The sequence below is a fragment of the Streptomyces sp. O3 genome, assembly GCF_054788135.1.
Genome location: NZ_JBTVYK010000043.1, coordinates 1 through 56,491, shown reverse-complemented (window position 1 = coordinate 56,491; position 56,491 = coordinate 1). Strand labels below are relative to the sequence as shown.

51 protein-coding genes (1 of these 51 cut by a window edge) are annotated in these 56,491 nt (G+C 68.8%); 24 read left to right on the top strand and 27 right to left on the bottom strand.

Annotated elements, in window-relative coordinates:
* Together ACX6XY_RS21610 and ACX6XY_RS21605 are read left to right on the top strand one after the other, a co-directional pair.
* On the top strand, positions 1–1,189 hold the 3' portion of the coding sequence (locus ACX6XY_RS21610; protein WP_460333146.1) for a helix-turn-helix domain-containing protein. Its footprint begins 134 nt before the window's first position; the window shows 1,189 of its 1,323 coding nt (coding positions 135–1,323); its start codon lies off the left edge, out of view; it ends in the stop codon at positions 1,187–1,189.
* A gap of 21 nt (positions 1,190–1,210) precedes the next feature.
* Positions 1,211–2,098 carry a Cof-type HAD-IIB family hydrolase gene (locus ACX6XY_RS21605; protein WP_460333143.1) on the top strand — a complete coding sequence of 296 codons (888 nt, stop codon included), beginning with the start codon at positions 1,211–1,213 and terminating at the stop codon, positions 2,096–2,098.
* Positions 2,099–2,129: 31 nt separating this feature from the next.
* Here the strand turns inward: ACX6XY_RS21605 and ACX6XY_RS21600 are convergent, their stop codons facing one another.
* From ACX6XY_RS21600 to ACX6XY_RS21580, 5 genes are all read right to left on the bottom strand, one after another.
* Positions 2,130–3,206: a M23 family metallopeptidase gene (locus ACX6XY_RS21600; RefSeq protein WP_460333141.1), complete on the bottom strand. Its 1,077-nt coding sequence runs from the start codon at positions 3,204–3,206 to the stop codon at positions 2,130–2,132.
* A gap of 98 nt (positions 3,207–3,304) precedes the next feature.
* Positions 3,305–5,053, bottom strand: a complete 1,749-nt coding sequence (locus ACX6XY_RS21595; protein ID WP_460333138.1) for a sensor histidine kinase — start codon at positions 5,051–5,053, stop codon at positions 3,305–3,307.
* 153 nt (positions 5,054–5,206) lie between these two features.
* The gene (cydD, locus tag ACX6XY_RS21590) at positions 5,207–8,803 is read right to left on the bottom strand and encodes a thiol reductant ABC exporter subunit CydD (protein WP_460333134.1); all 3,597 of its coding nucleotides are present in this window, start codon (positions 8,801–8,803) and stop codon (positions 5,207–5,209) included.
* A gap of 30 nt (positions 8,804–8,833) precedes the next feature.
* Positions 8,834–9,838, bottom strand: coding sequence for a cytochrome d ubiquinol oxidase subunit II (gene cydB, locus ACX6XY_RS21585; protein WP_460333131.1), 1,005 nt, complete (start codon positions 9,836–9,838; stop codon positions 8,834–8,836).
* A 27-nt stretch (positions 9,839–9,865) separates the two neighbouring features.
* Positions 9,866–11,374: a cytochrome ubiquinol oxidase subunit I gene (locus tag ACX6XY_RS21580; RefSeq protein WP_460333128.1), complete on the bottom strand. Its 1,509-nt coding sequence runs from the start codon at positions 11,372–11,374 to the stop codon at positions 9,866–9,868.
* 202 nt (positions 11,375–11,576) lie between these two features.
* On the opposite strand from ACX6XY_RS21580, the gene ACX6XY_RS21575 reads away from it, so the two are divergent.
* A complete protein-coding gene (locus ACX6XY_RS21575) occupies positions 11,577–11,951 on the top strand; it encodes a cyclophilin-like fold protein (protein ID WP_460333124.1) in 375 nt (124 codons plus the stop codon).
* A 137-nt stretch (positions 11,952–12,088) separates the two neighbouring features.
* Here ACX6XY_RS21575 and hisC read toward each other — a convergent pair whose 3' ends face one another.
* Positions 12,089–13,168: a histidinol-phosphate transaminase gene (gene hisC, locus ACX6XY_RS21570; protein ID WP_460333121.1), complete on the bottom strand. Its 1,080-nt coding sequence runs from the start codon at positions 13,166–13,168 to the stop codon at positions 12,089–12,091.
* A gap of 352 nt (positions 13,169–13,520) precedes the next feature.
* On the opposite strand from hisC, the gene ACX6XY_RS21565 reads away from it, so the two are divergent.
* From ACX6XY_RS21565 to ACX6XY_RS21555, 3 genes are all read left to right on the top strand, one after another.
* Entirely contained in the window at positions 13,521–14,636 is a 1,116-nt protein-coding gene (locus ACX6XY_RS21565) for a LacI family DNA-binding transcriptional regulator (protein WP_460333118.1), read from the top strand.
* Between the two features lie 188 nt (positions 14,637–14,824).
* Complete coding sequence (locus ACX6XY_RS21560) at positions 14,825–15,871, top strand: metallophosphoesterase (protein WP_460333115.1); 1,047 nt, start codon at positions 14,825–14,827, stop codon at positions 15,869–15,871.
* 183 nt (positions 15,872–16,054) lie between these two features.
* The gene (locus tag ACX6XY_RS21555) at positions 16,055–16,906 is read left to right on the top strand and encodes a hypothetical protein (protein WP_460333113.1); all 852 of its coding nucleotides are present in this window, start codon (positions 16,055–16,057) and stop codon (positions 16,904–16,906) included.
* A gap of 82 nt (positions 16,907–16,988) precedes the next feature.
* Here ACX6XY_RS21555 and thiC read toward each other — a convergent pair whose 3' ends face one another.
* Positions 16,989–18,797: a phosphomethylpyrimidine synthase ThiC gene (gene thiC, locus ACX6XY_RS21550; RefSeq protein WP_460333110.1), complete on the bottom strand. Its 1,809-nt coding sequence runs from the start codon at positions 18,795–18,797 to the stop codon at positions 16,989–16,991.
* Between the two features lie 199 nt (positions 18,798–18,996).
* On the opposite strand from thiC, the gene ACX6XY_RS21545 reads away from it, so the two are divergent.
* Positions 18,997–20,400 (top strand): YibE/F family protein, encoded by a 1,404-nt coding sequence (locus tag ACX6XY_RS21545; protein ID WP_460333107.1) that lies wholly within the window; start codon positions 18,997–18,999, stop codon positions 20,398–20,400.
* A gap of 8 nt (positions 20,401–20,408) precedes the next feature.
* On the opposite strand, the gene ACX6XY_RS21540 is transcribed toward ACX6XY_RS21545, so the two are convergent.
* The 4 genes from ACX6XY_RS21540 to ACX6XY_RS21525 form a co-directional block, all read right to left on the bottom strand.
* Positions 20,409–20,846, bottom strand: coding sequence for an SsgA family sporulation/cell division regulator (locus ACX6XY_RS21540; RefSeq protein WP_460333104.1), 438 nt, complete (start codon positions 20,844–20,846; stop codon positions 20,409–20,411).
* A 92-nt stretch (positions 20,847–20,938) separates the two neighbouring features.
* On the bottom strand, positions 20,939–21,706 hold the full coding sequence (locus ACX6XY_RS21535) for an IclR family transcriptional regulator (protein ID WP_460333101.1): 768 nt from the start codon (positions 21,704–21,706) through the stop codon (positions 20,939–20,941).
* A 335-nt stretch (positions 21,707–22,041) separates the two neighbouring features.
* Positions 22,042–22,254, bottom strand: coding sequence for a DUF5326 family protein (locus tag ACX6XY_RS21530; protein WP_460333155.1), 213 nt, complete (start codon positions 22,252–22,254; stop codon positions 22,042–22,044).
* A 220-nt stretch (positions 22,255–22,474) separates the two neighbouring features.
* Positions 22,475–22,792 carry a cupin domain-containing protein gene (locus ACX6XY_RS21525; protein ID WP_460333098.1) on the bottom strand — a complete coding sequence of 106 codons (318 nt, stop codon included), beginning with the start codon at positions 22,790–22,792 and terminating at the stop codon, positions 22,475–22,477.
* Positions 22,793–22,845: 53 nt separating this feature from the next.
* Here ACX6XY_RS21525 and ACX6XY_RS21520 point away from each other — a divergent pair, with 53 nt between their 5' ends.
* The 5 genes from ACX6XY_RS21520 (at position 22,846) to ACX6XY_RS21500 (ending at position 26,573) form a co-directional block, all read left to right on the top strand.
* The gene (locus ACX6XY_RS21520) at positions 22,846–23,226 is read left to right on the top strand and encodes a phage holin family protein (protein ID WP_460333095.1); all 381 of its coding nucleotides are present in this window, start codon (positions 22,846–22,848) and stop codon (positions 23,224–23,226) included.
* 9 nt (positions 23,227–23,235) lie between these two features.
* Positions 23,236–23,736 (top strand): low molecular weight protein-tyrosine-phosphatase, encoded by a 501-nt coding sequence (locus tag ACX6XY_RS21515; RefSeq protein WP_460333092.1) that lies wholly within the window; start codon positions 23,236–23,238, stop codon positions 23,734–23,736.
* Positions 23,733–24,869, top strand: a complete 1,137-nt coding sequence (locus ACX6XY_RS21510; RefSeq protein WP_460333089.1) for a cystathionine gamma-lyase — start codon at positions 23,733–23,735, stop codon at positions 24,867–24,869. Before ACX6XY_RS21515 ends, ACX6XY_RS21510 begins: the two co-directional genes overlap by 4 nt.
* A gap of 242 nt (positions 24,870–25,111) precedes the next feature.
* On the top strand, positions 25,112–26,032 hold the full coding sequence (locus ACX6XY_RS21505) for a LysR family transcriptional regulator (RefSeq protein WP_460333086.1): 921 nt from the start codon (positions 25,112–25,114) through the stop codon (positions 26,030–26,032).
* A 58-nt stretch (positions 26,033–26,090) separates the two neighbouring features.
* Complete coding sequence (locus ACX6XY_RS21500; RefSeq protein WP_460333083.1) at positions 26,091–26,573, top strand: NUDIX domain-containing protein; 483 nt, start codon at positions 26,091–26,093, stop codon at positions 26,571–26,573.
* A gap of 4 nt (positions 26,574–26,577) precedes the next feature.
* Here ACX6XY_RS21500 and ACX6XY_RS21495 read toward each other — a convergent pair whose 3' ends face one another.
* Positions 26,578–27,204: an HAD family hydrolase gene (locus ACX6XY_RS21495; protein WP_460333080.1), complete on the bottom strand. Its 627-nt coding sequence runs from the start codon at positions 27,202–27,204 to the stop codon at positions 26,578–26,580.
* 176 nt (positions 27,205–27,380) lie between these two features.
* Here ACX6XY_RS21495 and ACX6XY_RS21490 point away from each other — a divergent pair, with 176 nt between their 5' ends.
* A complete protein-coding gene (locus ACX6XY_RS21490; RefSeq protein ID WP_460333077.1) occupies positions 27,381–28,253 on the top strand; it encodes a GNAT family N-acetyltransferase in 873 nt (290 codons plus the stop codon).
* 37 nt (positions 28,254–28,290) lie between these two features.
* The gene (locus ACX6XY_RS21485; protein ID WP_460333074.1) at positions 28,291–28,743 is read left to right on the top strand and encodes a GNAT family N-acetyltransferase; all 453 of its coding nucleotides are present in this window, start codon (positions 28,291–28,293) and stop codon (positions 28,741–28,743) included.
* Between the two features lie 30 nt (positions 28,744–28,773).
* On the opposite strand, the gene ACX6XY_RS21480 is transcribed toward ACX6XY_RS21485, so the two are convergent.
* Together ACX6XY_RS21480 and ACX6XY_RS21475 are read right to left on the bottom strand one after the other, a co-directional pair.
* A complete protein-coding gene (locus ACX6XY_RS21480) occupies positions 28,774–30,177 on the bottom strand; it encodes a serine hydrolase domain-containing protein (RefSeq protein WP_460333072.1) in 1,404 nt (467 codons plus the stop codon).
* Positions 30,174–31,079 carry a LysR family transcriptional regulator gene (locus tag ACX6XY_RS21475; RefSeq protein ID WP_460333069.1) on the bottom strand — a complete coding sequence of 302 codons (906 nt, stop codon included), beginning with the start codon at positions 31,077–31,079 and terminating at the stop codon, positions 30,174–30,176. Before ACX6XY_RS21475 ends, ACX6XY_RS21480 begins: the two co-directional genes overlap by 4 nt.
* 128 nt (positions 31,080–31,207) lie before the next feature.
* On the opposite strand from ACX6XY_RS21475, the gene ACX6XY_RS21470 reads away from it, so the two are divergent.
* The 3 genes from ACX6XY_RS21470 to ACX6XY_RS21460 all read left to right on the top strand — a co-directional run bounded on the left by ACX6XY_RS21470 (position 31,208) and on the right by ACX6XY_RS21460 (position 33,140).
* Entirely contained in the window at positions 31,208–31,714 is a 507-nt protein-coding gene (locus tag ACX6XY_RS21470) for a nuclear transport factor 2 family protein (RefSeq protein WP_460333066.1), read from the top strand.
* A gap of 101 nt (positions 31,715–31,815) precedes the next feature.
* Positions 31,816–32,382 (top strand): dihydrofolate reductase family protein, encoded by a 567-nt coding sequence (locus ACX6XY_RS21465; RefSeq protein WP_460333063.1) that lies wholly within the window; start codon positions 31,816–31,818, stop codon positions 32,380–32,382.
* Between the two features lie 176 nt (positions 32,383–32,558).
* Positions 32,559–33,140, top strand: a complete 582-nt coding sequence (locus ACX6XY_RS21460; RefSeq protein ID WP_460333061.1) for a DUF4240 domain-containing protein — start codon at positions 32,559–32,561, stop codon at positions 33,138–33,140.
* 44 nt (positions 33,141–33,184) lie between these two features.
* Here ACX6XY_RS21460 and ACX6XY_RS21455 read toward each other — a convergent pair whose 3' ends face one another.
* The 7 genes from ACX6XY_RS21455 to dnaB form a co-directional block, all read right to left on the bottom strand.
* Complete coding sequence (locus tag ACX6XY_RS21455) at positions 33,185–33,595, bottom strand: Imm10 family immunity protein (RefSeq protein WP_460333058.1); 411 nt, start codon at positions 33,593–33,595, stop codon at positions 33,185–33,187.
* A gap of 53 nt (positions 33,596–33,648) precedes the next feature.
* Entirely contained in the window at positions 33,649–33,978 is a 330-nt protein-coding gene (locus ACX6XY_RS21450; protein WP_460333055.1) for a hypothetical protein, read from the bottom strand.
* A 64-nt stretch (positions 33,979–34,042) separates the two neighbouring features.
* Positions 34,043–36,262, bottom strand: a complete 2,220-nt coding sequence (locus tag ACX6XY_RS21445) for a TniQ family protein (protein ID WP_460333052.1) — start codon at positions 36,260–36,262, stop codon at positions 34,043–34,045.
* A complete protein-coding gene (locus ACX6XY_RS21440) occupies positions 36,259–37,395 on the bottom strand; it encodes an ATP-binding protein (RefSeq protein WP_460333049.1) in 1,137 nt (378 codons plus the stop codon). Before ACX6XY_RS21440 ends, ACX6XY_RS21445 begins: the two co-directional genes overlap by 4 nt.
* Complete coding sequence (locus ACX6XY_RS21435; protein WP_460333046.1) at positions 37,392–39,584, bottom strand: integrase; 2,193 nt, start codon at positions 39,582–39,584, stop codon at positions 37,392–37,394. Before ACX6XY_RS21435 ends, ACX6XY_RS21440 begins: the two co-directional genes overlap by 4 nt.
* Positions 39,581–40,333 carry a TnsA-like heteromeric transposase endonuclease subunit gene (locus tag ACX6XY_RS21430; protein WP_460333043.1) on the bottom strand — a complete coding sequence of 251 codons (753 nt, stop codon included), beginning with the start codon at positions 40,331–40,333 and terminating at the stop codon, positions 39,581–39,583. Before ACX6XY_RS21430 ends, ACX6XY_RS21435 begins: the two co-directional genes overlap by 4 nt.
* Positions 40,334–40,502: 169 nt before the next feature.
* Positions 40,503–41,978, bottom strand: a complete 1,476-nt coding sequence (gene dnaB, locus ACX6XY_RS21425; RefSeq protein ID WP_460333040.1) for a replicative DNA helicase — start codon at positions 41,976–41,978, stop codon at positions 40,503–40,505.
* A 451-nt stretch (positions 41,979–42,429) separates the two neighbouring features.
* Between dnaB and ACX6XY_RS21420 the strand changes: the two genes are divergently transcribed.
* Positions 42,430–43,776: an MATE family efflux transporter gene (locus ACX6XY_RS21420; protein WP_460333037.1), complete on the top strand. Its 1,347-nt coding sequence runs from the start codon at positions 42,430–42,432 to the stop codon at positions 43,774–43,776.
* A gap of 136 nt (positions 43,777–43,912) precedes the next feature.
* Here ACX6XY_RS21420 and rplI read toward each other — a convergent pair whose 3' ends face one another.
* The 4 genes from rplI to rpsF all read right to left on the bottom strand — a co-directional run bounded on the left by rplI (position 43,913) and on the right by rpsF (position 45,609).
* The gene (gene rplI, locus ACX6XY_RS21415) at positions 43,913–44,359 is read right to left on the bottom strand and encodes a 50S ribosomal protein L9 (RefSeq protein WP_460333034.1); all 447 of its coding nucleotides are present in this window, start codon (positions 44,357–44,359) and stop codon (positions 43,913–43,915) included.
* A gap of 18 nt (positions 44,360–44,377) precedes the next feature.
* Complete coding sequence (rpsR, locus tag ACX6XY_RS21410; RefSeq protein WP_003956534.1) at positions 44,378–44,614, bottom strand: 30S ribosomal protein S18; 237 nt, start codon at positions 44,612–44,614, stop codon at positions 44,378–44,380.
* 45 nt (positions 44,615–44,659) lie between these two features.
* On the bottom strand, positions 44,660–45,244 hold the full coding sequence (locus ACX6XY_RS21405) for a single-stranded DNA-binding protein (RefSeq protein ID WP_460333029.1): 585 nt from the start codon (positions 45,242–45,244) through the stop codon (positions 44,660–44,662).
* Positions 45,245–45,318: 74 nt separating this feature from the next.
* Positions 45,319–45,609 (bottom strand): 30S ribosomal protein S6, encoded by a 291-nt coding sequence (rpsF, locus tag ACX6XY_RS21400; protein WP_006604399.1) that lies wholly within the window; start codon positions 45,607–45,609, stop codon positions 45,319–45,321.
* A 264-nt stretch (positions 45,610–45,873) separates the two neighbouring features.
* Here rpsF and ACX6XY_RS21395 point away from each other — a divergent pair, with 264 nt between their 5' ends.
* From ACX6XY_RS21395 to ACX6XY_RS21385, 3 genes are all read left to right on the top strand, one after another.
* Complete coding sequence (locus tag ACX6XY_RS21395) at positions 45,874–46,191, top strand: hypothetical protein (protein ID WP_460333025.1); 318 nt, start codon at positions 45,874–45,876, stop codon at positions 46,189–46,191.
* A gap of 121 nt (positions 46,192–46,312) precedes the next feature.
* Complete coding sequence (locus ACX6XY_RS21390) at positions 46,313–47,431, top strand: lipid II:glycine glycyltransferase FemX (protein ID WP_460333022.1); 1,119 nt, start codon at positions 46,313–46,315, stop codon at positions 47,429–47,431.
* Positions 47,432–47,507: 76 nt separating this feature from the next.
* Positions 47,508–48,539 carry an alanine racemase gene (locus tag ACX6XY_RS21385; RefSeq protein ID WP_460333019.1) on the top strand — a complete coding sequence of 344 codons (1,032 nt, stop codon included), beginning with the start codon at positions 47,508–47,510 and terminating at the stop codon, positions 48,537–48,539.
* Here ACX6XY_RS21385 and ACX6XY_RS21380 read toward each other — a convergent pair.
* A complete protein-coding gene (locus ACX6XY_RS21380; protein ID WP_460333016.1) occupies positions 48,526–49,938 on the bottom strand; it encodes a glycosyltransferase family 87 protein in 1,413 nt (470 codons plus the stop codon). The two genes, ACX6XY_RS21385 and ACX6XY_RS21380, sit on opposite strands and share 14 nt — an antisense overlap.
* Positions 49,939–50,038: 100 nt before the next feature.
* Positions 50,039–52,870: a transglycosylase domain-containing protein gene (locus ACX6XY_RS21375; protein WP_460333013.1), complete on the bottom strand. Its 2,832-nt coding sequence runs from the start codon at positions 52,868–52,870 to the stop codon at positions 50,039–50,041.
* Between the two features lie 381 nt (positions 52,871–53,251).
* On the opposite strand from ACX6XY_RS21375, the gene ACX6XY_RS21370 reads away from it, so the two are divergent.
* The 3 genes from ACX6XY_RS21370 to ACX6XY_RS21360 all read left to right on the top strand — a co-directional run bounded on the left by ACX6XY_RS21370 (position 53,252) and on the right by ACX6XY_RS21360 (position 56,408).
* On the top strand, positions 53,252–53,941 hold the full coding sequence (locus tag ACX6XY_RS21370; protein ID WP_460333010.1) for a PadR family transcriptional regulator: 690 nt from the start codon (positions 53,252–53,254) through the stop codon (positions 53,939–53,941).
* Between the two features lie 52 nt (positions 53,942–53,993).
* Entirely contained in the window at positions 53,994–55,076 is a 1,083-nt protein-coding gene (locus ACX6XY_RS21365; protein WP_460333007.1) for an inositol-3-phosphate synthase, read from the top strand.
* A 75-nt stretch (positions 55,077–55,151) separates the two neighbouring features.
* The gene (locus tag ACX6XY_RS21360) at positions 55,152–56,408 is read left to right on the top strand and encodes an MFS transporter (RefSeq protein ID WP_460333004.1); all 1,257 of its coding nucleotides are present in this window, start codon (positions 55,152–55,154) and stop codon (positions 56,406–56,408) included.
* The last annotated feature ends 83 nt before the right edge of the window (positions 56,409–56,491 follow it).

Below are 56,491 nucleotides of genomic sequence, written 5' to 3'. Positions count from 1 at the left end.
CTCCGGCGAGGCAGTACCAGCCGAGTTCACTCCCGTCGAACAGCTGGCGCGGCTGTGCGGAGTCTCGGCGGATGAGCGGCTGCGCCTCCAGCGGCTGTGGATTCTCGCGGACGCGGCCCGACGGCCAGCGACGGCCGCGAGTGCGCGTACGCCCGCGGGTGCGGGTAAGGACTCCGTCGCGTCGGAACAGCCTCGGCAGACCGAGGCGTTTCACGTGAAACAGACCCCGCAACCAGATCCTGGGCCATCGGAGTTCCTGTCGCCGGAGTCACAGCCGCCGTCGCCGGACCCCGCCGCGCAGGAACCGGCGCCGGTTCCGGACGGCCCGTCCCCCAAGCCCCGCATACACCGCCGCTGGGCCCTGCTCGGCGCGGCCGCCGCCGTCGTCGCGCTCGCCGGGGCGGGAGTCGGCGCCTTGGCGGTCTCCGGCTCACCCTCCAGCGCCGCCCCCGAGTCACCCTCCAGTTCTGGCCCTGATGCGATCTCCCGTACCAGCCCCGGTTCCGGAGGCGGCTCGGCCGGGGACCGGGAGAGGTCCCTCGCCGCTGCCGAAGCACCGTTCGCCTGGAGCGTGCGAACCGAGCTCGCGCCAGACGGATGCGGCCACTACTACCTGGCTGACCGCACCCCAAAGGACGTACCCCCGCCGCCGCTGCCCCAGGACGCCGCCCCCTGGATAGCGTCCCTGGACGCGGTGAGCGGAGGCCTGACCGAGGTCCATATCACCTTCCAGGGCGCGTCCGAGAAGTCCGTGGTGCTCGAAGCGCTGCGGGTACGGGTCACTGACCGTGCGGAGCCCCTGAAGTGGAACGTCTTCCGCACGACTGGCGGCTGTGGCGGAGCCTTCAGCCCCCGCCTCCTGTCCGTGGACCTCGATCAGCCCCGCCCCCGAGTCCGGCCGGTCGGCGGATTCGACGGCGAGCAGGAACGGGAGATTCCCCCGGTCTCGTTCCCGTACAAGGTGAGCTCCACAGAACCCGAAGAACTGATCGTGCGCGCGGAAACGACCGACTGCGACTGCCAGTGGAGCCTGGAACTGGAGTGGAGCAGCCAGGGCCGCTCGGGCACGGTCAAGATCAACGATGAGAACGGGCGGCCGTTCCGCACCAGCGGCATGGAGGGACGGCCGCAGTTCGGCTACGACGACCAGGGCCGTCGCTGGGCTGACTACGGCAGCGTCCTCCGGTGAAAGGCGAACACCGCCGGGCATATGCGGCACCATAGGGAAGTGACTGAACCGAGCCGCCGTCCCAGGCGCCACCAGGCCCCCGCCAGTCCGACCCGGCTGATCGCCACGGACCTGGACGGCACCCTTCTGCGCGATGACAAGTCGGTGTCCGCCCGGACCGTCGCCGCGCTCGCCGCCGCCGAGGAGGCGGGCGTCGAGGTCTTCTTCGTCACCGGGCGACCGGCCCGCTGGATGGACGTCGTCAGCGACCACGTGCACGGCCACGGCCTGGCGATCTGCGGCAACGGCGCGGCCGTCGTCGATCTGCACGGCGGCCCCGGCACGCACCGCTTCGTCAAGCTCCGTCCCCTGGAGCGGGCGGCCGCGCTCGGCGTCGTCGACATCCTGCGCACCGCCGCCCCCGGCGTCTCGTTCGCGATCGAGCGCACCGGCGGCATACACCACGAGCTCGCCTACCCGCCGCTGTACCTCGACCCCGCCGTGACCATCGCCCCGGCCGAGAAGCTGCTGTCGGAGCACTCCGACGTCGCCGATCAGCCGGTGCTCAAGATCCTCGCCCACCACACCGAACTGTCCCCGGACGCGTTCCTCGCCCTGGCCCGCACCGCCGTCGGCGACCGCGCGTCGGTCACCCGCTCCAGCCTGACGGCGCTGCTGGAGATCAGCGCCCCCGGCGTCTCCAAGGCCAGCACCCTCGCGCTGTGCTGTGCCGAACGCGGCATCGCCCCGGAGCAGGTCGTGGCCTTCGGCGACATGCCGAACGACGTGGAGATGCTGGCCTGGGCCGGCACCTCGTACGCCATGGGCAACGCCCACGAGGATGTGATCGCCGCCGCCTCCGGCAGAACCGTCGCCAACAACGAGGACGGTGTCGCGGTGATCATCGAGCGGATTCTCCAGCGGCGCTGAGCCGAACCCCAGGAAAGCCCACCGGGGGGACTCAGAGCTTGACGCCCCGCTCCGCAAGCCACTTCCGAGGGTCGACCCCCGACCCCAGCTGTGGAGTGAGCCGCACCTCGAAGTGCAGGTGCGGCCCGGTCGAGTTGCCGGTCGTGCCCGCCTGTCCGACCCACTGCCCCGCACGCACCCGGTCCCCCTGGTCGACCGTGACCGCCGCCAGATGCGCGTACTGCGAGTAGTAGCCGCCGGAGTGCTTCACGACGACCTCCATCCCGAAGCCCGCACCGCACTTCACCCGCACCACCCGACCCGCGCCGATCGACCGCACCGGCGTGCCGATGTCCACCGCGAAGTCCTGCCCGGTGTGCCGGTTCGCCCATCGCTGCCCGGTGCCGCCGAAGCCCGCCGACAGCTCGTATGTCTCCACCGGCGCGACCCACTTGCGCCCGGTGACCGGCGGCGGCTGGTCCAGGCGTACGGCGCCACGGCAGTGGCCCGCCGTCACCTGGCGGTCCGCCTCGCTCTGCAGGGTCCACTGCGCCTCGTCCAGCTTCTTCTCGATCCCCCGCTTCAGCCCGGCCAGCCGCGCCGTGCGTTTCTCCAGCGCGCGCCAGGCCGCCCGCGCCCGCCGCTCATCGGCGTCCAGGCGGCGCACGGCCCGCTGGGTCCTGGCGATCGCGTGGTTGACGGTCAGATCCGCCTGCCAGGCGACCCGCTGACCACGCACCAGGTCGTCGGGATCCTTGGCCAGGAGGAGTTGGGCCGTGTACGGGATGCCGCCGCCGGAGCGGTACTGGGCGCGGGCGATCCGCCCGAGGTCGGCCCGCAGCATCCGTACCTCGTTCCGCTGGCGGTCGAGCAGCCGTCGCAGCCGCTTGGCGTCGGCACGCTGCCGCTCGGCGGCCCGGCGGCCCTTCTCGTACTCCCGCGCCGCCTTCGCCGCCTCGTCGTACAGCCGCGCCACCTTCGCGCTGGTGTCGGACTCCTGGGCGGCCGGGCCCGATGCGTCGGCGGCCACGGCGGGCGCGGTGAGAGCGCCCAACAGGGCGAGCACCGGGGCGAAGAGCCGGCGGCGGCTCGGGCGACGGAGGTGACGGGAGCGGTGGCAGTGACGCATTTACGGATCGTCACCCGGCCCTGCCGACAGCGCCCGTGCGAAGGGGGCAACGGGGTGACCCATGCCCCGTACGGGCCAGGCCCACTGAGCCGAACAGATCAGAGCGGCGCCTGCCACACCAGCGTCGTCCCGCCGCCGCCCGCGCCGATGCCCGGTCCGTACCAGCTGTCCCCGCCCAGCGATTCGGCCCGGCGTCTGAGGTTCCTCAGGCCGCTGCGCCGACCGCCCTCCGGGATGCCGACGCCGTCGTCGGCGACCGTGAGCCGTACCCCCTGCCTCCCGTCCGCGAGCTCGACGCCCGCGTCGACGACGACCTCGATCCGCGAGGCCCGCGCGTGCCGGAAGGCGTTGGACAACGCCTCGCGCAGCGCCGCGATCAGGTTCTTGCCGGTCAGCTCGCCGACCAGACTGTCCACCGGTCCGAGAAAGCGGTACGCGGGCGGGAAACCCAGCGGCACGGCCGCCATGTTGATCTCTCGCAGCACTCGGGTACGCAGCCCGGACGGCGCCTCGGCGGGGCCTTGCTGCAGCGCGAAGATCGCGGTACGGATCTCCTGGATCGTCACATCCAGCTCGTCGACCGCCTTGCTGACGCCGTCCCGTACCTCGGGGACGACCGCCCTGCGCTGCGCGCTCTCCAGCATCATCCCGGTGGCGAACAGCCGCTGCACGACCAGGTCATGGAGGTCTCGGGCGATCCGGTCGCGGTCCTCGAAGACGGCGAGCCGCTCCCGGTCGCGCTGCGCCTCGGCCATCATCAGCGCCAGCGCGGCCTGCGCGGCGAACTGGGTGGCGAGGTTCTTCTCGGCCTCGCTGAACGGCCTCGCGCCGGGCAGTCGCGGTGTGACGAGCGCGCCGAGCACCCGCCCGTCGCTCCGCAGGGGCAGCATCATGCACGGCCCGAACTCCCAGGCCAGCCCGCTGACCAGACGGACACCCGGAGACGGATCGTCCACGAAGACCGGCTCGCCCGCGAGCAGCTCGTCCACCATGGACGAGTCCGGGGGGATCACCGCGCCCAGCGCGCCCGACGGAGCGCCCACGGCGTCCGTGGCGACCGCGGCGATCTCCAGGCCGCCCTCGTCGGCGGGCAGCAACACCAGACCCACCGCGGAGTCGGCCAGTCTGCGGGCCTGTTCGGCGACGACGGACAGGGCCTCGTCGGCGTCGGCGCCCGCCAGCAGCGCGGTGGTCACGGCCACCGAGCCGTCGATCCACCGCTCGCTCTGCCGGGTGATCTCGTACAGCCGCGCGTTGCCGATCTGGATCCCGGCCTCGGTCGCGAGCACCTTCACCATGTGCAGGTCGTAGGCGGTGAATCCGCCGGGCTCCCGCTTCTCGGTCAGATAGAGGTTGCCGAACACCTCGTCGCCGACCCGGATCGGGACGCCGAGGAAGGTGCGCATCGGGGGATGGTGCGGCGGGAAGCCGACCGCCCGCGGATCGGCGGCGAGATCGTCCAGCAGCAGCGGGACCGGGTCCTTGATGAGGGCGCCGAGCACCCCGCTGCGCCCGTCCGGCAGGGTGCCGATCCGCTCGCGCAGCCCTGGTGCGATGCCGTAGGTGACGAAGTCGGCCAGGCCGTCGCCCGCTTCGTTGATAACGCCGATCGCGGCGTACCGTGCGCCGGTGAGAGCGGCCGCGGTCTCGACGATGCGGTCCAGGATCGAGTGCAGCCGCAGTCCGCTGCCGACCGAGACCATCGCCTCGAGCAGCTGTGGCAGCCGCGCGGCCAGTTCCTCGGGGAGCGCCCGCAGGCTCCGGGCCGCCTGCTCGACGGCGTACGAGCCGGTCACCTCACGGGCCGGGAAGGGAGGCGGCTGGCCGGGAGCGGCTGGATCGGACATGACCTGAGCCTAATTAGTCCGCTTATGAGGGGAAAGCCGACTTCGCCCGCTCTCCGCGCGTACGCCTCCCCCGCACGCCTCCGCTCCGGCCCGCCTCCGCTACCGTGCCTCCGCTGACGCGCCTCCGCTCTGACGTGTCTACGGCTCGGCGCGCTACGAGCGCCGTACGGCGAGCGGTTCGGTCTCCCGCTCGCGCTCCCGCATCCGCCTCAGCGGCCCGTCCACGGCGGCCAGTTCCTCGTACCGGCCGCGCTGCACCACCCGGCCCTCGTCCAGGACCAGCACCTCGTCCACGGCCTCCACTCCGGCGAGCCGATGGGTGATCAGCAGAGTCGTCCGGCCCTCGGTCGCGGCCAGCAGGTCGGCGGTCAGCGCGTCGGCCGTCGCCAGGTCGAGGTGCTCGGCCGGTTCGTCCAGGATCAGTACGGGGAAGTCGGCGAGCAGCGCGCGGGCCAGCGCGAGCCGCTGCCGCTGCCCGCCGGAGAGCCTGGCGCCGTGCTCGCCCACCAGCGTGTCAAGGCCGTCGGGCAGCGACTCGGCCCAGTCCAGGAGCCGGGCCCGGCGCAGCGCGTCATGCAGTTCACCGTCGGTCGCGGTGGGCCGCGCCAGCCGCAGGTTCTCGCGTACGGAGCTGTCGAAGAGGTGCGCGTCCTGGGCGCACAGGCCGACCAGGCGACGTACGTCGTCCCCGTCCAGGCCGGCGGCCGGGACGCCGCCGAGCGTGTAGCCGCCCTGCTCCGCGTCCAGGAAGCGGAGCAGCACCTGGGCGAGCGTGGTCTTGCCGGAACCGCTGGGCCCGACGACCGCGACCCGCTTGCCCGCGGTGAGGGTGAGATCGACTCCCGCGAGCGCCGCGCGGTCCTGGCTCGGGTGCCGGGCGGTCAGGCCGTCCACTCGCAGCGGGAACGGGTCGGCGGGTGCGCTGGCCGGGTGCGCGGGCTCGCGTACGGGTTCCGGCGCGTCCAGTACGTCGTACACGCGCTCCGCGCTCTTGCTGACACGCTGGCGGTACTGAGCGGCCAGCGGCAGCCCGGTCACCGCCTCGAACGCGGCGAGCGGCGTGAGTACGACCACGGCGAGCGCCACGCCGTCCAGCCGCCCCTCGCGTACGCCCTGCACCCCGGCCAGCGCGGCGGCCGCCACGGTCAGTCCGCAGACGAGCGCGGTCAGCCCGGTGCCCAACGCGGTGGCCGCGGCGGCGCGGGAGGCGAGCGAGGTGAGTTCGGCGTCGGCCAGCCTGGTCTTCCTGATCCGTGCGGTGAGGGCTCCGGCGACGGTCAGCTCGGCGGTACCGGTGAGCAGATCGGCCACGCGGGTGGCGAGCACTCCGCGAGCGGGCGCCAGGCGGCGCTCCGTACGGCGGGCCAGCGCACCGCTCAGCGTCGGCACGCCGACCCCGGCGAGCAGCAGCCCCACGGCGAGCAGGGCGCCGGCCTCCGGCAGCAGCCAGGCGGTGAACCCGACCGCGCCGACGCCGACGGCGGCCGCCGCGCCCACCGGCAGCAGCCAGCGCAGCCAGTAGTCCTGAAGCGCGTCCACATCGCCGACGAGCCGGGACAGCAGATCGCCGCGCCGGGCGGTGCGCAGCCCGGCGGGCGCGAGGCGCTCCAGCCTGCGATAGACGGAGACCCGCGTGTCGGCCAGCATCCGCAGCACGGCGTCATGCGTCACCAGGCGTTCCGCGTACCGGAACACGGCCCGCCCGATCCCGAACGCCCGAGTCGCGGTGACCGCGATCATCAGATAGAGCACGGGCGGCTGCTCGGACGCCCGCGAGATCAGCCACCCGGAGGTGGCCATCAGCCCGACGGCGCTCCCCAGCGCGAGGCTCCCGAGCAGCAGCCCGAGTCCCAGCCGTCCCCACCGTTCCCTGGCCATCCGCCGCACCCGGCCGAGCACCCCACGCGTGCGAGCCGCTTGGCCCCCGGAAGGGTCCTCAGCCCTGCCGCCGTCAGCCCTGCCGCCGGGGGGCGCCTCACCGGCGACCACGTCACCGGCGGCCTCCGGGCCCGCGGCGGGGAACGGGTCCCGCGCCACCTCTCCGGTCACCGTCGCCCGGTTCTGGTCGCCAAGGCCCTCCCACACTTCGGCCGCGGGCCTCGCCACGCCCCCGTCGGCAGCGTGCGCCTCGACCCGCACCACCCGGTCGGCGACGGCCAGCAGCGCGGGTCGATGCACCACCAGCAGCACCGTCCGGCCGACGGAGAGCCGCCGGACCGCGTCCACCACCTCCGCCTCGGTCGCCCCGTCCAGCGCGGCCGTCGGCTCGTCCAGCAGCAGCACCGGCCGGTCGGCCAGGAACGCCCGTGCCAGCGCGAGCCGTTGCCGCTGCCCCGCGGACAGCCCTGCGCCGTCCTCACCCAGTACGGTGTCGGCCCCGTCCGGCAGGGCGTCCACAAAGGCCAGCGCCCCCGCGTCCCGCAGCGCGTCGCGCACCGCCGACGCGCTCGCGTCCGGTCGGGCTAGCCGTACGTTCTCCGCGATCGAACCGGCGAACAACTGCGGCCGCTGCGGCACCCACGCGATCCGCGCGCGCCATTCCCGAAGGGACACCGTGGCGAGATCGGTCCCCCCGACGCACACCCGCCCCTCGTCCGGCCGGACGAACCCCAACACCGCGCTCAGCAGCGTCGACTTGCCCGCACCGCTCGGCCCGACCAGCGCCACGGTCTCACCGGGCTCGACCGTGAACGACGCTCCCGAGACGCCCGCCGCCGCCCGTCCGGGGTACCGGACCGTCACCCCCTCCACGCTCAGCGCCCCTTCGGGTACCGGCCCGGACCCGCTCACCGGCACCGGGGTCTCCAGCACCGAGAAGATCTCCTCGGCCGCCGCGAGGCCCTCCGCCGCCGCGTGGAACTGCGCGCCCACCTGCCGCAGCGGCAGATACGCCTCGGGGGCCAGGATCAGCACCACCAGGCCGATATAGAGGTCCATCTCGCCGTGCACCAGCCGCATGCCGATGGTGACCGCCACCAGCGCGACCGAGAGCGTCGCCAGCAGTTCCAGAGCGAAGGACGACAGGAAGGCGATCCGCAGCGTCCGCAGGGTCGCCCGCCGGTACTCGCCGGTGATCTTCCGGATGGACTCGGCCTGCGCCTTGGCGCGCCCGAACACCTTCAGCGTGGGCAGTCCGGCGACGACATCGAGGAAGTGCCCGGACAGCCGGGACAGCAGCCGCCACTGACGGTCCATCCGGGCCTGGGTCGCCCAGCCGATCAGCACCATGAAGAGCGGAATCAGCGGCAGTGTCCCCACGATGATCGCCGCGGAGACCCAGTCCTCGGTCACGATCCGGGCCAGCACCGCGACCGGCACCACGACCGCGAGGCCCAACTGCGGCAGATAGCGCGCGAAGTAGTCGTCGAGCGCGTCCACCCCCCGCGTGGCCAGCGCGACCAGCGATCCCGTCCGCTGCCCGCTCAGCCAGGACGGGCCGAGTTCCGCGGACCGCTCAAGCAACCGTCCGCGCAGCTCGGACTTGACCGCCGCACTGGCCCGGTAGGCCGCCAGCTCGGTCAGCCAGCCGACGACCGCACGCCCTGCCGCCACGGCGGCCAGCAGCATCAGCGGCGTACTCAACGAGGCGATGTCCAGGCCGTGCTGGAAGCCCCCGACCACCACCTCGGCGATCAGCATCGCCTGGGCCACGACCAGGCCCGCCCCGGCCAGCCCGAGAAGCACCACCGCGATCAGGAAGAAGCGGGTGGCTCGGGCGTACCGGAGCAGGCGCGGGTCGACCGGTTTCACGTGAAACAGCCCCTAGTCAGCGTCGGCTGGTCAGTGCGCATCGGCAGCGATGTGCTGGGTGCCGATGCGCTTACGGAACACCCAGTAGGTCCAGCCCTGATAGAGCAGCACCAGCGGAGTCGCGATGGCCGCGCACCAGGTCATGATCTTCAGGGTGTACGGGCTGGACGAGGCGTTGGTGACCGTGAGGTTCCACTCCTCGTTCAACGAGGATGGCATGACGTTCGGGAAGAGCGTCAGGAACAGCATCGCCACCGCGGCCGCGATCGTGACGCCGGAGAGCGCGAACGACCAGCCCTCGCGTCCCGCCTTGATCGCCCCGATGGCTCCGACCAGCGCCACCGCGGCTACCACCATCGCGACCAGGCTCTTGGCGTTGCCCGTGTCGGCCTGCGTCCACAGCAGGAAGGCCAGCGCCAGCACGGCCGTCGCCAGTCCGAGCCCGAGCGCGAGTCGCCGCGCCCGTACCCGGATCTCGCCGTCGGTCTTGAGCGCCGCGAACACCGTGCCATGGAACGTGAACAGGAAGAGCGTGACCAGCCCGCCCAGGATCGCGTACGGGTTGAGCAGATCCCAGAAGTCGCCGACGTACTCCATGTCCTGGTCGATCTTCACACCGCGCACGATGTTGCCGAAGGCCACGCCCCACAGCACGGCGGGCAGCAGCGAGGTCCAGAAGATCGCGTGTTCCCAGTTGGTCTGCCAGCGTTCCTCGTCGCGCTTGTGCCGGTACTCGAACGCGACGCCGCGGACGATCAGGCAGATCAGGATGAGCAGCAGCGGCAGATAGAAACCGGAGAACAGCGTCGCGTACCACTCGGGGAAGGCGGCGAAGGTCGCGCCGCCCGCCGTGAGCAGCCACACCTCGTTCCCGTCCCAGACCGGTCCGATGGTGTTGATCAGCACGCGCCGCTCGGTGCGGTCGCGGGCCAGCACCTTGGTCAGGACCCCGATCCCGAAGTCAAAGCCCTCCAGGAAGAAATAGCCGGTCCACAGAACGGCGATCAGAACGAACCAGACGTCGTGGAGTTCCATACCTCAGCTCCTCAGCTTCCCAGCTCGTCAGTACGAGAAGGCCATCGGCCGGTCGGCGTCACGGTCGTCACCGCCGATCTTGGTGGGCGGGTTGAGGTCGGCCTCGGTGAGCTCCGGCGGTCCGGCCTTGGCGTACTTGACGATCAACTTGACCTCGATGAAGGCGAGTACCGCGTAGAGCAGGGTGTAGACGGCCATCGACGTGATGACCTCGCCCTGGGAGACGTTGGGGGAGACGGCGGCGGAGGTCTTCATCACGCCGAACACGGCCCAGGGCTGACGTGCCGTCTCGGTGAAGATCCAGCCCCAGGAGTTGGCGATCAGCGGGAAGAGCATGGTCCACAGCGCCAGCAGCCAGTACCACTTGGTGAGTTTCGGGCTGAGTGCCTTGTTCTTGAACAGGACGAGATGGGGTGCCTCGTCCTCGCCGACCCGCAGGGACTGCGGCAGCATGAACTTCTTGCGGGTGAGCCACAGTCCGAGCACACCGATGGCGAGGGACGCCATCCCGAAGCCGATCATCCAGCGGAAGCCCCAGTACGCGACGGGGATTATCGGCCGGTAGTCTCCGGGGCCGTACTGCTCCCGCATCTGCTCGTTGAGCTCGTTGATGCCGGGGACATGCTCGTTGAAGTCGTCGTGGGCGAGGAAGGACAGGAGTCCCGGAATCTCGATCGCGACCTTGTTGTGCCCCTTCTCCACGTCTCCGTACGCGAAGAGCGAGAACGGTGCGGAGTCCTGGCCGTCCCAGAGCGCCTCGGCCGCGGCCATCTTCATCGGCTGCTGCTCGAACATGATCTTGCCGAGGATGTCCCCGCTGACCGCGACGAGCAGCCCGCTGACCGCGACGGTGACGAGGCCGAGCCGCAGCGAGGTCTTCATCACCGGCACGTGCTTCTTGCGGGCCAGGTGGTACGCGGCGATGCCGACCATGAACGCGCCGCCGACGAGGAAGGCAGCCGTGATGGTGTGGAAGAACTGCGCCAGGGCGGTGTTCTGGGTGAGTACCGACCAGAAGTCGGTGAGCTCGGCCCGGCCCTTCTCCTCGTTGATGCGGTAGCCGACCGGGTGCTGCATCCAGGAGTTGGCCGCCAGGATGAAGTACGCCGACAGGACCGTTCCGATCGAGACCATCCAGATCGTGGCGAGGTGGAGCTTCTTCGGCAGCTTGTCCCAGCCGAAGATCCACAACCCGATGAAAGTGGACTCGAAGAAGAAGGCGATCAGGGCCTCGAAGGCGAGCGGAGCGCCGAAGATGTCCCCGACGAACCGCGAGTAGTCGGACCAGTTCATGCCGAACTGGAACTCCTGCAGGATGCCGGTGACGACACCCATCGCGATGTTGATGAGGAAGAGCTTTCCCCAGAACTTGGTGGCCTTGAGGTACTTCTCCTTCTCCGTCCTCACCCATGCGGTCTGCAGCCCGGCCACGAGCGCCGCAAGCGAGATCGTGAGCGGAACGAACAGGAAGTGGTAGACGGTGGTGATGCCGAACTGCCAGCGCGCCAGGGTCTCCGGCGCCAGAGCCAAGTCCACGTCGTCAGTCTCCTTACGTCGGCGTGGTCACTGCGGCAGTCTGCCTCTTGAATCTCGGACATCGAGGGACCAAGCAGACACGCTTGTGAACGCGTTCACATTCACAAGCATTATGTCGCACCGGGTGCGGCCACCTTTCGGCGGGGGGCCTTTCCGCGCACCCCTCTTCCCAGGCGCTTCAACATATTGTTGAATTCGCCGCATGCAGATCCGAATCTCCTGGCCCGCGGGACACCTCACCGCGACCCTCGACGACACCCCGACCGCCCAGGCGCTGGGCGAGGTCCTCCCGCTGAGCGCCACCGCCAACACCTGGGGTGAGGAGGTCTACTTCGACACCGGCGTCAGCGTCGCCCCCGAGCCCGACGCCCAGCAGGTCGTCGAGCCGGGCACGGTCGCCTTCTGGACCGACGGGGACGCCCTGGCGCTGCCGTACGGCCCCACACCGATCTCACGCGGCGACGAGTGCCGGCTCGCGAGCCCGTGCAACCTCCTCGGGTCGCTGGACGGAGACGCGCGCCAGCTGGCCACCGTCCGCGGCGGCGACCCGATACGCGTGGAGCTGATCGACGCGTGAGACAAGCGGGCAGGGCTGGCCGGACAAGCCGACGAGTGACGCCTGCGCCACCAGCCAGCCCGCCGACCAGCCCCGAAGATCCCCGTTATCGCTGAGCGGCCACTGCCGCTGAGCGCCCACCAACGTCGAGAGCCCGCTCAGAGCTCCTTGCGGAAGGCCGCGGCCGTCTGCAGGAAGACGTCGTTGGCCTCCGGCTCACCGATCGTCGCCCGCATGCCCTCGCCCGGAAACGGCCGCACGATCACACCGGCCCGCTCACACGCGGCCACGAAGTCGACCGTGCGCTCCCCCAGACGCAGCCAGACGAAGTTGCCCTGCGTCTCAGCCACCGTCCAGCCCTGGCTCCGGAGCGTCTCGACCACTCGGGTGCGCTCGCCGACCAGAGTGCCGACCCGGCCGAGCAGTTCGTCCTCGGCCCGCAGGCTGGCGACGGCCGCGTCCTGCGCGAGCTGGCTGACTCCGAACGGCACGGCGGTCTTGCGCAGCGCGGCCGCCACCGGCTCATGGGCGATCGCGAAACCGATCCGCAGTCCGGCCAGCCCGTACGCCTTGGAGAACGTGCGCAGCACGCACACATTCGGCCGGTCGCGGTAGAGCTCGACGCCGTCCGGCACGTCGGCGTCGCGGATGAACTCTCGGTATGCCTCGTCAAGGACCACCAGCACATCGTCCGGCACCTGGTCCAGGAACCGCTCGAGCTCGGTCCTGCGCACGACCGTGCCGGTCGGATTGTTGGGGTTGCAGACGAAGATCAGCCGGGTCCGGTCGGTGATCGCCGCCGCCATCGCGTCCAGGTCGTGCTCCTCCCCCGGTGTCAGCGGCACTCGCACCGACTTCGCCCCGCTGATCTGCGTGATGATCGGGTACGCCTCGAAGGACCGCCAGGGGAAGATCACCTCATCGCCCGGCCCCGCCGTGGCCTGCAACAGCTGCTGGGCGACGCCGACCGAGCCAGTGCCGGTCGCCAGGTGCGAGACGGGCACCCCGAAGCGCTCCGACAGTTCGTTCATCAAGCCGGTGCACGCCATGTCCGGGTATCGGTTGAAGGACCCGGCAGCCGCGGTCACCTGCTCCATCACTCCGGGCAGCGGCGGGTAGGGGTTCTCGTTGGAGGACAGCTTGTACGCCACCGGTCCTCCGGCGGCCGCGGGCTTGCCGGGCTTGTAGGTCGGGATGCCGTCCAGCTCGGCGCGCAGCCTCGGGTTCGTCTCGCTCACCGCAGGTCCTCCTCGTGCCACCCAGAATCGAATACTGCTCACCTTATGAGGATTCGGCTTCGATGCGAACGGCCTGTGGAAAACCGAGGGCAGGGAGCGCACGTATCGATGGCGTGCGCCGGTGGCTTGCGCCGTGGCGCGCGTCCCCCGTGAAGGTGAGTTGAGGCCTCCCCGAGACCTGGGACAGTCCCCATACCTGTGCGCATAGACAGCCATGAGACGAGCCCCCTACCCCTTAACTCCCTTGGTTTCCAAGGCTGTCAAGGGGGTTACTCCATGCAGAAACGTGCCTGTCAACGAGTGAATATGCGCGCCCGCCAGTCCCCCTCCCGCGCCCTACTATCGGCTCGCCATGACAGCAGCAGGGAAGCACCAGGTGAGCCGGGCGCAGACCCGGGGAAGCCGGCAGGGCCGAGCGGGCATCCGGGACGTGGCCGCCGCCGCCGGGGTCTCCATCACGACCGTCTCCGACGCGCTCAACGGCAAGGGTCGGCTCCCCGACGCCACCCGCCGGCATGTCCGCGAGGTCGCGGAACGGCTGGGCTACCGCCCCTCCGCCGCGGCCCGAACCCTCCGTACCGGAAAGTCGGGCCTGATCGGCCTCACGGTGACGACGTACGGGGATGAACCTTTCACCTTCACCGAGTTCGCTTACTTCGCCGAGATGGCGAGAGCCGCCACATCCGCCGCGCTGGACCGCGGCTACGCCCTGGTCATCCTGCCCGCCACGTCACGCCACAGCTCCGTCGACATCTGGTCGAACGTCGCTCTGGACGGCACCGTCGTCATCGACCCCTCCGACCACGACCCGGTCGTCAGCGAACTGATCCGGCACGGCCTGCCGGTCGTGTCGGACGGCCGCCCGGCGGGCTCACTGCCGGTCACGGCCTGGGTCGACAACGACCACGAGGCCGCGGTCCTCGGCATTCTCGACCACTTCGCCGCGGCCGGCGCCCGCCGTATCGGCCTGCTCACCGGGACCACCACGGACACCTACACCCGGCTCTCCACCCAGGCCTATCTGCGCTGGTGCCAGCGCATCGGCCAGGATCCGGTGTACGAGGCCTACCCCGCCCACGACCCGTGTGCCGGAGCGGTGGCCGCCGACCGTCTGCTGGCCCGGCCCGACCGCCCGGACGCCGTCTACGGCCTCTTCGACCCGAACGGCACCGATCTCCTCGCGGCCGCCCGGCGCTACGGACTACGGGTGCCCGACGATCTGCTCCTGGTGTGCTGCAGCGAGTCCCTGGTGTACGCCACCACGGAGCCGCCCATCACCACGCTCTCGCTCAAGCCGCGCCGGATCGGCACCGCCGTCGTCCAGCTCCTCATCGACGCGATCGAAGGCGTGGACGCCGGCCACCCCGGTGAGCAGGTGATACCGACCGAGCTGATCGTGCGAACCTCCTCACAGCGCCGTCCGCCACGGACCACCGTCAGCCCTCCGCGTACGCCCAGGCCGGGCTAACGAAGAGAGTTTCCCGTCAAATCGGGAGAAATCCTCGACGATCAGAGGGTCCGACACCGATTCACCACCCCTGGTGCATCACACAGTGCGAGCGGCATTCCTATGATGGGCGCACGACACTGCGGACCACTGCGACCAGGCGGTCCGATCCGGTGGCGGAATGCGGCGCGACGGCGGTGGAGGGGTCGATGACTCAGGGGGCCGGTCAGGGACCCACGGTGCGTACGGACACGGTCCGCGATTTCCGCGTGCCCGCGTATGTGCACCAGACCGGCCAGACGCCTGCCCCGAGCGAGGAGCCCGAGGGGTACACGCCGACCCAGCGCGACCTGCCCGTCGTCAACCGCGGTGACACGGTTCAGGTGCGGGTGCAGGCCGCGGAGACCCCCGTACCGGCCCCGAACGGCCTCGGCCCGCTGTACGTCGTCGGCGATGTGCACGGCTATCTGGACGAACTGGTCGCCGCCCTGCGCGAGCAGCACCTCATCGACGCCGAAGGCAACTGGGCGGCGGGCAACACCCGGCTGTGGTTCCTCGGCGACTTCACCGACCGCGGCCCCGACGGCATCGGCGTGATCGACCTCGTGATGCGGCTCTCCGCCCAGGCCGCCGCCTCCGGCGGCTACTGCAAGGCCCTGATGGGCAACCACGAGCTGCTGCTGCTCGGCGCCAAGCGCTTCGGCGACACCCCGGTCAACTCCGGCGCGGGCACCGCGACCTTCCAGGCCGCCTGGCTGCTCAACGGCGGGCAGAAGACCGACATGGACCGGCTCCAGGAGGTCCATCTGCAGTGGATGTCCCGGCTCGACGCCATCGAGCTGGTGGACGATCACCTGCTGGTGCACTCCGACGCCATGGCCTACCTCGACTACGGCGACTCGATCGAGGCGGTCAACGACACCATCCGCGAGGCCCTCACCCGCAACGACGCCGACGAGTACTGGGACCTGTTCAGGAAGTTCACCAAGCGCTTCGCCTTCCGCGACGAAGGCGGCTCACAGGCCGCACGCGAGCTCCTCGCGGCCTACGGCGGCAGCCGCGTCGTACACGGCCACAGCCCTATCCCGTACCTGCTCGGCGAGGTCGGCACCGAACACACCGGCGACGGCGAGGACAGCGCGGGCCCCCGCGTCGAAGACCCCCATGTGTACGCCGACGGGCTGGTCATCGCCATGGACGGCGGCGTGACCATGGCCGGAAAGCTGCTGGTCCGCCAGCTCCCCCTGGATAACTGAGCGTTACACGGGCAGGCGTAAGACAACCAGAACGGCGCTGACCAGGGCCCAAATTCCGGAAACACCCTGTCACGCCGTGCCGCAACCGCTCTACCATCGGCTTATCCGTAGCAGGCTCTCCTCCGTTTCCGCCCGACTGCCCGCACCCCACGCGAGCATCCAGGCCCTACGGAGCATCGGGGGATGCACATGAACAGCGCTCCACACCTGCTGAACGAGGACCGCCAGGACTACGAGCGGATCCTCGACGAGGCGCTGCGCTCCGCACCGCATCGACCAGATCTCACCGCGATAGGCGACCGCCTCAATCCCGAGCAACTACGCACCATGGCGTTGAACGCGACCGCGCTGATCACCACCGCGGCAGCGGCCGAGTACCAGCACTATGTGCGGGTCCGCGAGGATCTGCGCGCACCCGGCGGGTCCGCTCCCCGCGATGCGCCAGCCAGGGACTCCGGCTCGGGCGCCGTGGGGCTCACCACCGCCGCCCCCGGCGAGGTCGCCGAGACCGCCGGTGCGGGCCTGGTGGCGGTCCTCGCGGTGCTCGCCCCCGTCCTGGCGGGCGCCGCCGCGGCGATCTTCCTGCTGGTCGGCTACCTGCTGAAGATGCTCAGCCCCGAACCAGCCTTCGCCGACACCCTGCTGACCGCCGGCTGGGTGTTCGGTGCCGTCACCGCAGCCGCCATCCTGGTAGCCGCGATAGGGCTGCTCCTCACGGCCCTGCGCAATGGCTCCACCTCGGTCCGCGCAGGCGCCCGCGGCGAACTCACCGAGGAAGTGGCCCGAGCCAGGGAGGCCTGGCATACGGCCCTGCTGGAGCGCGGCTTCCTGCCCTTCCTCCGCGACGCCCTCGCCTCGCCAGACGCCCCGGAACCCCGCCCCGAAGCCCCGGACGGCCGCATGCCCCATCTCGGCTATCACCGTCCGGGGTTCACCAGCCCCGACAACGGCCCCGCCGGAGGGCACCGGCCGACCTACACCAGACCGGACTTCTCCAGCCCGGAGTACGGCGGCCCGGACCACCAGCCCGAGTAGGGGCAGGCGACCGGGCCGACCGGCGCGCGTTTCACGTGAAACACGTATACGCCGAGTTGTCCGCACTCAGCGGTGTCCGTACTCAGTCCGCGATCGGCAGATACACCCGGTTTCCCGCGGCCGCGAACTCCTTGGACTTCTGCGCCATGCCCGCCTCGACCTCGTCCTGCGTGCCGCCGTGCTCGCGGCGAATGTCATGCGAGATCTTCATCGAGCAGAACTTCGGACCGCACATCGAGCAGAAGTGCGCGGTCTTGGCGGGCTCCGCCGGCAGCGTCTCGTCGTGGAACTCCCGTGCCGTGTCCGGGTCGAGGGCCAGGTTGAACTGGTCCTCCCAGCGGAACTCGAAGCGCGCGTCGGAGAGCGCGTCGTCCCAGTCCTGCGCGCCCGGATGCCCCTTGGCGAGATCCGCCGCGTGGGCCGCGATCTTGTACGTGATGACACCGGTCTTCACGTCGTCGCGGTTAGGCAGGCCCAGGTGCTCCTTGGGCGTGACGTAGCAGAGCATCGCGGTGCCCCACCAGCCGATCATCGCGGCGCCGATCCCCGAGGTGATGTGATCGTAGGCGGGCGCGATGTCGGTGGTCAGCGGGCCGAGCGTGTAGAACGGCGCCTCCTCACAGATCTCCTGCTGGAGGTCGATGTTCTCCTTGATCTTGTGCATCGGGACATGGCCCGGACCCTCGATCATGGTCTGCACGTTGTGCCGCTTGGCGATGGTGTTGAGCTCGCCCAGCGTGCGCAGCTCGGCGAACTGCGCCTCGTCGTTGGCGTCCGCGATGCATCCGGGCCGCAGCCCGTCGCCGAGCGAGTACGTCACGTCGTACGTCGCGAGGATCTCGCAGAGCTCCTCGAAGTGCTCGTAGAGAAAGCTCTCCTTGTGGTGCGCCAGGCACCAGGCCGCCATGATCGAGCCGCCGCGGGAGACGATGCCGGTCTTCCGGTTGGCGGTGAGCGGGACGTACGGCAGCCGCACGCCCGCGTGCACGGTCATGTAGTCGACACCCTGCTCGGCCTGCTCGATGACGGTGTCCTTGTAGATCTCCCAGGTCAGCTCCTCGGCGCGGCCGTCGACCTTCTCCAGCGCCTGGTAGAGCGGGACGGTGCCGATCGGGACGGGCGAGTTGCGCAGCACCCACTCGCGCGTGGTGTGGATGTTGCGGCCGGTGGAGAGGTCCATGACCGTGTCGGCGCCCCATTGGGTGGCCCAGGTCATCTTGTCCACCTCCTCCTCGATGGAGGAGGTGACCGCGGAGTTGCCGATGTTGGCGTTGACCTTCACCAGGAACCGCTTGCCGATGATCATCGGCTCGATCTCCGGGTGGTTGACGTTCGCCGGGATGACCGCCCGGCCCTGGGCGACCTCCTCGCGCACGATCTCCGGGTCGATGTTCTCGCGGATTCCGATGAACTCCATCTCGGGCGTGATCTCGCCCCGGCGGGCGTACGCGAGCTGGGTCACCGCCTTGCCGTCCCGGCCCCGACGTGGCTGGCGGGGGCGGCCGGGAAACACCGCGTCCAGGTTCTTCAGGCCGCCGCGCGGCGAGGTGTGCTTGAGGCCGTCGTCCTCGGGGCGGGCGGGACGGCCCGCGTACTCCTCGGTGTCGCCTCTGGCGATGATCCAGTTCGCCCGCAACGGGGGCAGGCCCCGACGTACGTCGGTATCGGCGTGCGGATCGGTGTACGGGCCTGAGGTGTCGTACAGGGTCACGGCCTTGCCGTTGGTGAGATGCACTTGGCGGACCGGCACCTGCACGTCGGGGCGCGAGCCCGTGACGTACGCCTTGTGCCAGCCGATGGACGGTGCGGCCTCCGCGCCGTTCGGGGTCACGGTGGCGTCCGTGTTCCCGTTCGCGTTGGAGGCGGGCGTGCGAATGTCCGATGTGGTCATGAGACCTACTCCCTACGCCGGCATTACCCGGTAACAGGTTCGGCGGTCGACGCAGCGAGATCCGTATGTGCCATACGGAGGTCAGCGCCCTCTCAGCCCGGTGCTCCGAGCTCCCGCGATTGCAAAAGCGCCCCCCACGCTAGCGTCCCGTCGGCCACGCTGAACAGAGGGCCCCTGCCGTTCTTGCGATGATCGGTCGGTGACCACCTCGCAGCAGCCGCCTCCCGAGCCCTCCGAACCGCCGCATCAGCACGCCTCCGGACAGGCCTCCGGACACGCCTCCGGGCCCGTTGCCGACCCCGGCCACGGGCACTCCCACGCGCACAGCCACGGCCCGGCCGCCCCGGTCTCCCAGCATCTGCGCAGGGTGATCGCGGCTGTGCTGATCCCGTTCGCCGCGGCGGTCGTCGTCGGTCTGGCCGTGTTCTGGCCGGGCGGCGCACCCGAACACGAGCGCACCGGGGTCGGCTTTGACCGGCAGACCCAGCAGGCCAAGGTGGTCAAGGTCGAGAAGGTCGACTGCGAGGACGTGAACGCCTCGCAGGTGCCGCCGACCGGCGACACCTCGACCGCGGAGGGATCGTCCGCGCAGCAGCGGTCGACCGGCGACTGCGAGCGGGCGACGATCGAGGTGACCACCGGCGAGGACAAGGGCCACACCTTCGTCGAGATCGTGCAGCCCGACCAGACGCGGAAGCTGAGAGAGGGCCAGGGGGTGGTGGTGGCGTTCGCCCCGGACGCGCCCAGGGAGCTGCAGTACTCGGTGACCGACGTGGACCGTAAGGTCCCGATGGTGCTCCTCGCCGCGATCTTCGCGGTGGTGGTGGTCTTGGTGGGGCGGATGCGCGGGCTGATGGCGCTGGTGTCTTTGGCCATCAGTTTCGCGGTACTGACGCTGTTCATCCTGCCCGCGATCCTCCAGGGGTCGAATCCGCTGGTGGTGGCGGTGATCGGATCGAGCGCGATCATGCTGGGCGCGCTCTATCTGTGCCACGGGCTGTCGGCCCGTACCTCGGTGGCGGTACTCGGCACACTGATCTCGCTGGTGCTGATCGGGCTGCTCGGCTCGGCGTTCATCGGCTGGGCGGAGCTCTCCGGAAACACCGACGACAACACCGGGCTGATCCACGGGCTCTATCCGGACATCGACATGAGCGGCCTGCTGCTGGCCGGTGTCATCATCGGCTCGCTCGGTGTGCTGGACGATGTGACGGTCACCCAGACATCGGCGGTCTGGGAGCTGCACGCCGCGGATCCGACGATGGGGGTGCGGAAGCTGTACCGCGCGGGCCTGCGGATCGGTCGCGACCATATCGCCTCGGTGGTGAACACCCTGGTCCTCGCGTACGCGGGCGCGGCGCTGCCGCTGCTGCTGTTGTTCTCGATCGCGCAGAGCAGTGTGGGCACGGTCGCGGGCAGCGAGCTGATCGCCGAGGAGATCGTGCGGACTCTGGTGGGTTCGATCGGTCTGGTGGCATCGGTGCCGGTGACGACCGGGCTCGCGGCGCTGGTGGTGGCCGCCGACAGGGCCGACGGCCGGGCTCCCGCCGCCGCGGGGCGGGCGGCGGCTCGCGGCGGGCGGGGGCGGCGTCGTAAGCGCTGACTGGGCGCTCAGCCCGCGTTCCGCTCCTTCGCCAGGATGCGGTCGACCACGTCGTCGAGGTGCCGCTCGAAGTCGGCGACCGTGCGCTCCTCGCCCAGCGGCACCAGTTTGTCCGTCCGGTCCAGAAACGCGATCAGCGGGGCGGTTCCGGACCGAAACAGCGCCTGGTCCGATCCGACCCGGAGCCGGATGACGGCGTCGGCCAGGGGTTCGGGGCCGTCGGGCGCGATATGCACATCGCCGTCGCCGCACGGCTCGTTGATCCCTGCGACCAGGAGTTCCCGGCTGAACGCCCAGGTCACCGGCGCGTCGCCGGGCAAGTGGAAGGTCAGGCGCACGGCATAAGGGTCGCGCGCCTCGTAGCGCAGCTCGACCGGGATGCGGAACGAGAGCTCTTCGGATACGAGAAAGCTCATCATGACCTCTGCCTGTACGGACTCGCGCATCGCCTACCCCGTTGCTGTCAGACCGGGAACTGTCATTCTCACCCTCACGGAATCTTGCTCAACGCATCCAATGAATCACAAGGAGTGAGTTTTCAGATGCTGATAGAGAACGCCAGCGTGGCGAGCTTCCGCCCGACGTCGCTCTGCAGTTCGCGCACCGCGGGCAGCAGCCGGTCGGCCTGGTGCGCGGGCAGCGAGATGGCCAGTGTGGCGGCGGTGGTTCCGGCGGTGATGGGTACGGCCGCGCAGACGGTGCCGAGTGCGTACTCCTGGTGTTCTATGACGGGCTGCATCCGGCCCGTCGCCGCGAGCCTGCGCAGCAGTGCGCGGCCGTCGCGGACGGTGTACGGGGTGATGGACTGGACGGGGTAGCGGGCGAGGTGGTCGCGCCGGGACTCCTCGTCCAGTTGGGAGAGGAGGCACTGGCCGATCGCATGGGCGTGCGCGGTCTGCCGGAAGTCCGCCCACTCCTCCACGGCGGGGCTGCCGGGGGTGTCCGCGACGGCCACCACTTGGACCTCGCCCGCGCGGTACACGGCGAAGTAGACGGGGACGCCGATGGCATCGCGCCAGTGCTCCAGCACATCGCCGATCATGCCGCGACGTTTCTGCTGGGCTCCGCTGTCGGCCAGCGTCCTGGCCGCGGGGCCGAGTGTGAACACCCCGTTCGCACGGTGCAGATAGCCCTCGAAGGTCAGCGTGCGGAGCAGGTGGTACGCGGTCGGAAGCGCGAGCCCGGCCTCGCGCGCGAGCTGTTTCGCGGGCGCGCCCGCCTCATGGGCAGCCGCAGCCTCCAGGAGACGCATCGCCCGCTGTACCGAGCCGATGAGCGTCGGAGCGGCGGAGCCGCTGGCCCTCACGCCGGATTGGGCGCCCGTTCCGGTGCCGGTCGCGTTGCCAGTCGCGTTGCCAGTCGTGTTTCTGGTTTCCGAGGCGTCGGATCCCTCGATGCTGACTGCCGTGGTGGTCGCTGCCGTGGCCAAGGTGCACTCCCGAGGCGCGTGGGGGGGTCCCCGTCATGGAGGCACGGGGTGGGCGGTGCGCTCGCCCGCGGGGGCCACCCCGCTTCGGCTTCCGGACTCTAGCCCTCGGCCCCGCCTCGATGGAGGCGATGGCCGGAACATTCCCCCGCCCGAGCGAACCACGATTCCCGGCTGACCCGGTCACCCGACGCGGCGCCACCAGGCGCCGCGGGTCACCAGTCGCCGCGGGAGGACGAGGAGGAGGTGAACTTCCGTACGACGAAGATGAGTCCGGCGACGAGCGCGACGAAGACCAGCACCTTGAACAGCAGGCTGACGATGACGCTGACGAGCCACCCGATCACGCCGCCGAACACAACGAGGGCGATGACCGGCACGGCGACCCACTTAACCCACCACGGCATCCCCGCGAATATCTGCTGCACGGCCATCGTGCTCCACCTCTTTCTCCAGATCTCTCCGGATTCCTGAGCTCTTCGCGCTCTTCGCGCTCTTCGTGCTCTTCTCCGAGCCTCTGCTTCGATGGTAGAGCGCTCGCGGGAGCATAAGGGGCTTCCGGTCCCTTGTCCTTCCCTGACCGTTCCCCTAGGGAATGGGGGCACGGTGACCTCCGGGATAGGCGTCAGCCGCGTACCGCGGGCGGCATCAGCTCTCGGGCGGCGAGAAGACCACCAGAACCCGCAGGTCCTCGCTGATGTGGTGGAACTTGTGCGGGACCCCCGCGGGTACGTAGACGACGCTGCCCCGGCCCACGGTCGTGGTCTCCGTGCCCACCGTCACCGAGGCCCGGCCGCTGGCGATGAAGTACACCTCGTCCTGGCGGTGCGGCTGCTGCGGGTCGGTCTGCCCGGCGTCCAGGGCATACAGCCCGACCGACATGTTCCGTTCGCGCAGAAACTGTAGATACGCACCGTCGTTCGCGACGCGTTCCGCCTCGAGCTCGTCCAGCCGGAATACCTTCATCGCCTTGCCCGCCCTCGCTCCCACCACAGATCGCGTCTGCCACGATCAGACACATGAAGAATTTCGTAGTCAAGACGATCGCCAACTCGGCCGCCCTAGCGGTAGCCATCTGGCTGCTGGACAAGATCACTCTGACCGGGGACAGCACCCCGCGCAAGGTCGTCACGCTGGTCCTGGTCGCCCTAGTCTTCGGCGTGGTGAACTTCGTGGTCAAGCCGATCGTGAAGGTGCTGACCTTCCCGCTGTTCGTGCTGACCCTCGGACTGATCACGCTGGTGATCAACGCGTTGATGCTGCTGCTCACCTCCTGGCTCGCCGACACGCTGGACCTGAGCTTCCACGTCGAGGGCTTCGGGACGGCGCTGCTCGGCGGTCTGATCATCAGCATCGTCTCCTGGGCGATGAACGTGGTCCTGCCCGACGACAAGAACTGAGCGGCGCCCATGAGTGACCCCTTTCGCATCTGCTTCGTCTGCACCGGCAATATCTGCCGGTCCCCGATGGCCGAGTCCGTATTCCGCGCGCGGGTCGATGAGGCCGGTCTCGCCGGTCTGGTCGAGGTCGACAGCGCGGGTACCGGAGGCTGGCACGAGGGCGATCAGGCCGACCCGCGCACCGTCTCCGTACTCGAGGCGAACGGCTACGACGGCGGCCACACGGCACGGCAGTTCCACGCGGAGTGGTTCGCCCGGCTCGACCTGGTGGTCGCGCTCGACTCCGGTCATCTGCGGGCGCTGCGACGCCTGGCGCCCACACCGGCGGACGCGGAGAAGGTACGGCTGCTGCGCTCGTACGACGCCGCGGCAGGCTCGGAACTCGACGTTCCCGACCCGTACTACGGAGGGATGACCGGCTTCCAGGAGTGCCTGGATCTGGTGGAGGCCGCGAGCCCCGGACTGCTGGAAGCGGTACGGGACGCGGTCGGCCGGGGGAGGGCGGCATGAGCGGCCCGTACGGACTGGGTGACGGGACCCGCGCGGTACGGGCCGGGCTGCCCGACGCGGTCAAGAACGAACCGACGCTTCCTGGGCCGACGTTCGCCGCCCACTTCCACCTGCCGGGCGACCCCACCGGTCCGTACGCCTACGGCCGCGACGAGAACCCGACCTGGACCCTCCTCGAACGTGCCATCGGAGAACTGGAGGCACCTGGCGAGGCCGTCGAGACGCTGGTCTTCGCCTCCGGGATGGCCGCGATCTCCGCCGTACTGTTCTCGCAGCTGCGCAGCGGCGATGTGGCGGTCCTGCCGGACGACGGATACCAGGCGCTGCCGCTGGTCCGCGAGCAGTTGACGGCGTACGGCGTCGAGGTGCGCACCGCGCCCACCGCGGACGACGCACAGCTCGACGTGCTGGACGGCGCCCGGCTGGTGTGGCTCGAGACACCGTCCAATCCGGGTCTCGACGTCTGCGATGTGCGCCGCATCGCCGACGCGGCGCACGCGCGCGGCGCACTGGTCGCGGTCGACAACACGCTGGCCACCCCGCTCGGACAGCGACCGCTGGAACTGGGCGCGGACTTCTCCGTGGCCAGTGGCACCAAGCAGTTGACCGGACACGGGGACATCCTGCTGGGCTATGTGACCTGCGCGGACCGCGAGTCGGCCGCGGGCGTACGGCGCTGGCGCAAGATCGCCGGGGCGATTCCGGGGCCCATGGAAGCCTGGCTCGCACACCGCTCGCTGGCGACCCTCCAGCTGCGGGCCGACCGCGGCTGCGCGAACGCCCTGGCCGTCGCCGAGGCGCTGCGCGGCCGCGACGAGGTGTCCGGGCTGCGCTATCCGGGGCTCTCCGGCGATCCATCCCACCAGCTCGCCGCTCGGCAGATGCGGCGCCATGGGTGCGTGGTCTCGTTCACGCTGCCGACCCGCGGACGCGCCGAACGCTTTCTCGCGGCGCTGCGGCTGGTGGAAGAAGCGACCAGCTTCGGCGGCGTACGCTCCACCGCCGAGCGGCGTGGCCGTTGGGGCGGGGACGCCGTACCGGAGGGCTTCATCCGGCTCTCAGCCGGCGCCGAGGACACCGCGGACCTGGTGACGGACGTACTCCGTGCGCTGGACGAGTCGGCGGCCCGGTAGCGCGGCGGGAGGACGGCACGGTAGCGCGGCTCCCCGCGACGAACGGTCCGAGCCTCCCCCCTCGTGGCTCGGACCGTCCCGGTTCCGCGCGCGAAGAACCGCGCGAACAAGGCTAGTTGACCCTCTGTCAGTGTCCAATCACGGTAGCGACAGAGACCTATCGACTTATTTATAGTTGGCGCAGGTTGTTCCGTCGGGGGCGGGAAGCACAGGCGGGGACCGGGAGGGGAGGGGAGCTTCCGATGGACCTGGCCCTGCTGCGCACCTTCGTCACGGTGCACCGGGCAGGCTCCTTCACCAGAGCCGCCGCACTGCTCGGTCTCTCGCAGCCCGCGGTCACCGCGCAGATCCGCACGCTGGAGCGGCAGCTGGGCCGCCCGCTCTTCCTGCGCCGGGCCCGTGGGGTGACCCCCACAACCATCGGCGATGAGCTCGCGCACAAGGCGGCCCCGCATCTGGACGCACTGGTGGAGATCGCGGCGCGCTGCCCCGAGGAGTCGCCCGCGCGCGCCCTGCACCTCGCGGGTCCGTTGGAGTTCATGGCGGAGCGCGCCCTGCCCGCCCTGACCACGCTCACCGGTGAGGACGGGCAAAGCCTCGCGCTGCGCGCCTCCTTCGGTCTCGCCGAGGAGACTTTGGAGGGGCTGGCGGCCGGGCACCACGATCTGGCTGTCTCCACGGCTCAGCCACGTGGCGGGCTACTCACCGCGACTCCGCTCTGCGACGAGGAGCACGTTCTGGTGGCGGCCCCCGGCTGGGCCAGCAAGGTCGGCGCCAGCAAGGCACGGCACCCGGCGTCACCGGCACGGGACGTCCTGCCGGGGCTGGAGGATGTCCCGGTGGTGGAGGTCCACGAGTCCCTGCCGTTCGTCGCCCGCTACTGGGCGGCCGTCTTCGACTCCCCGCCCCCGACGGCGGGCGCCGTCGTCGTCCCCGACCTGCGGGCCGTGCTGGCCTGTGTCATGGCGGGCGCGGGGCTCGCGGTGCTGCCGCGCTATCTCTGCGCCCAGGCGCTGGCGCGCGGCGATGTGGTGGCCCTGATGGAGCCAGCCGTGCCGCCTCTGCGCACGTACTTCCTGGTGGTGCGCACCGGCACACTCGCCCTACCCCATATCGCGCGGGCGCATGAGTGGCTGCTGCGTGCTGCCGTCGGCTGGAGCTGACGGGGGTGCAAAGCTCCCGTTGTGTTTCACGTGGAACACAACGGGCCACATTCCTTCCATGACCGTCCGACCCGTGGTCAAGCGCACCGCACGAGCCGTCCTCCTCGACGGCGACGACCTGATCCTGATCAAGCGCACCAAGCCCGGTGTGGACCCATACTGGGTCACGCCTGGCGGGGGAGTCGAAGCGGAGGACACCACCGTCGTCGACGCCCTGCACCGTGAGGTGCATGAAGAGCTCGGGGCGAAGATCACCGATGTGGTGCCCTGCTTCGTCGACACGGTGGAGCACATCGGCGCGGACGGCGGCGCCACCGGCGTCAAGGTCCAGCACTTCTTCGTCTGCCGCCTGGAGTCCATGGACCCCGCCCTTCGGCACGGGCCCGAGGTCGATGAGCCGTCGGGCGGGTACGAGATCGTCCGCATCCCCTTCACTCGGGTCGGGATCGCCTCGGTCCACCTCGTACCGCTGTCGTTGCGCCACTATCTGGACGGAAACATCGAGGGCGTACGCGCGATGCACGCTCCGGATCTGGGCTGAGCCCTCACTGGCAGGCCATCGCGTAGGCCTCTCGCAGGTCACGCCCCGTGTAAGCGTGCGTCGCCAGGTGCGCCAGGTGGTGGTCCGCGTTCACCGCGACGGAGACCGGAACCGCGCCGAACAGTTCGGCGTCCGACAGTGAGTCTCCGTACGCGACACAGTCGGCCCGCGACACTCCGAAGGACCTGCAGAGCCGGTCCGCGATGCGCACCTTGGCCGCCGCGTCCAGAATCCCCGCCGGATCCACCGGCTCGGTGAAGGGCACGGCCGGGAAGCGTGACCCGTGCGCGGCGTGCGCGCCCCACTCGAGCAGCCGCTCCACGAAGAACGACGGTGAGAGCGAGACCACGGCACAGTAGTCCCCGCGCCCACGTATCCCGGCCCAGGTGTCCCGGATCCCGGCCAGCCAGGGAGCGCCGTCGAAGGCCGCCGCGACATGGTCCTGAGTGAGCCCCTTCCACAGCGCGTGCACCCGTACCGCGTACTCCCGCGAGTCGATACACCGAGCGCCGAAGGCCCGCTCGAGCTCACCGATCTCGGTTTCCAGGCCGAGCTGACGGGAGATCTCCACGGGGGCCGCCGAGCGGTGCAGCAGGGTCCCGTCCAGGTCGAAGAGGTGAAGGCGAGGCATGAGGGCCGAGCCTACGGCCTGTCCAGCGGGCCGGCCTCATGTACGCCGAAGCTAGTACTCGGGATCACTCCCACTGTCAGACGCTCTCTCGGGACTTTCGCGGGACGGTGTTTCACGTGAAACTCCTCGCGTAAAGCGGTGGACGGCGCGGGTGTCCGTCAGCCAGCCTGACCAGCGTGCCGACACCTTCCCTCTCCGCACTGCCCATGCGCCGCCTCACATCCCGCGACCTGATCGCGTGCGCGGACCTGTCCGAAGACCGTGGCTGGCCCCGCGAGGAACACAAGTGGGGGCTGCTGCTGGCGGCCGGAACGGGCTACGGCGTCGACGCCCCGGACGGCGGTCTCCTCGCCGCCTGTGTCGCCACCGACTACGGCCCGCGGGATCGCCCCGAACTGACCGCGATCGGCATGGTGCTGGTCGCCGAGCGATACGCCCGTCAGGGTGTCGGCCGCCGACTGATGCGGCACATACTGGCCGCCCGGACCCCCACACCGCTCACGCTGCATGCCACGGCGAACGGCGCTCCGCTGTACGAAGAGCTCGGTTTCAAGACAATCGGCCGCGCCGAGATGGTCCGCGGACGCTTCCGCCCCACCGACACAGACGCCGCACCCGGTGTGCGCACCAGGTCGGCGACCGCGCAGGATCTGCCGTCCATCCTGCGCCTGGACGCCGAGGTGTTCGGCACCGACCGGACCCATATGATCACGCGGCTGCCGGCCTTCGCCGATCAGTTCCGGGTCGCCGAGGACAACGGGGAGATCTCCGGCTACGCGGCCGCCTGGCCCAACATGGACACCCATGTCATCGGCCCGCTGATCGCCCGGAACACCGAGACGGCGCAGGCCCTGGTCGCCTCGCTGGCCGAAGGCGCCGACCGTGATCTGCGTACCGACATCGACGTACGCCATGAGGAACTGCTGACCTGGATCAAGGCGCGGGGCGTGGAGGGCCGGGGGCAGAACGCGGTCATGGTCCACGGCATCCCGGACCTGCCCGGCGACTGGACCCGTCGCTTCGCCCCGCTGACGGTCGCGGCGGGCTGAGCACGCGGATGCGCCCGCCCGTCGTACGCTACGCGGCATGAGCGATCTTGAGATACGCCCAGCGACCACCGCTGACCTCCCAGATCTCGTGGCCCTGCTCGCCGACGACCCGCTGGGCGCGCGGCGCGAGTCCCCCGATGACCTCACGCCGTACCGCACCGCGTTCGCGCGGCTGGCTCAGGACCCGAACCAGCATGTGGTCGTCGCGGTCCGGGACAGCCGCGTGGTCGGCACCCTGCAACTCACGCTCGTGCCCGGCCTCTCCCGACGTGGCACGACCCGCTCGATCATCGAAGGCGTACGCGTCCACAGCGACGAGCGCGGCAGCGGCCTCGGCACCCAGCTCATCCAGTGGGCGATCGACATCTCCCGAGACGAGGGCTGCCAGTTGGTGCAGTTGACCTCCGACGCCACCCGCACCGACGCCCACCGCTTCTATGAACGGCTCGGCTTCGCGGCCTCACATGTGGGCTTCAAGCTCGCGCTCTGAGCCATGGTCCGGGCCGGTACGAGGACCCGGTCATCCGAGCCCGCGCCATCCGGCCGGGTCCACTCCGCCCGGCACCGGCGCCCCTTGTTCGTACGGCTGACGCGTGAACACGAACGACCCCAGGTCGAGATGGCTGACCTCACCGTCCTGTCCCCGCATGGCGCGCAGCGTCTCTCCCGCGTAGTACCCGTCGAGCCCGGTCCAAGTGCCGTCCCGCTCGGCCCGGAAACGGGCACCGCGGCCGTCGCCTTCCAGAGGGCTCAGCTCCACACCACGGTCCGCGGCCAGCCGCAGGACATGGGCGCGTGTCCCCCAGTACCAGGGTCCCGTCAGCGCCAGCAGCTCCTGGTCGACCTCCGGGAGCGGACGCCACGGCTCGGGCAGCCGTGGCTCGGCCTCGGCTGCCATCCGTACGAGCTCGGCGGCGAGCGTCACGACCGCTGGACCCGAGGTGCAGTTGGCCAGCACGACGGCCGCGAGGCCTTCCTCCTCGTCCAGCACCAGGCCGGCGAGGAAGCCGGGCAGTGACCCGCTGTGCCCCGCCAGCGTCCGCCCCTCATGCCGTAGAAGCTGCACGCCCAGGCCGTAACCCCCTTGCTCGGCCGCCGCCTCGGGCGGCGCGGACGGCGTACGCATCTCGCGCACCGACTCCGGGCGCAGCACCCGCTCGTCCCCCTGTGCCAGGAAGACCGCGAAGCGCGCCAGGTCCGCCGCTGTGGACCACAGCTGCCCGGCCGGGGCCATCAGCCCCAGATCCTCGACAGGCTCCGGGAGCATCACATCCGCCCAGGGGTGCACCGCCCAGCCGCCCGCGTGCGGGGCCCGCGGCTGGGAACTCGTCCGGTGCAGACCGAGCGGCTCCAGCACCTCGCGGCGCAACACCTCCTCCCATGACGCTCCCCGCAGCCGCTCGATGAGCGAACCGAGCAGTGTGTAGCCGGGGTTGGAGTAGTGGTGACGCCGCCCGGCCGGGTGCCGGAACGGCTCATCGCCCAGTACGTCGCCGAGCCCTGGCCGCAGCGTGCCGGGCGTCCGCTCCCACCAAGGCGCCGGTGTCTCAGCGGCCAGTCCCCCCGTGTGTGCGAGGAGTTGACCGACCGTGACCTCACCCGCGGCCGTTCCGGGCAGATGCTTCTCCAGCGGATCGCCGAGGTCCAGCCGACCCTCGTCACGCAGCCGCATGACCAGGACGGCCGTGAAGGTCTTGGTGATCGACCCGATCCGGTACTGCGTGTCCTCGTCCGGGGCGTGCCCGTCCACACAGGTCCGGCCCGCGCTCCAGACCAGCCGCCCGTCCCGGACCAGAGCGGCGACCAGCGAGGGTGCCCTCCCCTTCGCCTGAGCGGTGGCCGTACGGTGCAGCAGGGCCCTGCGCGTCGCGGGGAGCAGATCCTGCTGACCGTAGGGCAGGCGGTCCTCGTCGAGTCGTGTCATGGCCCCAGTGTCGCCCCCTGAACCACGTCGAGGGCAAGCTCGTTAAAGGCGCGTACCCGCGCGGTAGCGGCGTCGGCGGACCAGACCAGTCCCCATTCCACCGGTGCGGCGTCCTCGAAGGGCACATAGACGACATCGGGACGGGCGAAATACCGCCGGGTGTGGGCACCGACGACGGAGACCCCCGAACCCGCGCCCACGAGCGTCAGCATCTCGTTGAGCGTCGTGGCCGAAGGGCCGAGCGTGACCGTCTTCCCGCTGGGTGTCCGGCGCGGTGCGCGGTCTTCCCGCAGCGAGTCCGGCAGCTCATCAGGGAGCCGCAGCACTGTCACACGTGCCAGGTCCTCCCCGCACACCGTGCGGCGGCGGGCGAACGGATGCCCCGCTGGCACGGCGAGCATCCTCGCCTCGCGCACCAGGACCGATCCCGCGACGACGCCCTCCGCCCGCATCGGGTGACAGGTCAACGCGAGGTCCACCTCGCCGCCGCGCAGCCACGGCACGACGTCCGACAGCCGCGCCTCACGGAGCTGAACCTCGCAGTCGGGGTAGCGGCCGCGGAACACCTCGGTGACGCCGACCAGCAACTGACCCGCCGCTGGTCCGTCGAACGCCACACGCAGCAGGCCGCTCAGGCCGCGTCCGCGCGTGACGGCCTGCTCGAACGCTGCGGTGATCCGCGACCAGGCCGGGCGCATCTCCTCGTACATCTGACGCCCTGCCGAGGACAGTTCCACCCGGCGGCTGGTGCGATGGAACAGCGGAGCGCCGATGCGGCGCTCCAGTTTGGCGATCGTCTGACTGACCCTGGCCGTGGAGACGCGCAGTCGTTCGGCGGTGCGGCCGAAGTGCAGTTCCTCGGCGAGCGTGAGGAACGCCTCCAGTTCGTGTCGCTCCAGCATGGTCCCACCCTCCATCGTTAACCGAGGCTTCACGACCGTTGCTCACACGCGCGTTGATGCTCTCGGTCATCCCTCACAGGATCGGAGGTGCTGGAACAGCGCACCGCCGACCCGCACAGGAGAAGATCATGTACATCACTCGCGACCGCGCCCTGGCCGCCCCCGCGCACGAGACCGCCGCGAGCGTCGCGGAGCTCCGGGACCGTGTGGAGATCACCGACGCTCTCTACCGCTTCGCCCTCGGCCAGGACCTCAAGGACAAGGATCTGTTCGCCTCGGCGTTCGCGGCCGACGCCGAACTGGACTTCCGCCCGGCCGCCGCCAAGTGGGGAGCCAGGCCGCCGCTGATGACCGGGCGCGACACCATCGTCAGCACCATCCTGGCCATGTTCACCGGCCGGGTGGACACCACCCACCAGGTCACCAACCCGCGCGTCGCCGTCGACGGCGACACCGCCCGCCTCACCGCGCTGGTGGAGGCCCAGCACATCCTCACCGCCGACCCCGCCAGGCACGCGCTCCTGAAGAATCCCTACGACGTCGAGCTGGTACGCGACGGCGACCGCTGGGTCATCAGCCGTCTCCGCATCGACAACACCTGGTTCACCGGCGACCCCCACACCGTCTTCGCCTGACCCAGCGACCCGCGACCGGACCTTGCCTCGACGCCCATCTAACAGTATGTACTTGAGTGGTGCATCTGACCCTTATGCCCGATTCATGGAAGTCTGGCGCCATGCGAAAGCTGATCTACGGCATGAACCTGACCCTGGACGGCTATATCGCCGCGGCCGGCGACGACATCGGCTGGAGCGGGCCGCCGAGCGACGAGCTGTTCCAGTGGTGGCTCGACCAGGAGCGGGCGAGCGGCCTGTCGCTGTACGGGCGCAAGCTGTGGGAGACGATGAGCTCCTACTGGCCGACCGGCGACCAGCAGCCCAACGCTGCCCCGGCGGAGATCGAGTTCGCGCGGAACTGGCGGGACATGCCGAAGGTGGTGTTCTCCTCGACGATCGACAAAGTCGACTGGAACACCCGCCTGGTCACCGGCGACGCGGTCGCCGAGATCACCCGACTCAAGGCCGAGGACGGCGGCCCGATGAGCATCGGCGGCGCAACGCTCGCCGGAGCGGCCATGCGGGCCGGGCTGATCGACGAGTACGTGCTAGCCACCTACCCGGTCCTGGTGGGCGACGGCACGCCGTTCTTCACCATGCTGGACAGCTGGGTGAACCTGAACCTGGTGGAGACGCGGACGTTCCCCGGCGGCGTGGTGCTGACCAGATACGAGACGAAGCGCTGAGCGGGTGCCATTGTAGGTACCACAGCTTCGTTAGCAGTGCTTCCTGCGAGGACACCGGAATCCGAGCTTCGTGAGCACTGCCTGTGTCGGTCTGGCATGAGCAATCCCTTCCTGTGAACGTCCTATGACGGTCACGGACCGTAGGGGATGTCAGCCCTGCCTGCGATAGTGCGGCTGTGGACGATGAGACCTTCTGGAACTTGATCGAGCGCTGCCGAGAGCAGACCCAGCACCCGGATGAGCGGCTGTCTTGGCTGCGCGGGCACCTGTCGGGACAGCCTGAGTCGGAGATCGTGCAGTTCCAGATATGCCTTGATCGCGTCCTGGTGCCGACGTTCACCTGGGATCTGTGGGCGGCCGCAGACCGGATCTTGGGCTGGTGCTCCGACGACAGCTTCTTCTACTTCCGACTCTGGCTGGTCGGGCTGGGCCGCGACACCTTCGAGCGCGTGGCCCAGGATCCTGATGCGCTCGCCGACTCACCGGAGGTTCAGCGGCTCGCCGGCCGATCTCCAAGGGCCTGGTCGGACGAAGAATGGCCCGAGTGGGAAGAGCTGGACTACGTCGCTGGGCACGCATTCGAGGACGTGACAGGGAAGACGGACGACGACTTCCACGATGCCACGGATGCTCTCCACATTGAGGATCTCGAACCGAGAGAGCCAGTTGGCGAGCGGTGGGACGTGAACCGCGATGAGGAGTCAGCACGTCGTCTGCCGCGCCTGACTGCGCTGTTTCCCGTTGTTGAGGCGAAATAGCTGGTCGTCATCCACGAGGTGGGACCGCTGGTCCGACGATGAGCTCAGACAACTACGCGGGTGGGCACCGCATCCGGACGTCCATAGGCGAGGACCTGAGCAAGGACTTCCCGGAACAAGGTGATGTCTTCGGTCGGTGCTTCGATGACGGCCTCGATCTCGCTGTCGCTCAACCGCAGGTCCTCCAGCGCCTCAGGTTTGAGCGACACGCGGAGAACGTTGCCCGTCAGGACAGCTTCACGTACACAGCCATATGCCGTCCCTTGTCCGGCTGTGACCAGGCAGTGTGTATCCATCCCTAGCGCTACCTCCTGATCATCAGGCTCCTCCTCCCCCGCCATGAACATCAAGATGAAGCCGCTTCCGTCCTCCCCCTCTGCAAGGGCAGCTTCGGTGAAGTAGCCGTCAGGGTCGATCTCTGTTGTGGCGGCGCGAGCAGTGAATCGGTACGTCATGACCGGGTTCTATCAACACGACCAGCCAAGCATTGAAGCAGGGGCGGGCGGCATCAGTTGAGGGACGCGAAGCCCTGAGACTGGTCCAGGTGGAATGGTGAACCGGGGCTCTCCGGCACCCAGCCCAAGGCGCGAGCTTCCCGGATGGCGGCAGCCACGGCGGATGGAAGAATCGGCTCGGCCGATGCGGCGAACCAGTTGCTCGGATGCGGTTGGTCAGTGGCCACGATCAGCGTGGTGCCCGGGAGTTCGAAGTGCTCGACGGCGTAGGTCAGAGGGGACGAGACAAGTCCCTGGCTGTAGGTGGGCCGACCGCGCACCCTCCAGCGATAGGTGATGCCGTCGACGAGTATGCGTCGCGACCCCTTCTTGACCAGTGCCATGGTTCCTCCCTCACCCCGGACAATAGGGAACGACGAGCTTCCGTGTCGCCCGGTATTCGGACTGTCAGGGAGACCGGCTTCCTGGACTGCGGAGCTTGATTCCCCAGCCCTTGGAGGCACGAGCAAGGGTCGACTGGCTTGCTCCGCATTCGGCTGAGAGTTCCGCGATGGTTCTTCTGCGATGTAGGTACTCGCATTCGAACCAGTCCCGATCGATGGCGTGCTCCCGTCTGCGGCCTGGCGGGTGGAGCGGGACACCGGTCCTGGTGAGTTCCCCTCGGACGACGCTGGTACTTGTGCCGATGAGCTTGGCGATCTTGGCGATCGACAGCTGTTGCTCGACGTAGAGCTCGCGCAGACGGTCTGCTCCCAGGTCTCCGACGCGTGGTGTGGGGTCATTCGGCCGCCTCGTCTGCCTCGGGATTTCAGGGAATGTCCTGCCGGTGGCATCGCAGTGCAGGCGGATATCCTCGAAACTCAGCCCGGTCACTGAGGCAACTTCGGTGAGCGAAGCACCCTGGCTTCTCAAGGTGTGTACGGGGTCGCGATCCAGGAGCTCAGGGTCGTGTCCTGGCCAGTTGGAGCCTGTGATCCACTCAGTCGGCGGCTCCCAGAAGACCGGCTCATCGATGATGCCGCGAGCATCGAGCGCTGCCCTGGCTTGCTGGACGATGAGTTCCCTGAGGGCGGGGTGCATGCGGAACCTCAGGACGTTCCAGCCTGTGCAGACCGTGGGAGAGTCCATTCGCTGGCCGGTCAAGCTGGTCAGATCAGAGCCGGTCAGTAGCTGTCTGAGATAGAGGTCGACAAGCCGCAGGTGGCGTGATCCGGCAGGTCTCCATCCCTGGCGTTTGCAGAGATCCTCGTGGAGCTTGCGATCGAGGTGTACGGACGCGTCGGGTGAGCCGAAGAGCGCTCGGCGGCGCTCGTAGTCGATCGGGCACCCATCGCTGTCCAGGGCGTCCGCGAGTTGGGCGAGGACGGATACGAGGGGGTGGTGCCGGCCTTCATGAGTGCCCAGGAGAATCTGCACGGCCCGCTTGCTGGCGGGGACTCCAAGCATGGTGCATGCATGGGGGTAGCTGAACGAGAACGGTGCCCGTGCGAGGAGCAAGAGAGCGGACAGAGCACAGCGCTGGGGATATGACTGATAGTTGGGCGCATGGCTATCGGCAAGCCGTATCGTCCAAGAGGGCCACAGCAGCTTCGGGATCATGGTGGAGCGACGCCGTAGGTCTGCTCTTGTAATTCGGGGGATGGCCGGCGTCGGCGTTGCCGTTCCATATCGAAGTCGGTGGTGGGCCTGCAGACCCGAATCCAACGAGGCCAACACACGCGACATCAGTGAAGTACTGAGAGTCCGATACGTTCGAACGACGTTGGCCGGGGAAGCTGTCGAGAACCGCTGCCGATCCCCTCGCGTGATCCAGTCCAGGACTTCGCCACCAGGGTCGTCGTCGCGATAGGCGGCGAGCGCAATAACAGCGCCTGCTGCGACGGTCACGGCATCCTCGGCACCGAGGCCGTTGAGTAGGCGGAGAGGCGAGTCCCGAAGTTCACTCGCTGCTGCGCCGATGGCCGGCGGGAGCTGCACGGGATCCGTGTGGAGAACGGCGACACCTTTCCAGGCAAGGACGTAAAGGTCGCGCAGTGTTTCACCCACTCGCGCCCGGTCTTCGCCACCGAGGATCTTGTCGACGTCGGCTTGCGCTGCCACCACTGCGCCGTCCCGCGGCACGGCGAGTGCTGAACTGGTGCGCAACGGATGCGTGCACCGCTTTCTCCCCGAGCTGTCTGCATGGCCGTGACGGCCCATGGGCAACGGAGGGACTTCACAGACAGGGCAGGTGTCGACAAGCAGCACGTTGTGTCGCCGACAGGCGAATACCCACGGCAAGCGCCAGCTGAGCTGCCAGCGGTCTTGATCGTCGGCCAGGCAGAGCGGGCAGTACCGGCTGCCACTGGTACCGCGCCAGGTCGGCGGGCGTCCCAAGCCCCGCGTCTGTGTTCGGATGGTGATGGTGATCGCGTCGTGAGGCTGGAGTGTCATGCCGATGAGGGCGTCTGGTAGCACTCCCGTGCGGCACGAGAGTCTCTCCCGCTCGTGGTCGGTCAGCGCGACCACCATGCGTCGGGTCCGGGTCTTGTAGAGACCGAGAAAGTTCAGGAAGCCAGGGGCGTCGGTGTGCAGCCGGGAAGCGTATGTCTCGATCCAGCTGTCCAGGGCCTCGCCGGGCAGGGGAGGCTCCCAGATCGGGATGCGCTCGTCAGTCCACGTCGTCACGCCGACTTCTTCCGGCTCTGTGGTCTGGACACTGGGCGCGTGGTGAGAAGGCCAGCCTCGATCTCCGCTTCGAGTTCCTTGCGAGCTTGTTCTGCAGCGGCGTCGTTCTTCACCTGATTCATCAGGTCCTCATCGAGGCGTTCGTGGCCGGAGCGGATCGCGCGCAGGCAGCCGCGGTTGATCAAGGCCATGAGTGAAGCAAAGTGCCCCGTGGAGCGTGCATAGAGGTAGTCCGACAGATCCTGGGCGAGCATCCCGGGGTACTTCTCGGCCAGGATGAGCTTCCGTTCGATCGTCTTGAGCAGGGTCTGCCACTGAAGACGACCCTCATCGTCCTCGATTTGGAATGGCGGCAGCGTGAGCGGGGTAGTGCGGCGCCCAAACTGGGCGAGTGCCGTCTCCTGGCCGGAGAAGCCTTCGCGGAGCACCCCGCGCTGCTGGACGCCGACGCCGACGTAGATCAGGGTGACCGGGAAGACGTTCGCCAGGTACTTCAATTGGTTTGCCATGCGGACCGAGTTGGAGTTCGCCCCGGCGAGGAAGTGGATGTCATCAATGATGATCGCGGAGGTCTTCATGGACAGCACGGCGTCCACGGCTCGTTCGGCCAGGGTGTCGGCGTCCCCGGTGACCGGGAGTCCGTAGAAGCGGCAGATGGCGGCGTTCAGGCCACGGATCTGTGTGTTCCCGCTGAGCGCGATGTAGATGGTGGGCACTCTGCGGTGTCCGCTGGGGGTGGTCTCCCCTCGTAGGGCGACCTGCTTGCGGAACAGAGCGCGCCCGTAGGCCCGCACTGCTGTGCTCTTGCCGAGTCCTGGGTAGGCGTCCACCAGGGCAGCGGGTTTGGTCTTGTCGCCGTCCTGTCGGTTCGACTCGACGATCTCGGCCAAGGCTTCGTGCAGCGCGAGGAGCTGGGGTGTCTCGATCGGTCCGATGTTGGCGTGCCAGACTTCCCGGCCGTCGTTGTGCACCAGCAGGTCCCGCGCCGGTAGGGCGGCGAGCTGGGCCTGGGTCAGCTGCTGGGGCTGGATGCGGTCCGTGCCGTTGACCTCCTGCAACCAGCCCGTGAGCCGGGTGGGGGTGTACTGGCGGTCGTCGCCTTCGAACGGTTCGAGGCCGTCTGTGGTGCTCAACGGCTGTTCCAGACGTCAGCGTAGTAGTCATCCTCGTCGATCATGGCGATGCTGTCGTCGCCGGGGAAGGCGGCATCGCACTCATCGTCTTCGTCGTCGTCCCCACCCAGGTCTTCGTTCTGAGCTCCGACGACACGCAGGCCAGGTCCTCCGGACTCTTCTGCAGGGCCGGATTCCTGCGTACCGAAGGTGGTGATCCGCCGGACCGAGGGCAGTGCGGCGACCTCATCCTTCGCGTCCAGTGGTTCGTCGTCCTCGCTCACCAGCCGCAGCCGTTCCTGGGACAGTCTCACCGCCATCCGCCGTTCGATGCGATCTGCCGCCAGCCCCGCACCCCACCGTTCCAGGAGTTCGATCAGCGCACGTTTGGTGTCCGGGAAACGGTGGGTCCTCTTGGCCAGCCGGCGAGCGTAGACCAACGCTTCCCGGCTGACCGGCCCGCCGAGGGCGGCAGCGTGCTCCCACTCGAGCGTGCGCCACGTCCGCTGTTTCGGATCCTGGAAGTACACCCTGGTGACATCGCCGCGGTCCACCGCAATTGGCCACTTGCCGGCATCCGCCCCGCGATAGGGACTGGGCTGGTTGCGGTAGTCGTTCAGCGCGTCACCGTTGTAACGCAGCCCCTCGACCTCGACCCCGTAGTGGTGGATCGGGACACGTTCCTCTTCCAGGAACTCGAGGGCCAGGTTCGGCCGGGCCGGGATCCTCAGCGGTCCGGCTCGGGTGACGCCGTGCTCGAACATATCCATTGGGCTGACCTTCAGCCCCGGCACCTCCGGGATGCACAGCCCGTGGTGGTGGCGTCGGTGATAGATCTGCGTGATCCACTCACGGATGATCGCTTCGAGTTCGTCGATGAAGAAGAACGCCTCGTCCTCAACCTTCTCACCGCGGCTGTGCACATCCGAGCCCTTGTAGCCCGGCAGCGCGGCCAGCAGCCCCTGGTTGAGCGTGCGGAACCAGCGCTCGATGGGCTTGTCCGTGGGTGTCTTCGGCCGGGCCGGCTGCAGTGAGATGTCCAGCTTCGCGCAGACACTTTGGATGTGGTTCGAGAGATAGACCTTGCCGTGGTCGAAGATGATCGTCTCGGCCGCGACCGTGGGTAGCAGCGGCTGCCCGTCCCGGTCGACCAGCTTGTCCGCGTCGACTACCACGGTGGACGGCACCCCGCAGTACGGCAGCGGGTCACCCCCGTCCTCTGATACTTCTCGAGGCCGGACCGTCTCGAACAACACTCCGGCCACATCCGTCGACTTCGTCGACACCGGAGTGAGCCTCAAGCCGGTGATGCACCGGCTGTAGAGATCCATCGCGACGGTGAGTTCGCATCGCACCCACCGGCAGGTCACCGGCTCCATCGCGAAGACGTCCAGGCAGTTGGTGTCGAGCACCACGTACTCGCCCGGCCGTGTTGCCCGCAGCCGACCATAGGTCCCTTTCGGGGCGTTAGCGATCGACCGCTTCCCCTTCGTGCTGCCCTCGAAGGCGTTCGTGCCCTTGGACAGCGCCCGCAGCAGCTCGTAGCCCGTTGTACGGGAAGGAACCGGAACCGTGTCCTTCCCGAACTCCTTGGTCAGACGCTCCTCGATCTCGATCAGAACCAGATTCCGTACCGGCCGGGAGGACTTCTCGTGGCCCTTCAGCACTGCCCGGGCCATCTCCAGCCAGCGGTCATCGGCTCGGTCCAGCACACTCGCCGTGGGACGTTCATGCACCAGCCCGGCCGGTCCCGAGCGCTTCACTTGCCGTACCCAGTTCCGGATCGTGCTCTCGGCGACTCCAAGTTCCGCGGCCTTGGCCGCGTACCGGTGCATCCGCGGTGTTCCGGGCGCGTAGTCGGGCCGTGGCTCACCCGGAAGGGCCAGGACCTCGTTGCCAAGCCGGTAGCCGGTCAGGACCTCTTGAATATGACGGAATCTCCGGGTCAGTTCGTCATCGCCATCGTCGTCGAGGCTGCTCAGGACAGCCGCAGCCGCTGGCCCGTCCTCCTGCGGCACCGGAACGAGGATCTCGGTAGTGGGATGCGCCAGCAGCACAGAGATGTCGACCTGCCGCCACTTCGGCACTCCGACAACCGCAGCCGTCGGCTGAAGAAGGATCCGGCGGCCCTCGATCTCAGCAACGGTGAACTGCTCGCCGTCAAAGCTGATCGGAAGCCCCGGCCGCAGGTGCGTCGTCCAGGCAGTCATGCGCACTTCCGCAGCACCGATGCACCCGACAACGGACGTGAAAGATCCGTCGTCAGCCGCCCGGACCACAACAGCGCCATCAGCGCCGGCCTCGCCTCCTCGGGCAGCCGGCCGCCCGCCAACCGGCGCTCGGCCAAGGCCAGCTCCTCACCGTCCACCACCTGCTGCCACGCATGCTCCACCTCAGGCTCAGGCACCACACCTGGGCGCCGGTAGCCGGCCAGGAACCGCACGTTCTCCAGCAACACCCGATCGGCTCCGGACCAAATCTCGTAGTCCCAGCCGTGCTGCCGAAACAGCTCGCCCGGCCATGCCAGGGCTTCCGCGACCTTCGGATCCTCCAGCCGGTTCGCGGGTTTGACGTTGACCACCCGCACCGTCCCCGAGCAGGTGACCAGCAGAAAGTCCGGAACGTGGTGCCGAACCCGGTCACCGACTCGAGCCGCCAGGCGGCACGGCTGAGCGAATATGCCCTTCACCGCTGGATCAAAGTCCGCCAGCAGCAGCCTGGCCAGCTCCAGTCGGCTCTCGTAGACCACGTGCCCGCCCGTCGTGGCGGACGAGTATTTGCCCGAGTAGTGGGTCATTCCGTGGACCGATCGGACATCCCGCCATGGCTTCGACTCGGCGAAGTCCGCCAGCCGCAGCTGCCGTACCGGCACTTCACGTACCGGCGCGTCCTCGTACCGGATCGAAGCCGTTGGAATCTTGCGTGTACGACGGGCGCTGCCCGAGCTCCGCACTGCCATGCTGGGACGGTACGGAGCACAGGCAGCACCCCTCTGGAGAAGATCGAAAGAGGCGGATCGCGGATCGCGACTGAACGTAGTCGTTGTCAACGGGATCGCGGATTTGCCAGCCCACTGCTAACGAACAGCCTTCATTGCTAACGAAGTCGCGGATCCTAGAGCCATTCGCTCAGGTCTGCGCCATGTCCACGAAGCGCGAGTAGTGGCCTTGGAAGGCGACCGTGATCGTGGCCGTCGGGCCGTTACGGTGCTTGGCCACGATCATGTCGGCCTCACCCGCACGGGGTGACTCCTTCTCGTACGCGTCCTCGCGATGCAACAGGATCACCATGTCCGCGTCCTGCTCGATCGAGCCCGACTCTCGCAGGTCGGAGACCATGGGCTTCTTGTCCGTGCGCTGCTCGGGGCCACGGTTCAGCTGGGAGAGCGCGATCACGGGGAGCTCTAGCTCCTTGGCCAGCAGCTTGAGGTTCCGGGACATGTCCGAGACCTCCTGCTGGCGGCTCTCGGCCCGCTTGGACCCGCCGGACTGCATCAGCTGGAGATAGTCGATCACCACAAGCCGTAGGTCGTTGCGCTGCTTGAGGCGGCGGCACTTGGCCCGGATCTCCATCATCGACAGGTTGGGCGAGTCGTCGATGTACAGCGGAGCGGCCGATACATCGGGCATCCGGCGCGCGAGCCGGGTCCAGTCCTCGTCCGTCATCGTGCCGGAGCGCATGTGGTGCAGCGCGACGCGGGCCTCGGCGGACAGCAGGCGCATCGCGATCTCGTTGCGCCCCATCTCCAGAGAGAAGATCACGCTCGGCAGGTTGTTCTTGATGGAGGCGGTGCGGGCGAAGTCCAGCGCCAGGGTCGACTTACCCATGGCGGGACGGGCCGCGATGATCACCATCTGTCCGGGGTGCAGGCCGTTGGTCAGCGAGTCGAAGTCCGTGAACCCGGTCGGCACACCGGTCATCTCACCGCTGCGGGAGCCGATCGCCTCGATCTCGTCGAGCGCGCCCTCCATGATGTCGCCGAGCGGCAGATAGTCCTCACTGGTGCGCTGCTCGGTGACGGCGTAGATCTCGGCCTGTGCGCTGTTGACGATCTCGTCCACGTCGCCGTCGGCCGCGTATCCCATCTGCGTGATACGTGTCCCGGCCTCGACCAGGCGGCGCAGTACCGCCCGTTCATGGACGATCTCCGCGTAGTACTCGGCGTTGGCCGCGGTCGGGACGGACTGGACCAGGGTGTGCAGATACGATGCGCCACCCACCTTGGTGACCTCGCCGCGCTTGGTCAGCTCGGCGGCGACCGTGATCGGGTCGGCCGGCTCGCCCTTGGCGTAGAGATCGAGGACGGCCTGGTAGATGGTCTCGTGCGCGGGGCGGTAGAAGTCGTTGCCCTTGAGGACCTCGACGACGTCGGCGATCGCGTCCTTGGACAGGAGCATGCCGCCAAGCACCGACTGCTCGGCGTCCAGGTCCTGGGGCGGTACGCGCTCGAAGGTGGAGCCGCCGTCCCAGCCACCGTTGTCCCGGCCCCGGTCGTGCTGCTCATCCCGGCCCCGGCCGCCGTCGCGGCGCTGGCGGGAGACGGGCAGACGGTCACTGGGACCGTCTTCGGCCCAGGGCTCGTCCAAGGGCTCGGAGATACTCACCGGGCCGCCTCCTCCCGTCCGCCACGCGGACCTCGCCGTGCACCACATTCCTACGGCACGGCACTGACAAAGCGAGAAGCCCGACTCCGTTTCTGACGCATCGGTTCTGCCGGGTCCTGAGACCTGGAAACGGGGGTGGGCGCCGGTCCACGGTAGGCCCGCGGGCACCGTCAGCCAATCTGGTTATCCACAGGCCCTGTGGATGACGGACCTATGACTGTGGAGAACCCGCCCAATCCTGTGCACAGCCCGGTGGACAGTTCTGTGAACAAGCCCTCAGCCGTTTGAGAAAACCATCTCTGACCAGCCACTTCACCACCCACTCGCTGTGCATAACAAAAACTTCCCCAGTCGGCCCAAGATCCGCGTGGCCCGCACGGCACCGAGTGCCCATCAACCAGCAAGGTAAGGGTCACAATCCAGTTGCGTCTCTTACCTGTGGAAGATTAGATTGGTGCCCATGACACAGGCTCCCCCGACCCTCAAAGCGGTCCGCCGCCAGCATGACCGAGAGATCGTCGCGCTGGCCGTCCCCGCCTTCGGGGCACTCGTGGCCGAGCCACTCTTCGTCATGGCCGACACCGCCATCATCGGCCATCTCGGCACCGCCCAGCTGGCCGGTCTCGGCGTGGCCTCGGCACTCCTGATGACAGGGGTCAGTGTCTTCGTATTCCTCGCCTACGCGACCACGGCCGCGGTCGCGCGCCGCGTCGGCGCGGGCGACCTTTCCTCCGCCATCCGCCAGGGCATGGACGGCATCTGGCTCGCCTTGCTGCTCGGCGCCCTGGTCACGGCCGTCGCACTGCCCACCGCTCCGGCCCTGGTCGACCTGATAGGCGCCTCGGACACCGCAGCACCCTACGCCACCACCTACCTGCGGATCTCCGTCCTCGGCATCCCCGCGATGCTCATCGTCCTAGCCGCCACCGGCGTCCTGCGCGGACTACAGGACACCAAAACGCCGCTCTACGTGGCCCTCGCGGGCTTCACCGCCAATGTCGCGCTGAACGGCGCCCTGGTCTACGGCGCCGACCTCGGCATCGCCGGGTCCGCCTGGGGCACCGTCATCGCCCAGTGGGGCATGGCCGTCGCCTACCTCGTCGTCGTCGTGCGCGGGGCACGGAGGTACGGCGCCTCACTGCGGCCCGAGGCAGCCGGTATCCGAGCCTGCGCCCAGGCGGGGACCCCGCTGCTGGTCCGTACGCTCTCGCTGCGCGCGATCCTGATGATCGCCACCGCTGTCGCCGCGCGGCTGGGTGATGCCGAGATCGCCGCCCACCAGATCATTCTGACCCTGTGGAGCTTCCTGGCCTTCGCTCTCGATGCCATCGCCATCGCCGGACAGGCCATCATCGGCCGATACCTGGGAGCGGGGGACGCCCAGGGGGCTCGGGAAGCGTGCCGCCGGATGGTTCAGTGGGGCATCGCCTCGGGCGTCGCCCTGGGCGTCCTCGTGGTCGCGACCCGGCCGGTCTTTCTGCCCATGTTCACCAGCGATCCCGGTGTACGGGACACCGCGTTGGGCGCCCTGCTGGTGGTGGCGCTCTGCCAGCCGGTCTCGGGCATCGTCTTCGTGCTCGACGGGGTGCTGATGGGCGCTGGGGACGGGCCTTACCTCGCGTGGGCGATGCTGGCCACCCTGGCCGCCTTCATCCCGGCCGCCCTGTTGGTCCCCGTGTTCGGTGGCGGTCTCGCGGCGCTCTGGGGTGCGATGACTCTGATGATGACGGTCCGCATGCTGACGCTGTGGCTGCGGACTCGCTCGGGCCGCTGGATCGTCACCGGCGCTACCCGCTGACCAACCCGCCCCGCCCGACCCTCTCTCGACGCCTGTTTCACGTGAAACCGGGTGGGTTTCACGTGAAACAGCCAGAGCACAGCAGAAGGGCCGCACCAGCGGTGCGGCCCTTCTCACGCTCAACCGAGCGCGGCGCTTACGCGTTGATGACCTCGATGTTGACCTTGGCGGCCACCTCGGGGTGCAGACGCACGGACGCCTCGTGGGCGCCCAGCGACTTGATCGGCGCGCCCAGCTCAATGCGGCGCTTGTCGACCTCGGGGCCACCGGCAGCCTTGATCGCGGAAGCGATGTCGGCAGCGGTCACGGCGCCGAAGAGGCGGCCGGCCTCGCCGGAGCGAGTAGCCAGACGCACCTTGACCGCCTCGAGCTGGCCCTTGATCTGGTTGGCCTGCTCGATGGTCTGGATCTCGTGGATCTTGCGAGCACGACGGATCTGCTCGACGTCCTTCTCGCCGCCCTTGGTCCAGCGGATCGCGAAACCACGCGGGACCAGGTAGTTGCGAGCGTAGCCGTCCTTGACGTCAACGACGTCGCCGGCGGCGCCGAGGCCGGAGACCTCGTGGGTGAGGATGATCTTCATGATTCGGTCACCCTTCCCTTATCGCGCGGTGGACGTGTAGGGCAGCAGCGCCATCTCACGGCTGTTCTTGACGGCCGTGGCGACGTCACGCTGGTGCTGCGTGCAGTTGCCGGTCACGCGGCGGGCACGGATCTTGCCGCGGTCGGAAATGAACTTCCGCAGCATGTTCGTGTCCTTGTAGTCCACGTAGACGGTCTTGTCCTTGCAGAATGCGCAGACCTTCTTCTTCGGCTTGCGCACAGGCGGCTTAGCCATGGTGTTTCTCCTGTGTGATCAAGAAGTGTGGGGTGTGAGCCGCCCCTAGAAGGGGGGCTCGTCCGAGTAGCCGCCGCCGGAGCCGCCGGAGCCTCCGCCCCAGCCGCCACCGCCGCCCTGCTGGCCGCCGCCGGCCGGCGCACCGGTCGCCCAGGGATCACCGGCGGGAGCACCGCCGCCCTGCTGCTGACCGCCACCGGAGCCGCCGCCCCAGTTGCCGCCGCCCTGCTGGCCGCCACCGCCGAACCCGCCCTGGCCGCCGCGACCTGAGGTCTTGGTGACCTTGGCCGTGGCGTTGCGCAGGCTGGCGCCGACTTCGTCGACGTCCAGCTCGTAGACCGTGCGCTTGACGCCCTCACGGTCCTCGTAGGACCGCTGCTTCAGCCGGCCCTGCACAATGACGCGCATGCCTCGCTGAAGCGACTCCGCGACGTTCTCCGCCGCCTGGCGCCAGACCGAGCAGGTGAGGAAGAGGCTCTCGCCGTCCTTCCACTCGTTGGTCTGACGGTCGAAGGTGCGGGGAGTGGACGCGACACGGAACTTCGCGACCGCCGCACCGGAGGGGGTGAAGCGCAGCTCGGGGTCATCGACAAGGTTGCCGACGACCGTGATGACGGTCTCGCCTGCCATGGGGGAACCTCTCGGCGGGTTGCTGCTGGCTGCTTGCTGCTACTCGATTCCCGGACTCGGCTGAGCGGGGAAGCTCAGTGGGTCTCGGGACGGAGGACCTTGGTCCGGAGGACCGACTCGTTCAGGTTCATCTGGCGGTCGAGCTCCTTGACGACCGCAGGCTCGGCCTGCAGGTCGATGACCGAGTAGATGCCCTCGGGCTTCTTCTTGATCTCGTACGAGAGACGACGACGGCCCCAGGTGTCGACCTTCTCGACCTTTCCGTTGCCCTCACGGACGACGGAGAGGAAGTTCTCGATCAGCGGAGAGACAGCACGCTCTTCGAGATCGGGGTCGAGGATGACCATCACCTCGTAGTGACGCATGTGGAACCCACCTCCTTTGGACTCAGCGGCCACGGTCGTTCCGTGGCAGGAGGGTTGTGATGCGTACGCAACGGTATCGGCCGCCACTGACAATCGGCCCCGCAAGCGGGAGCTGATGCCGTGGCCTGGGCAGACACCGGTGCAGACGGTACAGACTACCCGCAGGCCGCTTCCGGTTGAAATCCGGTGGTCAGGAGGCGCAATCTGGACACATCGGGTGTCGATGGCGCTACGATGCGCCTCTTTCGCCAGGAGGTGCCCCTCATGGCACAGGCAATACGACGCAACACCGCTGGCTCGCTCCTCGCCACGGACGGCAAACCCCACCCCCTGCAGGACACGATGCTCGCCCTCGCCCTCGTGCTGGGCGCCACAGCGCTGGTCACGGCGATGTGGCACAGCCTGCATCTGCTCACCTCCTGGGCAGGGCTCATCGGCATCCTGGCCGCCGGGTACGGGCAGTTCATCTCCGAGACGACCCGAGAGCGGTTCGGGCTGATCCTCGGCCTGGGGGCGTCCGCCGTCGGCTTCTATCTCGGTATGTCGCACGGCGGCCTGTTCGGCGGTGTGATCGGCTTCTAGGCGGGTCGGCTCGGCCTACCTGCTGGGTGGCCAGCCGGGGCGCTCCCCAGGCGCAGTAGGCTTCGGCGCGAGAGCCGGAGCCCCTGCCCCATGGGGACACACCTGCCGAGGAGCGCCCCGCATGAGCCTGACCCTGAGGACCATCAGCCAAGAGCAGCACCTGGCGTACATCCAGAGCCTGCCGTCGGCTAGCCACTGCCAGGTCCCGGCGTGGGCGAACGTCAAGAACGAGTGGCGTTCCGAGAGCCTTGGCTGGTTCGACAAGAACGGCGGGCTGGTCGGTGTCGGCCTGGTGCTCTACCGGCAGCTTCCCAAGATCAAGCGTTATCTCGCCTATCTGCCCGAGGGCCCGGTCATCAACTGGCACGCGCCGAATCTCGAGGACTGGCTGGCGCCGATGCTGGCGCATCTGAAGCAGCAGGGCGCGTTCTCGGTGAAGATGGGCCCGCCGGTGGTCATCCGCCGGTGGCAGGCTCCCACGATCAAGAAGGGCATCCAGGACCCGGAGGTCAAGCGGCTGCGGGACATCGAGGCCGATGTCATCGAGCCGCGCGCGTTCGAGGTGGCCGACCGGCTCCGCAAGATGGGCTGGCAGCAGGGCGAGGACGGCGGGGCCGGGTTCGGCGACGTACAGCCGCGATACGTGTTCCAGGTGCCGCTCGCGGGCCGCGCGCTCGACGAGGTCCAGAAGGGCTTCAACCAGCTGTGGCGGCGCAACATCAAGAAGGCTGACAAGTCCGGCGTCGAGGTCGTCCAGGGCGGCTACGACGATCTGCCGGTGTGGCAGCAGCTGTACGAGGTCACCGCTGAGCGCGACCGGTTCCGGCCACGGCCGTTGAGCTACTTCCAGCGGCAGTGGACGGCGCTCAACTCCGAGGACCCCAACCGGATGCGCCTGTACTTCGCCAAGCACGAGGGCGAGCCGCTGGCCGCCGCCACGATGATCACCGTTGGCAGCCATGTCTGGTACTCCTATGGCGCCTCGGTCAACCACAAGCGCGAGGTGCGGCCGTCCAACGCCATGCAGTGGCGCATGCTCCGCGACGCGTACGCGCTCGGCGCGAGCGTCTACGACCTGCGCGGCATCTCCGACTCCCTGGACGAGACCGACCACCTCTTCGGCCTGATCCAGTTCAAGGTCGGCACCGGCGGCGAGGCCGTCGAGTACGTCGGTGAATGGGACTTCCCGCTCAACAAGGTGCTGCACAAGGCGCTCGACATCTACATGTCGCGCCGCTGACCAGCCCTTCCACGCTCCTTCCGCACTCCTCCACACCTCGACATACCGCTGAGACGAGAAAGGTTCCGGGACCGGCATGGCGCTCACGCTTTACGTCGACACCGCGCGCTGGCGAGCACATCACAAGCATGTGTTCGAGCAGTTCCCGGGGATCATCCCCGTCTGCAAGGGCAACGGATACGGCTTCGGTCACGAACGGCTGGCCGAGGAGGCGACCCGGCTCGGCGCCGACACGCTCGCCGTAGGCACCACGTACGAGGCCGCCCGGATCAAGGACTGGTTCAGCGGCGACCTGCTGGTGCTGACCCCGTTCCGGCGGGGAGAGGAGCCGGTTCCGCTGCCCGACCGGGTGATCCGCTCGGTGTCCTCCGTGGACGGCGTGCACGGCCTGGTCGGCGCGCGGGTGGTCATCGAGGTCATGAGCTCGATGAAGCGGCACGGCGTCAGTGAGCAGGACCTGCCCGGACTGCGGGCGGCCATCGAGGACGTGCGTCTGGAGGGCTTCGGCATCCATCTGCCGCTGGACCGGGCCGACGGCTCGGACGCGGTCGAGGAGGTCATCGGCTGGATGGACCGGCTGCGCGCGGCCCAGCTGCCGCTGCACACCATGTTCGTCAGCCATCTCTCCGCCGAGGAGCTCGGCCGCCTGAGGCAGCAGTTCCCGCAGACCCGCTTCCGGGTGCGCATCGGCACCCGGCTGTGGCTCGGCGACCACGACGCGACCCAGTACCGCGGCTCGGTCCTGGACGTCACCCGCGTCGCCAAGGGCGAGCGTTTCGGCTACCGCCAGCAGAAGGCCGCGTCCGACGGCTACCTGGTGGTGGTAGCGGGCGGTACGTCGCACGGCGTCGGCCTGGAGGCACCCAAGGCACTGCACGGGATGATGCCGCGGGCCAAGGGCGTCGCCCGTGCGGGTCTCGCGACCGTCAACCGCAATCTCGCGCCGTTCGTGTGGGCCGACAAGCAGCGCTGGTTCGCGGAGCCACCGCATATGCAGGTGTCGATCCTGTTCGTGCCGTCGGACGCTCCGGAGCCCAAGCTCGGCGACGAGCTGGTGGCCCATCTGCGGCACACCACCACACAGTTCGACCGCCTCATCGACCGCTGAGCACGAATACGTCTTCCGCGCCGTCCAGGACACCGCCCGACGGGTCGTCCGAGCCGTCCTGCCGCACCATGTCGCGCTCAGGCCGCAGGATGTCGCGTACGACGACGGCGCACAGGTAGAGCGTGCCCAGCAGATGTGCGGCGATCACCAGCTGGTACCCCTCTTCCGGCAGGCCCTGGTGCTTGTCGCCGCTCGTCGTGTACGCGAGATACATCCAGATCCCCAGGAAGTACAGGACCTCGCAGGCCTGCCAGATCAGGAAATCACGCCAGCGCGGCCTGGCCAGCACCGCGAGCGGGATCAGCCACAGGACGTACTGCGGTGAGTAGACCTTGTTGGTGAGGATGAAGGCCGCCACGATCAGCAGGGCCAGCTGAGCGAACCGCGGCCTGCGCGGGGCGGCCAGCGTAAGCGCGGCAACCCCGAGGCACGCCAGCAGCATCAGCGCGGTGGCCAGCGTGTTCACCGTCTCCGTCTCGAGCGGACTGCTCATGCGCTGCTGGAGGATGAGCCAGAAGGAGCCGAAGTCCGTCCCTCGCTCCTGGCTGAAGACGTAGAATTCCTTCCACCCGGCTGGCGCGAGCAGCATCACCGGCAGGTTCACCACAAGCCAGGCGCTGACCGCGCCGACTGCGGCGAGTCCGAACTCCCGCCACTTCCCCGCTCTCCAGCACAGCAGCAGCAGCGGACCGAGCAGCAGGAAGGGGTAGAGCTTGGCCGCGGTCGCGAGACCGAGCAGTACGCCGAAGGCCAGGGCACGCCCACGCGACCACATCAGCATCGCGGCGGCCGTGAGCGCGAGAGCGAGCAGATCCCAGTTGATGGTGGCCGTGAGCGCGAAGGCGGGCGCGAGAGCGACCAGCAGGCCGTCCCAGGGGCGACGCCGGTGGGTACGCGCGACACAGACCGCGATGACCACCGCGCAGACCATCAGCATGCCGGAGTTCACCAGCCAGTAGATCTGCTCACGGTGCATGATGCTTCCGCCGTCCGGGACGAACCAGGACGCGACCTCCATGAACAGGCCGGTCAGCACCGGGTACTCAAGGTACTTGTGAGCGCCGGGCAGCTCGTCGAAGTACGGCACCAGGCCCTCGGCGAAGCCACGCCCCGCGAAGAGATGCGGGATGTCGGAGTAGCACGCGTGCGTGTACTGCGAACCAGCGCCGAAGAACCACGCCCCGTTGTAGCAGGGCAGCTTCTGCACCATGCCGAGGGCGAACATGCCGATGGCGACCAAGGCGATGACGCGTACCGGAGTCCACCAGCTCTGGCCGAGCAGCGCCCGCTTTCCTAGCGGTCCGCCGATCAGCTCGCTGCCCGCCGCGGCGACCTCGTCCTGCCGCGTCGGCGGCACCGGGTCCGTGTGCGGCACCGGGCTCGTCCTGCTCGTCGTCATGCGCTCATCCTGCCGCATACGCCCCAGAAGACCGTGAGGGCCGCCACGCCGTGTGGCGTGGCGGCCCTCGTTTCACGTGAAACGGACGATCGGGGCGCGGCTATTCGCTCGTGCCCCACCAACCCCCATTGTTGTTGCCGTTCCCGTTCCCGTTCCCGTTGCCGTTGCCGTCGGTCGTGGAGCCGTCTGTGGTGCCGCCGTCGGTCGTGGCCCCGTCCGTGGTCCCGCCGCCGTTCGTCGCACCGTCCGTGAGCCCGCCGTCCGTGGTCCCGCCATCGGTCGTCCCACCGTCGGTCGTCCCGCCGTCCGTGAGCCCGCCGTCCGTGGTCCCGCCGTTGTCAGTCCCGCCGTTGTCGGTCTGACCCTCGGAGGTCCCGCCGTTCTCCTTGCAGCTCCAGTCGAAGGGTCCGCAAGACTCGGTCGGGTCAGGCTCGTCCGGCTCCTTGGTGGGCTCCTCGGTCTCCTCCGGCTCCTTGGTGGGCTCCTCGGTCTCCTCCGGCTCCTTGGTGGGCTCCTCGGTCTTCTCCGGCTCCTTGGTGGGAGTCGGGCTGGGGCTCTCCAGGCCGCCGCCGTAGACCTTCTTGCCGATCGGTTCGGGCTCCGGGAAGCGGAGGGCCTCCTGGCCCTTCAGCGCCTCCGTCATGTAGTCCTTCCAGATCGTGGACGGGAACGAGGCACCGTGAATCTTCTTCTCACCGCCCGTCCCGTACATCTTCAGGAAGCCTCGGTCCTTGGCCTTCTCGTCGTCGTTGAGCCGGTACATGCTGATGGCCGTGGACAGCTGCGGCGTGTAGCCGACGAACCAGGCCGACCTGTTGCCGTCGGTGGTACCGGTCTTGCCCGCCACATCCCGGCCCGGAAGCCTGGCGTTCTTGCCTGTGCCGTTGTCGACGACGTTCTTCAGCACGGCGGTGACGTTGTCCGCCACGGCCGCGTCGAAGACGCGTTGCGTCTGGGACTGGTGCGTGTAGACCGTCTTGCCCTCGTGCTTGACCTCTTGGACCGAGTACGGGTCGTTCTGCTTGCCGCTCTGGGCGAAGGTGCCGTACGCGCCCGCCATCCGGATCGCGCTGGGGGAGTCGACGCCGAGTGCCACCGAGGGCACCTCGCCCTTGGTCAGGCCGTCCTCGTGGAGCCCCGCGTCACTCGCCGCCTTACGCACCTTGCTGATCCCGACGTCCATGCCGAGCTGCACATACGGCGAGTTCACGGAGTGCTGCATGGCCTCGTTGAGGGTGACGCTCCACGTCGGCGGCTTGCCGTAGGACTGCTTGCCGTCGTTCTCCTGCTCCCACTGCTCGCCGTTTTCGTTCTCCCAGACCGAGCCGTCGTAGTTCTTGATCTTCAGGTCGTTCTTGCCGCTGTACAGGCTCTTCGGTGAGACCAGGGTGCGCTCGGACGCGGGCTGGTCCGGCGGGCCGTCCGGGTCCCGCACGCCGTCCCGCATCGCGGCCGCGAGGACGAAGGGCTTGAAGGTCGAACCGACCTGGGCCCCCGTGACATCGGCGTTGTTGGTGAAGTGCTTGCCGTAATCCTCACCGCCGTAGGTGGCGACGATCGCGCCGGTCCTCGGGTCCACTGAGGCGCCGCCGAACTGCACATGGGTGTCGAGGTCAGGGCGCTCTTTTTCGTCGATCTTGTTCTTGATGACCTTCGACACGGCCTTCTCGAGCTCGTCGACCTTCTTTTTGTCGAAGGTCGTGTGAATCTCGTAGCCGCCGTTCCTCAGCTGAGCCTCGGTGATGTCCGTGTTGCTGATGACATAGGCCTTGGCCAGGTTGACGAGATAGCCGATCTGTCCGCTCAGCTGGGTGTTGCTCCGGACGTTCTTGACCTCGGGGAACGTCGTGTACTCCGCCCGCTCGGCGGGCGAGAGGCGGCCGTCCTTGACTTCTTCGTCAAGGATCCACTTCCAGCGCTTCTCGGCCCTCACCCGGTTCTTCTCCGCGGTGGCTCCCACTGGATCGATCTCCGGGTTACCCGCCGGGTCGAAGTAGGTGGCGCCCTTGAGAACCGCGGCGAGCAGGGCACACTCGCTCGCGTTCAGCTCATCGGCGGACTTGTCGAAGTAGGCACGGGCAGCGGCCTGGACACCGTAGGCACCGCGTCCGTAGTAAGCGGTGTTCAGGTACCCGGCCATGATGTCGTTCTTTTCGACCTTGGCGCCGACCTTTATGGAGATGAAGAGTTCCTCGAACTTCCGCTTGAGCGTCTGCTCCTGGGTGAGCATCGAGTTCTTCACGTACTGCTGGGTGATCGTGGAACCGCCCTGGGTGCTGCCGCCCTTGGCCATGTTGAACAGGGCGCGGCCGATCCCCATCGGGTCGATGCCCCTGTCTTCCTCGAACGTCTTGTTCTCGGCCGAGATGACGGCGTTCCGCATCTCCTTGGGGATCTTGGAGTAGGGGATGATCTGGCGGTTGTACTCACCGCCTGTGGCGACCATCTGCTTGCCGTCGGCCCAGTAGAAGACGTTGTTCTGCGCGGTGGCCGCCTCTTCGACCTTGGGCACCTCGACCATCGCGTAGCCGATGCCCGCGACGGCGACGAGCAGGCCGGCGAAGCCGATGACGCTGCCCATCACCTGCTTCCACGACGGAACGAGCTTGCGCCATCCGTACTTGCCCGCGCGCGGGTAGTCGATGAACCGCTTCTTCGGCGGTTCCGCGTCCCCGCGTCCCCTGCCGCGCCCTGGGGGACGGCGCCGACCGCCTCCGCCGCGCGCCGCGCGGCGGGCCTCGGCCCGGCCGCCGTACGGGCGGTCCTCGCCGGGCGAGCCAGACGGGCCGGAGGGCTCATACGAACCGGACGGAGATCCTGTAGCGCTCCGCGGCGCGGCACGCCGGCCGGATGACGCCCCTGTGGCGCCGCGCCTGGCCGCGGCACGTCCGCCGCCCTGCGGCGGCGACGGTTTGCGACGGTGCTCGCTCATCGAACGACTACTCCTCGGGCAGGCGCAGCGATACGCGCCTGGAAGCGGCAGGTGGTTTCCGGTCCCCCCGATGTACGCGTGCGCCCCTCCACGGGCTCACCCGTAATGCATTCCGGTACGTCAGCGCATGGCCGCCCTCTGGCGTCACATGGCTCCCGATGGTCTGCATGGAGCACAGACTACGCACGGTCAAACCCCCCCTCGGGCCGAAGATCACCCCAAACCAGGCAACTTGCCCGCCGTGAATCCGTGATGTGACGCCGTTCACCATGCCCCCTCTTGTCGCACCGGCGAGGCGGCTCTATCGTGCTGATGTATCGAGTCGATACATCAGCACGGCATAACAACGATCGGGACGCTGACACGGAGAGGTGGCGAAGGATGAGCAGACGCTCCGGCATCCTCGAGTTCGCCGTCCTCGGTCTGCTCCGCGAGTCCCCGATGCACGGCTATGAGCTGCGGAAACGTCTCAACACTTCGCTGGGCGTGTTCCGTGCCTTCAGCTACGGGACGCTTTACCCGTGCCTCAAGACGCTGGTCGCCAACGGCTGGTTGGCCGAAGAGCCGAGCAGCACACCAGACGAAGCCCTCGCCACGCCCCTCACCGGCCGCCGCGCCAAGATCGTCTACAGGTTGACGGCGGAAGGTAAGGAGCGCTTCGAGGAGCTTCTCTCGCAGACAGGTCCCGACGCGTACGAGGACGAGCACTTCGCCGCGCGCTTCGCCTTCTTCGGACAGACGTCGCGCGACGTACGGATGCGAGTGCTCGAGGGCCGGAGGAGTCGCCTTGAGGAACGTCTCGAGAAGATGCGCGCCTCGTTGGCCAGGACTCGGGAGCGCCTGGACGACTACACCCTTGAGCTGCAGCGGCACGGTATGGAGTCCGTGGAGCGCGAAGTGCGCTGGCTGAACGAGCTCATCGAGAGCGAGCGCACGGGACGGGAGCAGCGACAACCCCCCGCCGCGGACGCCGCTGAGCAGGACACACAGGACACATCTGCAGACGCGGGCGGCCTGCCCCGGCACCGGGACAGCACCCGGCCGGATCCGTCCGACGACACCGCCAACTGAGGTCCAGCGATCAGTGCTGGATCTTGTCGAGAACAAACAGGGAGCAACCGGAATGGGTTCGGTTCGTGTAGCCATCGTCGGCGTGGGCAACTGCGCCGCCTCGCTGGTGCAGGGCGTCGAGTACTACAAGGACGCCGACCCGGCCAGCAAGGTGCCGGGCCTCATGCACGTCCAGTTCGGCGACTACCACGTGGGTGACGTCGAGTTCGTCGCCGCCTTCGATGTCGACGCGAAGAAGGTCGGCCTGGACCTCGCGGACGCCATCGGCGCCAGCGAGAACAACACCATCAAGATCTGCGATGTGCCGAACACCGGCGTGCAGGTCCAGCGTGGCCACACCCACGACGGCCTGGGCAAGTACTACCGCCAGACCATCGAGGAGTCCGCCGAGGCCCCGGTCGACGTCGTCCAGGTCCTCAAGGACAAGCAGGTCGACGTACTCGTCTGCTACCTGCCGGTCGGTTCCGAGGACGCCGCGAAGTTCTACGCGCAGTGCGCCATCGACGCCAAGGTCGCCTTCGTCAACGCTCTGCCGGTCTTCATCGCCGGCACCAAGGAGTGGGCGGACAAGTTCACCGAGGCGGGCGTCCCGATCGTCGGTGACGACATCAAGTCCCAGGTCGGCGCCACCATCACGCACCGTGTGATGGCGAAGCTGTTCGAGGACCGCGGTGTCCGCCTCGAGCGCACCATGCAGCTGAACGTCGGCGGCAACATGGACTTCAAGAACATGCTCGAGCGCGAGCGGCTGGAGTCCAAGAAGATCTCCAAGACGCAGGCCGTCACCTCGCAGATCCCCGACCGCGACCTGGGCGACAACAACGTCCACATCGGCCCGTCGGACTACGTGGCCTGGCTGGACGACCGCAAGTGGGCGTACGTCCGCCTTGAGGGCCGTGCCTTCGGTGACGTCCCGCTGAACCTGGAGTACAAGCTCGAGGTGTGGGACTCCCCGAACTCCGCGGGTGTCATCATCGACGCGCTGCGTGCCGCGAAGATCGCTAAGGACCGCGGCATCGGCGGCCCGATCCTCTCCGCGTCCTCGTACTTCATGAAGTCCCCGCCGGTCCAGTACTTCGACGACGAGGCCTTCGAGAACGTCGAGAAGTTCATCAAGGGCGAGGTCGAGCGCTAAGCACCATCGCTTCACGCGCACGGGCCCCTGGGTAAATACATCCAGGGGCCCGTGCGTTGTGTGAGGCTGTGCCTCATGCCCGTCGTCCGTGATCTGCGCGTACTGCTGCGGTTTCGCGACTTCCGGCGGCTGCTCGCGGTCCGGCTGCTGTCCCAGTCGGCGGACGGGGTCTACCAGGTCGCGCTCGCGACGTACGTCGTCTTCTCGCCCGAGAAGCAGACCTCGCCCACCGCCATCGCCTCCGCCATGGCCGTACTGCTCCTGCCGTACTCCTTCGTCGGCCCGTTCGCGGGCGTCCTCCTGGACCGCTGGCCGCGACGGCAGGTGTTCCTGTACGGGAACCTGCTGCGGGCCGTGCTCGCGGGCGCCACCGCCCTGCTCATCGTGACCAACGTGCCGGACTGGCTCTTCTACACCTCGGCCCTGTGCGTCACGGCCGTCAACCGCTTCGTCCTCGCCGGACTCTCGGCCGCGCTGCCGCGCGTGGTCGACCCGGACCGCCTGGTCATGGCCAATTCCCTGTCACCGACCGCCGGGACACTGGCCGCCACCGCGGGCGGCGGCCTCGCCTTCGCCGTGCGGCTGGTCGCCTCGGGGTCCAACACCGCGGTGGTGCTGCTCGGGGCGCTGCTCTACCTCTGCTCGGCGCTGGCCTCGCTGCGCATCCCGCGCACGCTGCTCGGCCCGGACCCCGAGGTGCTGCAGCCCCGCCTCTGGGCGGCGGTGGCCTCCACGGCGCAGGGGCTGGCAGCCGGGGTGCGGCACCTGGCGCGGCGTCGCCGCGCGGCTCGGGCGCTGACCGCGATGACCGCGATGCGCTTCTGCTACGGGGCGCTCACGGTGATGGTGCTGATGCTGTCCCGGCACGCCTGGTCGTCCACCGAGTCCGAGGGGCTCGCCCTGCTCGGGCTCGCGATCGGGATCTCGGGGGCGGGATTCTTCACCGCTGCCGTGGTGACGCCCTGGGCCGTGGGGAGATTCGGGCGCGGTGGCTGGATGGCCGTGTGCGCGGGCGCCGCGGCGGTACTCGAACCGGCGCTCGGGTTGTCCTTCGCCCCAGCTTCGTTCCTGGTCGCGGCTTTCGTCCTGGGGGTCGTCACCCAGGGTGCGAAGATCGCCACGGACACACTGGTGCAGTCCTCGATCGACGACGATTTCCGCGGCCGGGTCTTCTCCCTCTATGACGTGCTGTTCAACGTCGCCTTCGTGGGCGCCGCCGCGGTGGCCGCGCTGATGCTGCCGCCCGATGGGCGATCGGTTCCGCTGGTGCTCACCGTCGCGGCTCTCTACGCGGTGATCGCGACTTCTGTGGCCCGTGCCGAGCGGCGCTGAGGGGAGGGTCGGGGGGGGGGGGGGGGGGGGGGGGGGGGGTGTAAACCACACCCCAGGGGCGGGCCGGGCCGCCCCCCCCCCCG

Excerpts from the sequence above, each read along its gene's own strand:
- ACX6XY_RS21495 (WP_460333080.1), bottom strand. The coding sequence starts at position 27,204 with ATGCCTCGCCTTCACCTCTTCGACCTGGACGGGACCCTGCTGCACCGC.
- ACX6XY_RS21380 (WP_460333016.1), bottom strand. The coding sequence starts at position 49,938 with ATGACGACGAGCAGGACGAGCCCGGTGCCGCACACGGACCCGGTGCCG.
- cydB (WP_460333131.1), bottom strand. The coding sequence starts at position 9,838 with ATGGAACTCCACGACGTCTGGTTCGTTCTGATCGCCGTTCTGTGGACC.
- rplI (WP_460333034.1), bottom strand. The coding sequence starts at position 44,359 with ATGAAGATCATCCTCACCCACGAGGTCTCCGGCCTCGGCGCCGCCGGC.
- ACX6XY_RS21470 (WP_460333066.1), top strand. The coding sequence starts at position 31,208 with ATGTACATCACTCGCGACCGCGCCCTGGCCGCCCCCGCGCACGAGACC.
- ACX6XY_RS21595 (WP_460333138.1), bottom strand. The coding sequence starts at position 5,053 with ATGTCCGATCCAGCCGCTCCCGGCCAGCCGCCTCCCTTCCCGGCCCGT.
- ACX6XY_RS21485 (WP_460333074.1), top strand. The coding sequence starts at position 28,291 with ATGAGCGATCTTGAGATACGCCCAGCGACCACCGCTGACCTCCCAGAT.
- ACX6XY_RS21405 (WP_460333029.1), bottom strand. The coding sequence starts at position 45,244 with ATGGCAGGCGAGACCGTCATCACGGTCGTCGGCAACCTTGTCGATGAC.
- ACX6XY_RS21365 (WP_460333007.1), top strand. The coding sequence starts at position 53,994 with ATGGGTTCGGTTCGTGTAGCCATCGTCGGCGTGGGCAACTGCGCCGCC.
- ACX6XY_RS21480 (WP_460333072.1), bottom strand. The coding sequence starts at position 30,177 with ATGACACGACTCGACGAGGACCGCCTGCCCTACGGTCAGCAGGATCTG.
- ACX6XY_RS21430 (WP_460333043.1), bottom strand. The coding sequence starts at position 40,333 with ATGGCAGTGCGGAGCTCGGGCAGCGCCCGTCGTACACGCAAGATTCCA.
- ACX6XY_RS21385 (WP_460333019.1), top strand. The coding sequence starts at position 47,508 with ATGGCGCTCACGCTTTACGTCGACACCGCGCGCTGGCGAGCACATCAC.
- ACX6XY_RS21540 (WP_460333104.1), bottom strand. The coding sequence starts at position 20,846 with ATGCGCGAGTCCGTACAGGCAGAGGTCATGATGAGCTTTCTCGTATCC.
- ACX6XY_RS21560 (WP_460333115.1), top strand. The coding sequence starts at position 14,825 with ATGACTCAGGGGGCCGGTCAGGGACCCACGGTGCGTACGGACACGGTC.
- ACX6XY_RS21520 (WP_460333095.1), top strand. The coding sequence starts at position 22,846 with ATGAAGAATTTCGTAGTCAAGACGATCGCCAACTCGGCCGCCCTAGCG.
- ACX6XY_RS21505 (WP_460333086.1), top strand. The coding sequence starts at position 25,112 with ATGGACCTGGCCCTGCTGCGCACCTTCGTCACGGTGCACCGGGCAGGC.
- ACX6XY_RS21525 (WP_460333098.1), bottom strand. The coding sequence starts at position 22,792 with ATGAAGGTATTCCGGCTGGACGAGCTCGAGGCGGAACGCGTCGCGAAC.
- ACX6XY_RS21465 (WP_460333063.1), top strand. The coding sequence starts at position 31,816 with ATGCGAAAGCTGATCTACGGCATGAACCTGACCCTGGACGGCTATATC.
- ACX6XY_RS21435 (WP_460333046.1), bottom strand. The coding sequence starts at position 39,584 with ATGACTGCCTGGACGACGCACCTGCGGCCGGGGCTTCCGATCAGCTTT.
- ACX6XY_RS21450 (WP_460333055.1), bottom strand. The coding sequence starts at position 33,978 with ATGGCACTGGTCAAGAAGGGGTCGCGACGCATACTCGTCGACGGCATC.
- ACX6XY_RS21455 (WP_460333058.1), bottom strand. The coding sequence starts at position 33,595 with ATGACGTACCGATTCACTGCTCGCGCCGCCACAACAGAGATCGACCCT.
- ACX6XY_RS21390 (WP_460333022.1), top strand. The coding sequence starts at position 46,313 with ATGAGCCTGACCCTGAGGACCATCAGCCAAGAGCAGCACCTGGCGTAC.
- ACX6XY_RS21475 (WP_460333069.1), bottom strand. The coding sequence starts at position 31,079 with ATGCTGGAGCGACACGAACTGGAGGCGTTCCTCACGCTCGCCGAGGAA.
- ACX6XY_RS21555 (WP_460333113.1), top strand. The coding sequence starts at position 16,055 with ATGCACATGAACAGCGCTCCACACCTGCTGAACGAGGACCGCCAGGAC.
- ACX6XY_RS21515 (WP_460333092.1), top strand. The coding sequence starts at position 23,236 with ATGAGTGACCCCTTTCGCATCTGCTTCGTCTGCACCGGCAATATCTGC.
- ACX6XY_RS21395 (WP_460333025.1), top strand. The coding sequence starts at position 45,874 with ATGGCACAGGCAATACGACGCAACACCGCTGGCTCGCTCCTCGCCACG.
- ACX6XY_RS21375 (WP_460333013.1), bottom strand. The coding sequence starts at position 52,870 with ATGAGCGAGCACCGTCGCAAACCGTCGCCGCCGCAGGGCGGCGGACGT.
- ACX6XY_RS21565 (WP_460333118.1), top strand. The coding sequence starts at position 13,521 with ATGACAGCAGCAGGGAAGCACCAGGTGAGCCGGGCGCAGACCCGGGGA.
- ACX6XY_RS21500 (WP_460333083.1), top strand. The coding sequence starts at position 26,091 with ATGACCGTCCGACCCGTGGTCAAGCGCACCGCACGAGCCGTCCTCCTC.
- ACX6XY_RS21605 (WP_460333143.1), top strand. The coding sequence starts at position 1,211 with ATGCGGCACCATAGGGAAGTGACTGAACCGAGCCGCCGTCCCAGGCGC.
- ACX6XY_RS21370 (WP_460333010.1), top strand. The coding sequence starts at position 53,252 with ATGAGCAGACGCTCCGGCATCCTCGAGTTCGCCGTCCTCGGTCTGCTC.
- ACX6XY_RS21600 (WP_460333141.1), bottom strand. The coding sequence starts at position 3,206 with ATGCGTCACTGCCACCGCTCCCGTCACCTCCGTCGCCCGAGCCGCCGC.
- thiC (WP_460333110.1), bottom strand. The coding sequence starts at position 18,797 with ATGACCACATCGGACATTCGCACGCCCGCCTCCAACGCGAACGGGAAC.
- ACX6XY_RS21510 (WP_460333089.1), top strand. The coding sequence starts at position 23,733 with ATGAGCGGCCCGTACGGACTGGGTGACGGGACCCGCGCGGTACGGGCC.
- ACX6XY_RS21575 (WP_460333124.1), top strand. The coding sequence starts at position 11,577 with ATGCAGATCCGAATCTCCTGGCCCGCGGGACACCTCACCGCGACCCTC.
- rpsR (WP_003956534.1), bottom strand. The coding sequence starts at position 44,614 with ATGGCTAAGCCGCCTGTGCGCAAGCCGAAGAAGAAGGTCTGCGCATTC.
- rpsF (WP_006604399.1), bottom strand. The coding sequence starts at position 45,609 with ATGCGTCACTACGAGGTGATGGTCATCCTCGACCCCGATCTCGAAGAG.
- ACX6XY_RS21360 (WP_460333004.1), top strand. The coding sequence starts at position 55,152 with ATGCCCGTCGTCCGTGATCTGCGCGTACTGCTGCGGTTTCGCGACTTC.